The organism is Campylobacter sp. RM19073, from assembly GCF_024723495.1.
Classification (GTDB): Bacteria; Campylobacterota; Campylobacteria; order Campylobacterales; family Campylobacteraceae; genus Campylobacter; species Campylobacter porcelli.
Window position 1 is genome coordinate 1 of sequence record NZ_JANQCT010000010.1, and the last position, 57,671, is coordinate 57,671.

56 protein-coding genes, 1 tRNA gene, 1 other RNA gene and 1 pseudogene (1 of these 59 running past the window's edge) are annotated in these 57,671 nt (G+C 34.9%); 43 read left to right on the plus strand and 16 right to left on the minus strand.

The annotated features are described in order from the left end of the window. A partial coding sequence (locus tag CSUIS19073_RS04910) for a ribonucleoside-diphosphate reductase subunit alpha (RefSeq protein ID WP_337214385.1) occupies positions 1-1,540 on the plus strand: 1,540 nt, incomplete at its 5' end. A gap of 1 nt (position 1,541) precedes the next feature. Here the strand turns inward: CSUIS19073_RS04910 and ruvC are convergent. Next, positions 1,542-2,018: a crossover junction endodeoxyribonuclease RuvC gene (gene ruvC / locus CSUIS19073_RS04915; RefSeq protein WP_086237539.1), complete on the minus strand. Its 477-nt coding sequence runs from the start codon at positions 2,016-2,018 to the stop codon at positions 1,542-1,544. Between the two features lie 122 nt (positions 2,019-2,140). Between ruvC and dnaA the strand changes: the two genes are divergently transcribed. The 5 genes and pseudogenes from dnaA to CSUIS19073_RS04940 form a co-directional block, all read left to right on the plus strand. Next, complete coding sequence (gene dnaA / locus CSUIS19073_RS04920) at positions 2,141-3,451, plus strand: chromosomal replication initiator protein DnaA (RefSeq protein WP_086237540.1); 1,311 nt, start codon at positions 2,141-2,143, stop codon at positions 3,449-3,451. Between the two features lie 133 nt (positions 3,452-3,584). Further along, the gene (dnaN, locus tag CSUIS19073_RS04925; RefSeq protein ID WP_086237541.1) at positions 3,585-4,655 is read left to right on the plus strand and encodes a DNA polymerase III subunit beta; all 1,071 of its coding nucleotides are present in this window, start codon (positions 3,585-3,587) and stop codon (positions 4,653-4,655) included. 8 nt (positions 4,656-4,663) lie between these two features. Continuing rightward, complete coding sequence (gene gyrB, locus CSUIS19073_RS04930; protein ID WP_086242414.1) at positions 4,664-6,988, plus strand: DNA topoisomerase (ATP-hydrolyzing) subunit B; 2,325 nt, start codon at positions 4,664-4,666, stop codon at positions 6,986-6,988. 8 nt (positions 6,989-6,996) lie between these two features. Next, positions 6,997-7,440 (plus strand): preQ(1) synthase, encoded by a 444-nt coding sequence (gene queF / locus CSUIS19073_RS04935; RefSeq protein WP_086237543.1) that lies wholly within the window; start codon positions 6,997-6,999, stop codon positions 7,438-7,440. Next, positions 7,440-8,651 (plus strand): annotated as a pseudogene (locus CSUIS19073_RS04940) (HD domain-containing protein); the annotation flags it as partial. The gene queF and the pseudogene CSUIS19073_RS04940, both read left to right, overlap by 1 nt. A 6-nt stretch (positions 8,652-8,657) precedes the next feature. On the opposite strand, the gene ffs reads toward CSUIS19073_RS04940, so the two are convergent. Further along, an RNA gene (gene ffs, locus CSUIS19073_RS04945) (signal recognition particle sRNA small type) lies at positions 8,658-8,755 on the minus strand. A gap of 46 nt (positions 8,756-8,801) precedes the next feature. Between ffs and CSUIS19073_RS04950 the strand changes: the two genes are divergently transcribed. Further along, positions 8,802-9,230, plus strand: coding sequence for a hypothetical protein (locus CSUIS19073_RS04950; RefSeq protein ID WP_086242415.1), 429 nt, complete (start codon positions 8,802-8,804; stop codon positions 9,228-9,230). 19 nt (positions 9,231-9,249) lie between these two features. On the opposite strand, the gene CSUIS19073_RS04955 is transcribed toward CSUIS19073_RS04950, so the two are convergent. The 3 genes from CSUIS19073_RS04955 to CSUIS19073_RS04965 form a co-directional block, all read right to left on the minus strand. Beyond that, positions 9,250-10,068, minus strand: a complete 819-nt coding sequence (locus tag CSUIS19073_RS04955) for a methionyl-tRNA formyltransferase (protein WP_086237593.1) — start codon at positions 10,066-10,068, stop codon at positions 9,250-9,252. Positions 10,069-10,193: 125 nt separating this feature from the next. Further along, positions 10,194-11,036: a deoxyribonuclease IV gene (gene nfo, locus CSUIS19073_RS04960; protein ID WP_086242416.1), complete on the minus strand. Its 843-nt coding sequence runs from the start codon at positions 11,034-11,036 to the stop codon at positions 10,194-10,196. After that, positions 11,033-11,518, minus strand: a complete 486-nt coding sequence (locus CSUIS19073_RS04965) for a hypothetical protein (protein WP_086242417.1) — start codon at positions 11,516-11,518, stop codon at positions 11,033-11,035. The genes nfo and CSUIS19073_RS04965 overlap by 4 nt, the downstream gene beginning before the upstream one ends. A gap of 111 nt (positions 11,519-11,629) precedes the next feature. Here CSUIS19073_RS04965 and CSUIS19073_RS04970 point away from each other — a divergent pair. The 3 genes from CSUIS19073_RS04970 to CSUIS19073_RS04980 all read left to right on the plus strand — a co-directional run bounded on the left by CSUIS19073_RS04970 (position 11,630) and on the right by CSUIS19073_RS04980 (position 15,501). Next, positions 11,630-11,704 (plus strand) — tRNA-Glu (locus CSUIS19073_RS04970). Between the two features lie 174 nt (positions 11,705-11,878). Continuing rightward, positions 11,879-13,945: a motility associated factor glycosyltransferase family protein gene (locus CSUIS19073_RS04975; RefSeq protein WP_086237547.1), complete on the plus strand. Its 2,067-nt coding sequence runs from the start codon at positions 11,879-11,881 to the stop codon at positions 13,943-13,945. Further along, positions 13,942-15,501 (plus strand): class I SAM-dependent methyltransferase, encoded by a 1,560-nt coding sequence (locus CSUIS19073_RS04980; protein ID WP_086242418.1) that lies wholly within the window; start codon positions 13,942-13,944, stop codon positions 15,499-15,501. The genes CSUIS19073_RS04975 and CSUIS19073_RS04980 overlap by 4 nt, the downstream gene beginning before the upstream one ends. A gap of 6 nt (positions 15,502-15,507) precedes the next feature. Here the strand turns inward: CSUIS19073_RS04980 and CSUIS19073_RS04985 are convergent, their stop codons facing one another. The 7 genes from CSUIS19073_RS04985 to hemB are packed head-to-tail and all read right to left on the minus strand — an operon-like array spanning position 15,508 to position 22,031. Further along, entirely contained in the window at positions 15,508-16,776 is a 1,269-nt protein-coding gene (locus tag CSUIS19073_RS04985) for a (Fe-S)-binding protein (RefSeq protein WP_086242419.1), read from the minus strand. Then, the gene (locus CSUIS19073_RS04990) at positions 16,777-17,517 is read right to left on the minus strand and encodes a pyrroline-5-carboxylate reductase dimerization domain-containing protein (RefSeq protein ID WP_086242420.1); all 741 of its coding nucleotides are present in this window, start codon (positions 17,515-17,517) and stop codon (positions 16,777-16,779) included. Next, the gene (locus CSUIS19073_RS04995) at positions 17,514-18,332 is read right to left on the minus strand and encodes a DUF5718 family protein (RefSeq protein WP_086242421.1); all 819 of its coding nucleotides are present in this window, start codon (positions 18,330-18,332) and stop codon (positions 17,514-17,516) included. The genes CSUIS19073_RS04990 and CSUIS19073_RS04995 overlap by 4 nt, the downstream gene beginning before the upstream one ends. A 10-nt stretch (positions 18,333-18,342) precedes the next feature. Next, the gene (gene hemN, locus CSUIS19073_RS05000; RefSeq protein WP_086237552.1) at positions 18,343-19,698 is read right to left on the minus strand and encodes an oxygen-independent coproporphyrinogen III oxidase; all 1,356 of its coding nucleotides are present in this window, start codon (positions 19,696-19,698) and stop codon (positions 18,343-18,345) included. Between the two features lie 2 nt (positions 19,699-19,700). After that, entirely contained in the window at positions 19,701-20,126 is a 426-nt protein-coding gene (locus tag CSUIS19073_RS05005; protein WP_086237553.1) for a DUF2603 domain-containing protein, read from the minus strand. Further along, positions 20,119-21,048, minus strand: coding sequence for an ornithine carbamoyltransferase (gene argF / locus CSUIS19073_RS05010; protein ID WP_086237554.1), 930 nt, complete (start codon positions 21,046-21,048; stop codon positions 20,119-20,121). The genes CSUIS19073_RS05005 and argF overlap by 8 nt, the downstream gene beginning before the upstream one ends. 2 nt (positions 21,049-21,050) lie before the next feature. Further along, the gene (gene hemB, locus CSUIS19073_RS05015) at positions 21,051-22,031 is read right to left on the minus strand and encodes a porphobilinogen synthase (protein ID WP_086237555.1); all 981 of its coding nucleotides are present in this window, start codon (positions 22,029-22,031) and stop codon (positions 21,051-21,053) included. A 117-nt stretch (positions 22,032-22,148) separates the two neighbouring features. Between hemB and ribA the strand changes: the two genes are divergently transcribed. From ribA to ung, 10 genes are all read left to right on the plus strand, one after another. Continuing rightward, on the plus strand, positions 22,149-22,709 hold the full coding sequence (gene ribA / locus CSUIS19073_RS05020; protein ID WP_086237556.1) for a GTP cyclohydrolase II: 561 nt from the start codon (positions 22,149-22,151) through the stop codon (positions 22,707-22,709). Then, positions 22,706-23,251: a 16S rRNA (guanine(527)-N(7))-methyltransferase RsmG gene (rsmG, locus tag CSUIS19073_RS05025; protein ID WP_086237557.1), complete on the plus strand. Its 546-nt coding sequence runs from the start codon at positions 22,706-22,708 to the stop codon at positions 23,249-23,251. Before ribA ends, rsmG begins: the two co-directional genes overlap by 4 nt. Beyond that, positions 23,241-23,435 (plus strand): PP0621 family protein, encoded by a 195-nt coding sequence (locus tag CSUIS19073_RS05030; RefSeq protein ID WP_086237558.1) that lies wholly within the window; start codon positions 23,241-23,243, stop codon positions 23,433-23,435. Before rsmG ends, CSUIS19073_RS05030 begins: the two co-directional genes overlap by 11 nt. Then, on the plus strand, positions 23,432-23,743 hold the full coding sequence (locus tag CSUIS19073_RS05035) for a hypothetical protein (protein WP_086237559.1): 312 nt from the start codon (positions 23,432-23,434) through the stop codon (positions 23,741-23,743). The genes CSUIS19073_RS05030 and CSUIS19073_RS05035 overlap by 4 nt, the downstream gene beginning before the upstream one ends. A 1-nt stretch (position 23,744) precedes the next feature. Then, complete coding sequence (htpX, locus tag CSUIS19073_RS05040) at positions 23,745-24,608, plus strand: zinc metalloprotease HtpX (protein ID WP_086242422.1); 864 nt, start codon at positions 23,745-23,747, stop codon at positions 24,606-24,608. Then, positions 24,608-25,219 (plus strand): hypothetical protein, encoded by a 612-nt coding sequence (locus CSUIS19073_RS05045; protein ID WP_086237561.1) that lies wholly within the window; start codon positions 24,608-24,610, stop codon positions 25,217-25,219. The genes htpX and CSUIS19073_RS05045 overlap by 1 nt, the downstream gene beginning before the upstream one ends. 217 nt (positions 25,220-25,436) lie before the next feature. Next, positions 25,437-26,402, plus strand: coding sequence for a putative transporter (locus CSUIS19073_RS05050; RefSeq protein ID WP_086237562.1), 966 nt, complete (start codon positions 25,437-25,439; stop codon positions 26,400-26,402). A gap of 55 nt (positions 26,403-26,457) precedes the next feature. Beyond that, positions 26,458-26,649, plus strand: a complete 192-nt coding sequence (rpmI, locus tag CSUIS19073_RS05055) for a 50S ribosomal protein L35 (RefSeq protein ID WP_086225205.1) — start codon at positions 26,458-26,460, stop codon at positions 26,647-26,649. Positions 26,650-26,731: 82 nt separating this feature from the next. Further along, positions 26,732-27,085 (plus strand): 50S ribosomal protein L20, encoded by a 354-nt coding sequence (rplT, locus tag CSUIS19073_RS05060; protein ID WP_086237563.1) that lies wholly within the window; start codon positions 26,732-26,734, stop codon positions 27,083-27,085. A 29-nt stretch (positions 27,086-27,114) separates the two neighbouring features. Then, positions 27,115-27,792 carry a uracil-DNA glycosylase gene (gene ung, locus CSUIS19073_RS05065; RefSeq protein ID WP_086242423.1) on the plus strand — a complete coding sequence of 226 codons (678 nt, stop codon included), beginning with the start codon at positions 27,115-27,117 and terminating at the stop codon, positions 27,790-27,792. 5 nt (positions 27,793-27,797) lie between these two features. Here ung and purM read toward each other — a convergent pair whose 3' ends face one another. Next, a complete protein-coding gene (gene purM / locus CSUIS19073_RS05070; RefSeq protein WP_086242424.1) occupies positions 27,798-28,781 on the minus strand; it encodes a phosphoribosylformylglycinamidine cyclo-ligase in 984 nt (327 codons plus the stop codon). A gap of 42 nt (positions 28,782-28,823) precedes the next feature. Then, positions 28,824-31,628 (minus strand): FAD-binding and (Fe-S)-binding domain-containing protein, encoded by a 2,805-nt coding sequence (locus CSUIS19073_RS05075; RefSeq protein ID WP_086242425.1) that lies wholly within the window; start codon positions 31,626-31,628, stop codon positions 28,824-28,826. A 93-nt stretch (positions 31,629-31,721) separates the two neighbouring features. Between CSUIS19073_RS05075 and CSUIS19073_RS05080 the strand changes: the two genes are divergently transcribed. The 4 genes from CSUIS19073_RS05080 to CSUIS19073_RS05095 are packed head-to-tail and all read left to right on the plus strand — an operon-like array spanning position 31,722 to position 35,296. Continuing rightward, positions 31,722-32,084 carry a RidA family protein gene (locus CSUIS19073_RS05080; protein WP_086237567.1) on the plus strand — a complete coding sequence of 121 codons (363 nt, stop codon included), beginning with the start codon at positions 31,722-31,724 and terminating at the stop codon, positions 32,082-32,084. Next, the gene (gene coaE / locus CSUIS19073_RS05085) at positions 32,077-32,691 is read left to right on the plus strand and encodes a dephospho-CoA kinase (protein WP_086237568.1); all 615 of its coding nucleotides are present in this window, start codon (positions 32,077-32,079) and stop codon (positions 32,689-32,691) included. The genes CSUIS19073_RS05080 and coaE overlap by 8 nt, the downstream gene beginning before the upstream one ends. A gap of 8 nt (positions 32,692-32,699) precedes the next feature. Beyond that, positions 32,700-34,232, plus strand: a complete 1,533-nt coding sequence (locus CSUIS19073_RS05090; protein WP_086242426.1) for a glycosyltransferase family 2 protein — start codon at positions 32,700-32,702, stop codon at positions 34,230-34,232. Continuing rightward, positions 34,229-35,296: a glycosyltransferase family 4 protein gene (locus CSUIS19073_RS05095; RefSeq protein WP_086237594.1), complete on the plus strand. Its 1,068-nt coding sequence runs from the start codon at positions 34,229-34,231 to the stop codon at positions 35,294-35,296. Before CSUIS19073_RS05090 ends, CSUIS19073_RS05095 begins: the two co-directional genes overlap by 4 nt. A gap of 59 nt (positions 35,297-35,355) precedes the next feature. Here the strand turns inward: CSUIS19073_RS05095 and kcuS are convergent, their stop codons facing one another. After that, the gene (gene kcuS / locus CSUIS19073_RS05100) at positions 35,356-35,556 is read right to left on the minus strand and encodes a KCU-star family selenoprotein (protein ID WP_086237570.1); all 201 of its coding nucleotides are present in this window, start codon (positions 35,554-35,556) and stop codon (positions 35,356-35,358) included. Between the two features lie 9 nt (positions 35,557-35,565). Further along, positions 35,566-37,857 carry a carbon starvation CstA family protein gene (locus CSUIS19073_RS05105; protein ID WP_086242427.1) on the minus strand — a complete coding sequence of 764 codons (2,292 nt, stop codon included), beginning with the start codon at positions 37,855-37,857 and terminating at the stop codon, positions 35,566-35,568. 495 nt (positions 37,858-38,352) lie between these two features. On the opposite strand from CSUIS19073_RS05105, the gene CSUIS19073_RS05110 reads away from it, so the two are divergent. The 19 genes from CSUIS19073_RS05110 to thrS form a co-directional block, all read left to right on the plus strand. Continuing rightward, positions 38,353-38,715 (plus strand): NADH-quinone oxidoreductase subunit A, encoded by a 363-nt coding sequence (locus tag CSUIS19073_RS05110; protein ID WP_086242428.1) that lies wholly within the window; start codon positions 38,353-38,355, stop codon positions 38,713-38,715. Continuing rightward, on the plus strand, positions 38,706-39,212 hold the full coding sequence (locus CSUIS19073_RS05115) for an NADH-quinone oxidoreductase subunit B (protein ID WP_086242429.1): 507 nt from the start codon (positions 38,706-38,708) through the stop codon (positions 39,210-39,212). The genes CSUIS19073_RS05110 and CSUIS19073_RS05115 overlap by 10 nt, the downstream gene beginning before the upstream one ends. After that, a complete protein-coding gene (locus CSUIS19073_RS05120; RefSeq protein WP_086242430.1) occupies positions 39,205-40,887 on the plus strand; it encodes an NADH-quinone oxidoreductase subunit D in 1,683 nt (560 codons plus the stop codon). Before CSUIS19073_RS05115 ends, CSUIS19073_RS05120 begins: the two co-directional genes overlap by 8 nt. Further along, positions 40,884-41,375, plus strand: coding sequence for an NADH-quinone oxidoreductase subunit NuoE family protein (locus CSUIS19073_RS05125; protein WP_086242431.1), 492 nt, complete (start codon positions 40,884-40,886; stop codon positions 41,373-41,375). The genes CSUIS19073_RS05120 and CSUIS19073_RS05125 overlap by 4 nt, the downstream gene beginning before the upstream one ends. Beyond that, a complete protein-coding gene (gene nuoF, locus CSUIS19073_RS05130; RefSeq protein WP_086242432.1) occupies positions 41,362-42,576 on the plus strand; it encodes an NADH-quinone oxidoreductase subunit NuoF in 1,215 nt (404 codons plus the stop codon). The genes CSUIS19073_RS05125 and nuoF overlap by 14 nt, the downstream gene beginning before the upstream one ends. 3 nt (positions 42,577-42,579) lie before the next feature. After that, a complete protein-coding gene (locus CSUIS19073_RS05135) occupies positions 42,580-43,959 on the plus strand; it encodes a 2Fe-2S iron-sulfur cluster-binding protein (RefSeq protein ID WP_086242433.1) in 1,380 nt (459 codons plus the stop codon). Further along, positions 43,956-45,230, plus strand: a complete 1,275-nt coding sequence (locus CSUIS19073_RS05140) for a complex I subunit 1/NuoH family protein (RefSeq protein ID WP_086242434.1) — start codon at positions 43,956-43,958, stop codon at positions 45,228-45,230. The genes CSUIS19073_RS05135 and CSUIS19073_RS05140 overlap by 4 nt, the downstream gene beginning before the upstream one ends. Then, positions 45,220-45,717, plus strand: coding sequence for a NuoI/complex I 23 kDa subunit family protein (locus CSUIS19073_RS05145; protein WP_180379382.1), 498 nt, complete (start codon positions 45,220-45,222; stop codon positions 45,715-45,717). Before CSUIS19073_RS05140 ends, CSUIS19073_RS05145 begins: the two co-directional genes overlap by 11 nt. Continuing rightward, positions 45,717-46,211, plus strand: a complete 495-nt coding sequence (locus CSUIS19073_RS05150; RefSeq protein WP_086242435.1) for an NADH-quinone oxidoreductase subunit J family protein — start codon at positions 45,717-45,719, stop codon at positions 46,209-46,211. Before CSUIS19073_RS05145 ends, CSUIS19073_RS05150 begins: the two co-directional genes overlap by 1 nt. Continuing rightward, on the plus strand, positions 46,204-46,512 hold the full coding sequence (nuoK, locus tag CSUIS19073_RS05155; protein WP_086242436.1) for an NADH-quinone oxidoreductase subunit NuoK: 309 nt from the start codon (positions 46,204-46,206) through the stop codon (positions 46,510-46,512). Before CSUIS19073_RS05150 ends, nuoK begins: the two co-directional genes overlap by 8 nt. Next, a complete protein-coding gene (nuoL, locus tag CSUIS19073_RS05160; protein ID WP_086242437.1) occupies positions 46,502-48,307 on the plus strand; it encodes an NADH-quinone oxidoreductase subunit L in 1,806 nt (601 codons plus the stop codon). Before nuoK ends, nuoL begins: the two co-directional genes overlap by 11 nt. After that, the gene (locus CSUIS19073_RS05165; RefSeq protein WP_086242438.1) at positions 48,304-49,782 is read left to right on the plus strand and encodes a complex I subunit 4 family protein; all 1,479 of its coding nucleotides are present in this window, start codon (positions 48,304-48,306) and stop codon (positions 49,780-49,782) included. Before nuoL ends, CSUIS19073_RS05165 begins: the two co-directional genes overlap by 4 nt. Next, on the plus strand, positions 49,779-51,185 hold the full coding sequence (locus CSUIS19073_RS05170) for an NADH-quinone oxidoreductase subunit N (RefSeq protein WP_086242439.1): 1,407 nt from the start codon (positions 49,779-49,781) through the stop codon (positions 51,183-51,185). The genes CSUIS19073_RS05165 and CSUIS19073_RS05170 overlap by 4 nt, the downstream gene beginning before the upstream one ends. Before the next feature lie 80 nt (positions 51,186-51,265). After that, positions 51,266-53,350 carry a type I DNA topoisomerase gene (topA, locus tag CSUIS19073_RS05175; RefSeq protein WP_086242440.1) on the plus strand — a complete coding sequence of 695 codons (2,085 nt, stop codon included), beginning with the start codon at positions 51,266-51,268 and terminating at the stop codon, positions 53,348-53,350. After that, the gene (locus CSUIS19073_RS05180) at positions 53,340-54,185 is read left to right on the plus strand and encodes a biotin synthase (protein WP_236845286.1); all 846 of its coding nucleotides are present in this window, start codon (positions 53,340-53,342) and stop codon (positions 54,183-54,185) included. Before topA ends, CSUIS19073_RS05180 begins: the two co-directional genes overlap by 11 nt. Next, positions 54,166-55,332 (plus strand): cation:proton antiporter, encoded by a 1,167-nt coding sequence (locus CSUIS19073_RS05185; protein ID WP_086242441.1) that lies wholly within the window; start codon positions 54,166-54,168, stop codon positions 55,330-55,332. The genes CSUIS19073_RS05180 and CSUIS19073_RS05185 overlap by 20 nt, the downstream gene beginning before the upstream one ends. Positions 55,333-55,410: 78 nt before the next feature. Next, positions 55,411-56,682, plus strand: a complete 1,272-nt coding sequence (locus CSUIS19073_RS05190) for a citrate synthase (RefSeq protein ID WP_086237583.1) — start codon at positions 55,411-55,413, stop codon at positions 56,680-56,682. Further along, positions 56,654-57,466: a 3'(2'),5'-bisphosphate nucleotidase CysQ family protein gene (locus CSUIS19073_RS05195; protein WP_086237584.1), complete on the plus strand. Its 813-nt coding sequence runs from the start codon at positions 56,654-56,656 to the stop codon at positions 57,464-57,466. Before CSUIS19073_RS05190 ends, CSUIS19073_RS05195 begins: the two co-directional genes overlap by 29 nt. 111 nt (positions 57,467-57,577) lie before the next feature. After that, positions 57,578-57,671: the 5' end (the start) of a threonine--tRNA ligase gene (gene thrS / locus CSUIS19073_RS05200; RefSeq protein WP_086237585.1), read on the plus strand. 1,721 nt of this gene lie beyond the right edge of the window; 94 of the gene's 1,815 nt are visible here — the first part of the coding sequence; the start codon lies at positions 57,578-57,580; the stop codon falls past the right edge of the window.

The following is a 57,671-nucleotide window of genomic DNA, read 5'->3' on the forward strand; positions in this document are numbered from 1 at the left end:
CGCAGTCGATCAGCTAGGGACTAGAAAGGGCGCTATAGCGGTTTATATCGAGCCTTGGCATATGGATGTAAGCGACTTTTTAGACCTTCGTAAAAACTCTGGCGAAGAGCGTCGCAGAGCTCATGAATTATTTCCAGCTTTGTGGATAAATGATCTTTTTATGCAAAGGGTAGAAAATAACGAAAGATGGACGCTATTTGACCCAGCAGATACTCCTGATCTTTGTGATTTATATGGAGATGAATTTCAAAAAAAATATCTAGAGTATGAAAATAATCAAGATATAGCTAAAAGCGTAGTCCAAGCCAAAGAGCTATGGAAGAAGATTCTCACAAGCTATTTTGAGAGTGGAATGCCATTTTTATGCTTTAAAGATAGTGCAAATAGAGTTAATCCAAACTCCCATAAAGGCATAATTAGAAGCTCAAATTTATGCACTGAAATTTTTCAAAATACCGAGCCAAACTACTACCAAACCAAAGTTACATACACAGATGGAAGCTACGATCTATTTGATGAAAATATAGATATAACAGTTGATGGTGGATATACTAAAAAGGCTAAAAAGATTACTGCGTTAGATAGATTAAATAATAAAGATATATTCATAGTAGAAAAAGGATTAAAAGATGGTAAAACAGCCGTTTGTAATCTAGCTAGTATAAATTTAAGCAAAATCAACACGCCAGAAGATATAGCAAGAGTAACTCCAATAGCCATTAGAATGCTTGATAATGTAATAGATCTAAATTTCTATCCACACGCTAAGGTTAAACATACAAATTTAGCCAGTCGCTCAATCGGGCTTGGGGTTATGGGCGAGGCTGAAATGCTAGCTACAAAGCAGATAAAATGGGGTAGCTACGAACACCTTGAAAAAATAGATGAAATAATGGAAAATATCAGCTACAACGCCATTTACGCTTCATCAAATTTAGCAGTAGAAAAGGGTATTTATCCAGATTTTATAGGCTCAAACTGGAGCAAAGGAATATTCCCAATAGATCTAGCAAATCCAAACGCAAAAGCCCTTGTCAATCGTGGCGGAAGTCTATTTGATGAGGGAAATTGCGACTGGGAAAAATTAAGAGAAAAGGTCAAAAAAGATGGAATAAGAAATGGCTATTTAATGGCTATAGCACCAACTTCTAGTATAAGCATATTAGTAGGGACAACTCAAACAATTGAGCCAGTATATAAACGAAAATGGTTTGAGCAAAACTTAAGCGGTATGACTCCTTGCGTTGTGCCAAATTTAAGCCCTGAAACTTGGCAATACTACACTCCAGCATATGAGCTAGACCAAAGGCTACTTGTTAAAGCTTGTGCGATCCGCCAAAAGTGGATAGATCAAGGTCAAAGCCTAAATATATTTATGAGCCTAGATAAAGCTAGTGGAAAATATCTAAGTGAAATTTACACTCTAGCGTGGAAATTAGGGGTAAAATCCACATACTATCTAAGAAGTGAAAGCCCAGACTCAAGCCATCTTGATAATAAGCCAATTGACCGAAGTATAGAGTGTGAAGGTTGTCAGTAGATTAAGATTTTACATTAAAACTATGAGTTAAAGCTATTGCTATAGCATCAGTTATATCAAGTGGCTTTATCTCTTTATTGATCCCTAGCATCCTCTTTACCATAAAGGCTACTTGCTCTTTTGCTGCTTTGGCTTTGCCAGTTACTGCTTTTTTAATTTGAAGTGGAGTATATTCACTAAATTCACCATGAATTTGAAGTATTTTAAGACTAAGGGCACCTCGAAACTGAGCAAGTTTTAAGACGGTTTTTGGATTATATGCAAAAAATATATCCTCAATCGCCACCGCATCAATCTTATGCGTTTTAAATATAAGATCTAGCCCTTCGCAAAGCTGGGTTATTTGGTATTGTAAGCTATCTTGCTCTATTTTTATAAGTCCAGCTTCAATTAATATCTTTTTATTGCCAATTTTCTCAATTATCGCATAGCCGCAATTGCGAGTTCCAGGGTCTATTCCTAAGATTTTCACATATATCCTTTTGAGTTATTCACATTATTCACATATAATCTAAATTCAAAATCACAATAATACCATAATAAGTCATTTTTAATTAAATTTTTAGTAAAATATTAGCCAATAAATTTAAAGGGAAAAGATTGCTAGGTGTAGAAGCGATTGAAATTTTGAGCCAAGAAATATCAAAAAGTGAGATGGATAACTACATTTCACAGATTAAATTTAATGAAAAAAGCTCAAATTCTCAAAGGGTAGTCTTCATCGCTCCAAATGAACTTATAGCTAGATTTATCCAGACAAAATATTCTAATAAATTAGCTAGTATCTATGAAATTCACACAGGTTTAAAACCTCAAGTTATCATCACAACGCAAAAAGCAGACTTAAATATCAAGTTAAAAGATGTAAATGTAAAAGAGATAAAGAGCCAAAGCTCACTATTAAATCCTAGCTATACATTTGATAATTTTGTCGTTGGAGACTCTAATCAATTTGCTTTTATCAGCTCAAAGCAAGTAGCCGCAAACCCTGGAAAAGCCTATAATCCACTATTTATCTATGGTCCAACTGGTCTTGGTAAAACTCATCTTTTACAATCTATAGGAAATGAATGCTTAGAAAATGGCAAAACCGTTATTTGCATTACAAGTGAGCAATTTACAAGTGATTTTATAAGAAATGTAGAAAATAGAACTATGAATAAATTTAAAGAAAAATATCGTAATTGCGATGTTTTACTTATCGATGATGTTCAATTTTTCCATAAATCAGAAAAAACTCAAGAGGAGTTTTTCCATACTTTTAATGAAATTCACTCTAAAAATGGTCAAATAGTTATGACCTCAGACAAACCTCCAAAAATGCTAAAAGGCTTTGAAGAGAGATTAAAAAGTCGTTTTGAGTGGGGACTTATGGCTGATATTACTCCACCAGAGCTAGATACCAAAATTAGAATTATCAAGACTAAATGCGAATTTGACAAAATAGAATTAAGCGATGATATAATAGAATATATCGCTTCAAATATGGGCGATAATATAAGAGAGATAGAAAGCGCTATAATCAATATCAATGCTTTTGCTAATATTATGCGTCAAAATATCACACTTGAATTTGCCAAAAATGTCATAAAAGATCAGATAAAAGAGAAAAAAGAAGCCATAAGCTTAGAAAATATAATACAATATGTATCTTATGAGATGAATATAAAACCAAGTGATATAAAGAGCAAAAATCGCACAAAAAACATTGTAGAAGCTCGTAGAATTTGTATATACTTAGCTAAAACCTTAACCCCAAATTCAATGCCACAACTAGCTTCACATTTTGGGTTAAAAGACCATAGTGCTGTAAGCCATAATATCAAAAAAATTAATAATTTAATAGAAAATGATAGCTATTTTAAAGCTAGATTAGAAGAGTTAAAAAATAAAATATTATCAAAGGAATAGTGAATATGTGTGAAAATTATATTGCGAGTTATTCAATAAAATTTAACCAAATTTACGGCGTTTTGTGTAGTTATTCACAAAATCAACAAACTAACTAAAATTAAAAAAGTAAATTTAAAAATAAAGGCAAAAAATGAAAGTTTTAATCAAAAAAAATATCTTAGAAACAATAATAATAAACACAAGTTCATATCTTGATAAAAAAGATCTAAGCTCAATCACATCTCATATATTCATAAGTGCTAAAGACTCTCTTTTAACAATCAAAGCTACAGATAATGAGATTGGACTAAGCTATAAAGCTTCAAATGTAAATATAATTGATGAAGGTATAGCTACTGCAAATGGTAAAAAACTTCTTGATATTATAAAAAGCTTAAAAGATGGCGAAGTTATGCTAGAGACAGTTCAAAACCATCTATATATAAAACAAAATAATTCAAAATATCGCCTACCTATGCAAAAAGCTGATGATTTCCCAGATTTCCCAACAATCGAAAATAAAAAAAGATTTAACATAAACGCAGCAAATCTAAGTAAAAGTTTAAAGAAAATCACAAATTCAATAGAAAATACTAATTCCAAAATAGAATTAACAGGTGCATTAATAGATATTAAAAATGAAAATATAAATTTAGTCGGGACAGATACAAAAAGACTTAGCATATACACACTAGATATAAAATCAGAAAATGAACCATTTAGTATAATAATTCCTAAAAAAGCTATAGTTGAAATTCAAAAAATATTCTATGAAAATATCGAAATTTACTATGATGAAAATATCTTTATCGCAATTAGCCAAAATTTCGAATTTTTCACAAAATTGATAAATGGACGCTATCCAGACTACGCAAGAGTAATACCAAAAGAGTCTAAAATAAATATAACACTAAATCGTGAAAAAATGATAGAAGGCATTAAAACCATATCAATGCTATCTGAAATTATAAAAATTACAATAACTCCAGAAAATATATCATTTGAAAGTATCAATAATGATAATAGCGAAGCAAAAACCATAATAGAACAAAAATTTAATATAGAAGAAAATATAATATTAGGAGTAAAAAATAGATTTATACTTGATTTCTTATCAAGCATTGAAGATAGCGAATTTACTCTATCTTATAATGATTTAGGACTTCCATTTGTGCTTAGTTGCGAAGAGTTAAAAACAATAATAATGCCTATAAATATTTAAGGATTAAGATGGAAAATTTAGAAAAAAAAGATTATGGCGCTGGAAATATCAAGGTTTTAAAAGGTCTTGAAGCCGTTAGAAAACGCCCTGGAATGTATATAGGCGATACTAATATAAATGGTCTTCATCATATGATCTATGAAGTAGTAGATAACTCCATAGATGAAGCAATGGCTGGATATTGCGATACTATCGATATTGAGCTTACAAATGAAGGCTCAGCTATAATCACAGATAATGGTAGGGGAATTCCAGTAGATATTCATCCAACTGAGAAAATTTCAGCTGCGACTGTGGTTTTAACCGTTCTGCACGCTGGGGGTAAATTTGATAAAGATACATATAAAGTATCAGGCGGACTTCATGGAGTTGGTGTATCAGTTGTCAATGCTCTATCTAAAAAATTAGTTTTAAATATAAAAAGAGATGGCAAACTTCATCGCCAAGAATTCGCCGAAGGCATACCTCAAAGCGATTTAGAAGTTATCAAAACTACAAATAGAACTGGAACTAGCGTAGAGTTTTGGCCTGATGATACTATCTTTGAAATAACTAAATTTGATAGAGAAATTTTAGCCAAAAGATTTAGAGAATTAGCATATTTAAATCCAAAAATTACTATAAATTTCAAAGATCAAAGAGATGGATTTAAAGAGAGTTATCACTTTGATGGCGGACTTGAGAGCTTTGTAACTGATATGAATAAGAGCAATCCAGTAAGCAAAGCTGTGAGCTTTAGCGGTGGGGAAGATGATGTTATAGTTGATTTTGCTCTTTTATATAATGATACATATAGCGAAAATTTATTAAGCTTTGTAAATAATATTAAAACCCCTGATGGCGGAACTCACGAAGCTGGATTTAGAGCTGGGCTTACTAGAGCTATTACAAACTACATAGCAGCAAATGCCGCTACTCGTGAAAAAGATACTAAAATCACTGGAGATGATATAAGAGAAGGTCTTATAGCTGTTGTAAGCGTCAAGGTTCCAGAGCCACAATTTGAAGGGCAAACTAAAGGCAAACTTGGCTCAAGCTATGTAAAACCAATAGTCCAAAAGATGACTTTTGAAGTGCTTTGTAAATATTTTGAAGAAAATCCAAACGAAGCAAAAGCCATTATGAATAAAGCTCTAATGGCAGCTCGTGGCAGGGAAGCAGCTAAAAAAGCAAGAGATTTAACACGCAAAAAAGATAGTTTAAATAGCGTTGGAACATTGCCTGGTAAATTAGCTGATTGTCAAAGCAAAGATCCAAGTGAGAGCGAAATTTACCTTGTTGAGGGCGATTCTGCTGGAGGCTCAGCAAAGCAAGGTCGTGATAGAGTATTTCAAGCTATTTTGCCACTTCGTGGTAAAATTTTAAATGTAGAAAAGAGTAGGCTTGATAAAATTTTAAAATCCGAAGAGATAAAAAATATGATAACCGCATTTGGTTGTGGTATCGGTGATGAGTTTGATGCTAGTAAGCTAAGATACCATAAAATCATCATTATGACTGATGCTGATGTCGATGGAAGCCATATCCAAACCCTACTTCTTACATTTTTCTTTAGATTTCTTACACCAATTATCGAAAATGGAAATGTCTATTTAGCTCAGCCACCACTTTATAGATATAAAAAAGGCAAAAAAGAAATTTATTTAAAAGATGAAAAAGCCTTAAATGAATTCCTTATAGAAACTGGCATTGAGAGCGAAGATTTCCAAGGAGTTGGTAGTAATGATTTGATAGATTATCTAAAATTAATTAGCACATATAGAACGGTTTTAAATGAGCTTAAAAAGCGTTTTAATGTCCTAAGTGCGATTAGATATATGATAGAAAATCCAGATATTATAAGCAAAGATTTCAAAGAGTTATTTGAGATTATAAAAGTTGAGCTAGATAGTCAAAACTATAATATTTTAAACTCATATGTCAATGAAAATGAGATTAGAATTTATGTCCAAACACCAAGCGGACTTGAAGAGTTAGTTATAGATGACTCTTTATTTGTCAATCCTTTATACATTGAGGCAGTTCATATATACTCTAAGATGAAAGAGCGTGAGATCGATCTTAATGGGGATCCTTTAGAAATCTTAGAAAATATCGAAAAAAGTGCGAAAAAAGGTGCTTATATCCAGCGTTACAAAGGTTTAGGTGAGATGAATCCAGAGCAACTTTGGGAGACTACTATGAATCCAGAAAATCGCCGTTTGCTTAAAATAGATGTCAAAGATATGCAAAGTGCAAGTGATATATTTGAGCTATTTATGGGTGATGAGGTCGAGCCAAGGCGAGAGTATATCCAAGCTCATGCTAAAGATGTTAAGCATTTAGATGTATAAGGATAGGTATGCAAAATTTAAAATATGGTGAAAAAATCATAGCCCAATTTGACCTTGATAAGGATTTTGAGATATGGCCAAATAGTGCTAATAAAGATTACGCTATTAAAATTACACTACCTGAGTTTGCTTGTTTTTGTCCAAGGAGTGGCTATCCAGATTTTGCTACAATTTATCTTACATATGTTCCTGATAAATTTGTAGTAGAGTTAAAAGCTTTAAAACTATATATCAATAGCTTTTTAAATCGCCATATCAGCCACGAAGCTAGTATAAATGAAATTTATGATACATTAGATAGTAAGTTAAAACCAAAATATTTAAGAGTTGTGGGTGATTTTAATCCAAGGGGCAATGTCCATACAATCATAGAAGTAGATAGTAATATGATAAGAGAGCAAAAATATGATACAAGCTCTATTGAATTCCAAAGTACTAGGAAATTTAACTAATGATAAACCCAAGGCTTATTGAGCATATTTTTAAAGCGGCCAATATCTCAAGGTGGAATGACTACCCTAAAATGGTTGATTTATTAGAATTAGATAAACAAGCTCATAAATTTATCATTGCCTATTTTATCGCTAAGCTTGAAAATAATATAGATATGCGATATATAATCGAAGGTGGGGTGTTTGAGTTTTTAAGTAGAGTTGTGGTTACTGATATTCGCCCAGATGTCTTTCATCACATTCAAAAGACCAAAGCTTCTCAGATAAATAGCTGGGTTTTAACGAATTTAGAGCCATTAATAGATGATATAGATGGGGGTAAATTTCTAGAAAGATTTAGGAATTTTATAGATGATAAATCTCATCTAAAAGAGAAATTAATCTTAAAAGCTGCTAGCTATCTAGCTACAAAATGGGAATTTAGTATCGTATATCAAACTAGTAAATTTTTAAATAATATCGATGAGTTAAAACAGCAAGTAGATGAGGAGTTAGAGGATTATTATGAGCTAATTGGTGTTAGGAAAATTGCGATGAATCAAAAATTAGCTCGTATTGTTGATTTAAGCGGAAGATTGAGATTTCAAAAGCGCTGGGCACAAACTAGTAGAATTCCAGAAACTGCAGTTTTAGGGCATATGCTTGTTGTGGCGATATTTGGTTATTTTTATTCACTTAAAGTTGGGGCAAATTCAAAAAGATTAGAAAATAATTTTTATTGTGCTTTATTCCACGATTTACCAGAGAGCCTAACTCGTGATATTATAAGCCCTGTTAAATATGGCATTGATGGGTTAAATGAGATAATTAGCGAGTATGAGATGAGACTGATTGAAGATAAAATTCTCCCATATGTCCCACAAAGCTTTAGAGATGAATTTAGCTATATTTTAGGCGTTAGAAATGATAATGGAGTGCTTAAAAAAGATGAATTTGAAAACAGAATTTGCCGCACAACTCCACAGCCATATCATGGAAGTATGAGTAATGTAAATGATGATGAGTATAATAGCATTGATGGCAAGGCTTTGAAATATTGCGATAGATTAGCTGCTTTTGTGGAGGCGGGGCTATCTATAAGCTATGGTGTAAAGAGTAAAGATTTAGTCCAAGGTTTTCAAAATATAAGAGCTAAATTTAAAAGAAATCCAAAAATCGAAGGGGTGGATTTTAATCAAATTTGTATAGATTTTATGGAGTATTTCGGTATAAAAAACCTCTCCCCAGATGACTGCGGCACACACCTGTAAAAAGTGCTCTGCTATGTTCCCATCCTGAAGCGGTGCTTTTTAAAAGCATTGCACAGGTCTAAGGAAAGGCGGATAAGATTATATCCATATTTTACTTAAAGTAGGATTATGATGAGTTATAAATTAAATTTTTTATCTATTTTTCGTGAGCTTTTTGTCCCACATTATCGCTCTTTAGAGTTTAGGGCTAAAATTTTAACCGCTATACTAATTGCTAAAAAGAGTATATCAGATAGTGATTATTACGAAGTAGAAGATATAGCAAAAGATATATATGGCAATGATGAGAAGAGAATCCACATCTTAGTCCAAACGATAAAAGAGTATGTAGATAAGGCAACTCAAGGCAGTAAGCTAAATTTGGATATTTTATTAAAAGATATAGATTATGAGTTAAAATTAATCAAAAGATATGTCAAAAAAATTGATTTTGAACACCTTAGAAGATTGATGATTAATAGCGATGAGACTGATGCTGTTTTTCAACAGCAGGTGTATGAATTTTTCCTAAATGAGGTTAGAATTTACTCACATAATTAAAATCACAATCGCTAAAATATTAAGAAATTTTAAATCTATCGCCGATTTTAATCCTACCTTCATACTCAAATTCAGTAATCTCTAGTGCCTTATCAGCACATTTTACCCAAAATCTATCCTTACTAATCCCCACTATAGCGCCATTTACGCACTTATATGTTGGAGCATTTTGATGATATATTGCTTTTATTATTTTCATCTCTTTATCATTTATTATAGCCCTTGCTAGTGGAGCTGGATGAGTGATCGCACGGATAAAGTTAAACACATCACGGCTATTTTGATTCCAATCTATCATCTCATCGCCAAATTTTCTTTGTGTGCAGTAAAAGCCGTATTTATCGATATTTGATTGCTTAATTGGCTTAAAATCTCCACCTAAAATCATCTTTAAAGCCTCATATAAAACATACCCACACTGGTTGTGAGCCGTTTGTAGCAGTGTGGAGTAGTCATCGCTATCGTTAATCTCATAGTGCTTTTGTAAAATTATATCGCCTGTATCAATTCCCTCATCTATGTAATGCACAGTGATACCAAAGCTCTTTTCATCATTTATCAAAGCCCAATTTAAGATATTTCTACCACGATAAAATGGCAAAGCACCAGCGTGACAGTTGATCGCACCAAGTGGTGTTAGATCTATAATTTGGCGTTTAAAAATTTGGTCAAATGACATAGAGACCAAAATATCACACTTAAATTTAGCAATTTTGGATATAAACTCAAGCGAATTTATATTTTTATGTTTTAAAATCTCAATCCCATAATCTTTGGCAAATTTAGCTAAAATTTCATCATCTGAGCCATTTCTAACGCAGATAAAAGCAATTTGCATATTTGGGTCTTTAATGATTATTTTAAAAGCATTATGAGACCAAATCCCATCAGCGAAGTAGCCGATTTTTAAATTTCTATTAAGGTTTGTACCCCCCCCCTAAATTCATCATACACCTCCAAAAATTAATCTATAAAATCTCTAAGCATCTTAATCTCATCAGCCCAAATACTCTCATCAATAGTCTCTAAAATCAAAGGAATTTCATCGATTTTAGGATCATTCATAATGGATTTAAAGGCTTGCTTGCCAATGAGCCCCACTCCTAAGCTATCGTGGCGATCTTTGCGTGAGCCAAGAGCTCCTTTACTATCATTTATATGCATTCCGCTAAGGTATTTATACCCAACTATCTTATCAAATTCGCTCATAGTTTTAGCATAGCTCTCATCATCTCTAATATCATAACCACTAGCAAATAGATGGCAAGTATCGATACACACGCCTACACGACTGCTATCCTTACTCATAGCAATCAATGCTGCTAGATGCTCAAATTTATATCCTAGATTGCTACCTTGACCGGCGGTATTTTCGATAACTAGCTTGATATTTGATGAGTTTTGAAGTAGAGCATTCATCTGTTGTGCTATTAACTCCAAGCACTCATCTTCGCTTATTTGCTTTAGATGTGAGCCTGGATGAAAGTTAATAAGCTCAATCCCTAAGGCTTCGCACCTTTTAATCTCATCTAAAAATGAGTCAAAACTCTTAGTCCTAGCTTGTGGATCTGGATGACCTAAATTTACCAAATAGCTATTATGAGCTAGGATATGCTCTGGCTTTATATTGGATTTATTTAAATTTGATTTAAACTCATTAATATCGCTTTGGGTTAGTGGCTTTGCACTCCATTGTCTTTGATTTTTAACAAACAAAGCAAAGGCGTCCGCTCCGATATTTACGGCATTTTGCACCGCATTTGCCACTCCACCACTTGCACTTACATGGGCTCCGATACGCTTCATTGTAACTCTCTTATTATGATTTTTACCATATTTTTATTATCAATAAATTTAACTAAATTATCGCAAACTTCATATTTTATCATTTTATTAGCTATATTTTGCTCAAATCCGCAATTAGTTTTTTGAAAATTTGCCCCATCATAGATTGGAATTTTAGATATGATATTATCTAAGATCTCATCATAGTGAGTTGATCTTAGATATTTTATATTAAAGCTTTGATAATCACTACAAACCCCATTAATACAGATATTTTCAGCTAGTTTTAAATTTAAAACTAACGCCCCGCTATTGTAGATTTGAATTTGAGTTTGATTAGTATATTTATGTATAAATCCAGCATCGCTAATACGCAAATTAGGCGTAATAAAACTAAATAAAACGCTACTAGAGTGCTGCGGCTGATAGGCAAAACATCCTAAAAATAGTGTAGCAAATGCTAATAAAATAGAGATTTTAAAGCTAAATTTATATATACTCAAAGTAAGCCTTTTTCAAATTTGTTAAATTATATATCTGTTTTGTAAATCTTTAATATTTTTAAGTAGCATTTAAGTAAGATTTTTATATAATTCCACTCACGCAACCGCAGTGGCCCCTTCGTCTAGCGGTTAGGACATCGCCCTTTCACGGCGGTAACACGAGTTCGAGTCTCGTAGGGGTCACCACCTATATTCTTATTTTATAAATCTTTTTTATATTTCATTTCTCAATATTTTTTTAGTTTATTTTAAATTCATTAGCCCTAAGTTAATTATATATTTATTCTTTAAATTAAGCCAAATTTTACTATAATAAAGTTCAAAAATGCCGATATAAGGCTAAATTTAAAAGGAAAAATTATGCAAAATGGTAGAAAAAAAGATATTGATGAGCTAAAAAATGATATATCAAAAAAAGATGAGAGAGATTTAACTGAAGATGAGAAAAAATTTAAAGAGTTAGATTCAAAAATAGCTCAAAAAATCAAAAATGAAGAAGAGATCACCACTTTAGATAAAAATATAACTGCGATGATGCCTTATGCTATTGATACTTCGCTTACTCTATTTGGACTTGAAGAGAATAAGAAATTTGGCGTTTTTATGGGCAAGGATCCACTAGATTTAAATATCGTAAATCTTGATACCAAAGAGTATTTATATGAGAGTCCAGCCAAAGATGTAGAGAAAAAAATTATAGAATTTGAAGAGGAGTATGCTAGACATAGAGCGCTTTTTATCTATGGAATTGGCAATGGGGTTTTCTTAAAATCTATCTTGGCTAATCCAACGCATAAAAAGATATTTGTCTTCGAGCCAGAGATTGAAATTTTATATGCCGCACTTAGCTTGATTGACTTTTCTAGGGATATTTTTACTGATAGGCTTGTTATTTTAGATTCGCACAAGGTTACATTTTTGCAATTTTATATCATCTGCAAAATGCCTGATGTATTTCATAGCTTTAGGCTTTATAATTTGCATATTATCGATGATTATTATAATAATGAAAAGTATCAAGAGAATATCTTAGAATTAAATAAAACTATGCAAAAAGCAATCGTCCAAACCCTATATGAGCGTGGCAATGACTCTAAAGATTGTCTTTTAGGAATGATTCAAACCACCCAGCATCTCCCAGATGTATTTGGTGCTATACCTCTTAGAGATATTATAAATAGACGCAAAGGCAAGATAGACTCAGCCGTAGTCGTATCTACTGGCCCATCGCTTCATAAGCAGCTACCAATACTTAAAAAACTTGCTCCATACACAATTATAATAGCAGTTGATGCGAGTTATCCAATTTTAAAAGAGCATGGGATTAAGCCTGATTATGTAACATCAATAGAGAGAATTCCTCCTACTCCAGACTTTTTCAAGCCTACTAGGACTAAATTTGATGATGGGATTATCTTTGTTGTGGCCTCTCTTACTCATCATGAATCGGTTGAGAATTTACATGATAAAGATGTATGTTATGCTTTAAGACCATTAAATTATGAGATGAGCTTTAAGGATTTTAAATTTGGCTATATCGGCGGTGGACAGAGTGCTGCTCATATGGCGTGGAATATCGCTCAAGCCCTAGAGTGTAAAGATGTAATGCTAATAGGTCAGGATTTAGCTTATGGTGAAGATGGCACTAGCCACTCTAAGGGGCATATATTTAAAGAGACTGAAATTCCCGTAGAAGAGATACCTATAATGACGCAAAAATACGGCGGTAAAGGCGAAATTCAAACTACATTTATATGGAATTTATTTAGACAATATTTCGAGCATAATATCGCAATGCTACAAAGAAGTGATCCAAATTATAAGCTTTATAACTGCACCGAAGGTGGAGCTAGAATAGAAGGAACGACTGAAATTCCATTTAAAGAGATGGCTGATAAGATTATCGCTAAGGGTAAAAAGAAGAGTTTTAAGCCGATTTTACCAATAAGCAAGGAAAAACAAGAGCAACACCTAAAAAAAGCGATCAAAAATATTACTGGAATTTTTAAAACCGGTCATAAAATTCAAAAAAAATGCGAACGATTATATCTTCAAATCGCCAAAGAGATAGAAAAATCTAAAAAATTAAAAGAGAAAGATAAGAAAGATAAAATCAATTATGACAAACTTCAAAAGCTATCATTTGAGATTGATAAGTTAAAAGAGTATGTGTTTAAAGATAGGATATTTATGTCATCATTTTATGGAATTTGCGGGGCTATGCTAAATAGCCAAGAGCTTGAACTTGCCGTTATCTCAGCTCGTAGAGCAGATACAGATGAAGAAAAAAATGATAAATTATTTGAGTGGGTCTCTTGTCAGAGCTACTGGATTTTTAGCTTAGCTGGTAGCATTGATGCGACTTTAGGCAAGCTAGCTGACGCAGCTAGTGGATTTATGGATAGCTATAAGCTCTTAGAACGATGATAAATAGCGATATTAAATCCACTTATGATGAGCATACTTACAACTCATACTCATATGCTCAAACTAGCGTAGATTATCTTTGTGCGGTGGCTAGATTTCATGGTTTAGCCGCTACTGATCCATATAATGCTAAGGTGCTAGAGATAGGATGTGCGATGGGTGGCAATATCATCGGTCAAGCCATCAATCACCCAAATTCAACTTTTATAGGGATCGATCTAAGTAGCGAACAAATTGCCATTGGCAAAGCAGCCACCCAAGGCATAGGCTGTAAAAATATAGAGCTAATTGAGATGGATATTTGTAATCTTGTGAGTGAATTTGGCGGTAAGATTGAGTTTGATTATATCATCTGTCATGGAATTTATAGCTGGGTGCCTGATTTTGTAAGAAGTGCGATTTTACAAAGTTGTCAAAAGTTATTAAGTCCAAATGGCGTGGCATTTATTAGCTATAATTGCTATCCAGGGTGGAAATATGTAGAGCCTTTGCGTGATTTTATGCGATTTAGTGCGGTTAAAAATAGCGGGAATGTAGCTGATCTTGAGTCTGGATTAAATGCTATTAAATTTCAAAAAGCCTTCTATGCTAAGTATAGTCCAAATGAATCAAGCGCTACTCATATTAAGAACTTAAATTTAGAGTATATAAATCACATTCAAAACTACCCTAAAAGCTATGTCGCACACGAATATATGGAGATTTGTAATCAGCCGTTTTATTTTTTAGATTTTGTAGCTGATGCTGGTGATAATGGGCTTTGCTATGTAGCAGATGCGACCTATCATTTTGACCCATCATTTTTGCCAGATGGTGCTATAAGTGAGTATTTTAAGCTATCATTTGATGATTATATCTCGGCTAATCAAGCTTATGATTTTCTATACTCTATTAGATTTAGAAGCTCAATCCTTACTAAATCGCAAAATCAAAGCAAACTAGCAACAAGCGATTATGATAAGGCGAAGTTCGCTCCAAATTTATATTTTAAGCTCATTAAGCCCTCACCTGAGCTATTAAATTCAGCTAAAGATACATATATCGAGCCTTTGGCTAAAGCTTTAAATGAGGCTTTTCCAGCGACTATGAGTTTTGATGAGATTAAGGCTGTGTATCAAAAAGATGATATTGTATTTAGGTATTATGATATTAGAACGGTTACAAATAACGCTCTAAGCATAGCTTGTGAGCCACATAAGAAGCTATTATACACGCCTGGTAAAACTAGATTAAAAAAAGCTTATGAGCCATATTTAAGATATTTTTTAGATAATGATAACTCATCAATTGGCATAGCAACTCCATCTAATGATAGATTAAACGCTGATAAACACACGCTAGAGCTTACATTAATGTTTGATGGAAATCACACTATAAAAGATATTCAAAATCATATAAAAGCTAAATTTGAAAAAGAGAAATTAATCCCAACTATTCAAAAAGATGGTAAAACTATATTATTAAAAAGCTCAAAAGAGCAAAATGAGTATTTCAAAAATGCGGTTGAGACTATCAAGCTTTCACTTATAAATACCCTAATGCTAGAAGAGTATTAAACTCCTCTATAGGGCATTTGCAATTAGCTCGATTGGATTAATACATTTTGCACTGCTACCATGAATGTGTAGAGCGTTATTTAGCTGCATTTTACACGCACTACACTCGCTACCTACGCAACTAGCATCTACGGCGTTTATTTGTGCGGCTCTACTTTGACCAGCTTGGCGACTTAGGTGGTATTTTTCACTTTGCATTGTTACGCCACCAAATCCACAACAACTATTAGTATCACTCATCTCATTTATGATATAAGCTTGTTTTAAAAGCTCTCTTGGCTCTTTCCAAATTCCTTGCATTTTCTTAGCGTGGCATGGGTCGTGATATGTGATTTTAGCTATCTTTTTATCTCTATTTCGCTCTTGTAAAATTTGGGCTAAATTTGTAAATTTCGCAAAATACTCAGTAGCTAAATATATATATTTGCTTATCTCTTTAGCTCTTTTTTTCCACTGCGGATCGCTATGAAAATAGTGTTCATAATCGACCTTTATCATCGCCGAACAGGTAGCTTCTGGTATGATGATGGCGTCTATTTTACCGCTATTTAAGAGCGTTTCAAAATACTCAATATTCTTTTTTGCTAGATAATCTACAGTGTTAAAATCTCCAGTAAAATAAGCTGGAGCCGAGCAACAGCCTTGAGATTTCATCAAATGGGCGTTGATTTTAAGCTCTTTTAATATCTTAAGTAGTCCTTCTCCTACTGATGTATATGCGTAGTTTCCCATACAGCCAATGAATATTCCAATGGTTTTATCTGATCCATTATCTATAAATTCAGTGTGTGAGTTTAAAAAGCTCTTTTTAGATGCAGTTGGTAAAAGACGCTCTTTTTTTAGCATTGGTAGATTAAATCTTGGGCTCATATTGCCATCTTTTATCTTAAATCCACAACTTTGAAATACATAGCCAAATCTAGCTGCTATATCCATAATTTTTCTATTTCTAAGTAGCCAAAAAAACACTCTTTTATACCACGAAATCCCAAATTTAGCCGCTATATCGGCTCTAGCATTTTCTATCATAGTATCAGTTGGTAATGATACAGGGCAGTCTTGAACGCAATTTGTACATAAAAAACAGCTCTCAAATATATCTTTTAAATTCTTATCAAGCTCGATTTCACCTCTATTATACGCTCCTAATAGATCTAAAAATCCCCTTGGACTTCTAACTTCATCGTGGCTAATTTTGTATATTGTGCAATTTGGCTTACACTTTCCGCATTTTACACATGCATCGCTAATCGCACTAAAATTATAGTTACTCATTTATCCTCTTTGTTTTATTAAACTTGCTTTTATAGCTTCTATAAAGGCGGTTCTAACTCCGGCTTCTTCTAGCTTACACACCCCTTCAATAGTCGTCCCAGCAGGTGAGCAGATACTATCTCTTATTAAGGCTGGGTGTCTATTTTCAATCAGTGTAGCAAAGCTATTAAATAGCCCACTTGTCATAGCCTGAGCGTCGCTAAGATTTAGCCCTGAGCGAACTGCGGCACTATTGATAGCATCAGCTACTAAGGCTAGGTATGCTGGGGCGCATCCACTAATGATACTTGCTGCATCAAAAGTAGCTTTTGAGTCAAATTTAACCGCCTTGCCAAATCCATTTAAAATTTGCTCTATTATCTCTATATTTCCACTTGCCATATATGGATTTATACTAGCTCTATCTTTAGCGGCGATATTTGGCAAACAAATAGCGTGATTTATGGCGTTTATAGCTTGGATTTGCTCTAAGCTAGTGCGAGCTAACACGCTAATTATCGAATTTGCTTTGCCATTTGCTATATTTTTAAACCACTCAAGCGCATTTGGCTTAATGGCTAATATGATATTTTTGTCATTTATATCATAATTTTTATCGATAATTTCTATATTAAATTCGCCACGCAAAGCCTCTAATCTACCGCTAAATCTCCCAGCTAATACAACCTCAAATCCAGCTGATTTTAGCCCATTAGCCATGGCTAGCCCCATATTTCCAGCACCAATTATGGTAATTTTCATCTTACTTCCTGTCTTAAAATAGAGACGCTACTTGGTAATTTTAAGCCATCTTTTATAGCGTTTGTTATGCTTTGTAAATCAAATTTAGTATGGTCAAATGCGACTACATAGCATATATCGCCAGATTTTAGATACCTATCTTTTCCATCTTCTTCATATCTTGTAGCGCCAATTGTGATTATCATCTCATTTGGGTAGTTTGCGTCGCTTAAAATTTTGGATAAATTCTCTAGCACAGCGTAATCTTGTTGAGTATTTAATTTATCTTTAATCCACTCAAGCAATTTTTCATAAAAATATGAGTAGCCACTTAGCTTGGCACACTCTCCATATCTGATAAATTCATTTGAGCTTTTTAAAAATGAAACCAAGCTATAGTTATCGCAGATCCCACCAATGCTAAATTTATCTATCTCAATCTCATTGCCAAGCCCTTTTGAGCCGGTGCTGAAGTTTTTCTTTTGAGAGATTTTAGTAGCGGTTTTATCATTTCTAACCGAAGCGTCATTAAATGCAGCAAATTTAAGCGGCTTAACGCTTTTGACCTTGCCATTTTCATACTCTAATTCGCATCTTAGGGCGATTTCTGGCTCCATTTGCACATTTAAATTCTCATTGCTAGGTAGATATAGATAGCTATTATCTATGCAATTTCTGCCTAAAAAGCCACTACTACCCTTTATATAAAATGGGAAAATCCCCTTTGGTGCGTATTCATCATCAGTTTTTACTAAGGCAAAATCACTAGCCTCACCAGCTTGTTCAAGATGTAAAGCGAAGTTTCCAGCTATCCCAAATCCTATATTTATACTCACAAAGTCTCCTTTAAACAGTCTTTGAAAAGCTATTATTAACGCCTTTAAATTTAGCCATATACTCATCAAAGCACATAGCGATATTTCGTATTAATAGCGTTCCAGTTTGGTTTATCTCAATTTTTTGATTACTAATATTCATAAACTGCTTTAGCTCACCTAGCTCATCTAACTCAGCTTTAAAATAGTCAAAAAAGCTAATGCCAAATTCACTCTCAACCCTTTTAATATCTAAAGAGAAATTCGCCATCAGCTCCATTATTACAAATTTTCTAAGCTTATCTTGATTGCTTAGATAAATTCCTTTTGAATTTGGTAATCTCCCAGCATCAATAGCAGCTTCGTAATTAACCATATCTTTGTGATTTTGTGCGTAGTAGTCATCGCCTTCGCCGATACTAGTAAGCCCCACGCCAATTAGTTGAGCTCCGCCTTTTGTAGTGTATCCTTGGAAATTCCTATGTAAGGAGCCATTGCTAAGAGCTTTAAATAGCTCATCGCTAGGCTTAGCGTAGTGATCCATACCGATCATTTTATAACCATTTTTTGGTAGATAATCCATAGTGTATTTTAGAATTTCAAGCTTAGTTTTTGGGCTTGGGAGCGTGGCTTCATCAAATTTTCTCATACTTTTTTTGATCCAAGGCACATGAGCGTAATTAAATATAGCAAATCTATCTGGATTTAGGCTAACTCCTAGCTCTAAAGTGCGTTTAAAACTCTCTAGATTTTGATATGGCAGACCATAGATGAGATCTGTATTCACGCTTAGCATTCCATATTTTCTAGCCAAATTTACCGCATTTTGAGTTATATTAAATGGCTGAATTCTATGGATCTCTTTTTGAACCTTTTCATCAAAATCTTGAACTCCAAAGCTTACTCTATTAAATCCATGTTTGCTAAGCACTTCTAGCTGCTCTTGATTTAAAAATCTTGGGTCTATCTCACAGCTTATCTCAGCATCATTTGTAAAGTTTTTAAAATATTTTTTTATGGATTTTATAAGCCTATCAAGCTCGCTAGCGCTATAAAAAGTCGGCGTCCCACCGCCAAAATGCATCTGGACAACGCTTCTTTTAGTATCTATGATGGTAGCTAAAATTTCAAGCTCACGCTCTAAATAATCCAAGTAGCGACTCATCTTATCGCTTTTGCTAGTGTAGATAACATTACAGCCACAAAAATAGCACGCCGAACGGCAAAATGGTAGATGAAAATATAGCGAAAGTGGCTTATCGCACTCTTTTAAACGCTTAATATACTCATCATAATCAAACTCATCGCTAAATTCCAAAGCCGTAGGGTAGCTTGTGTATCTAGGTCCTGGCTTAGAATACTTCACAAAAGCTTCAAAATCTACCATAATTACTCCTTATTAACAAGTGAGCGCATATCTAAAAATAGATTTGGGTGCTCTTTTTTAATCTTTGCTATGAGCTTATCTAAATTTGGCTCTTTTTTGTAGTTGGCTCTTTTTATCTCTTCGATTGCTACGCTCCAAACATCGCCAAAATCAATTGGTAAATTTTGTAAAATTGATCGCTCAAGCTTTAGCTCGAAATTCTCTTTTTGTGCGTTTTTTAACGCATTTATCAATGCTTCAAATAGCTCAGCTGGGACAAGAGCGCAAGGCTTATTGCCATTCATACCAAACCATGGCGCATCGAAATTTGCCCTGCCTTTATAGCTTAGCTTCATTTGATTATCTTCCATTGGCTCTAATTCAAAGGTTGTGCGACGCCTTTTGCTAATTCCTAGAGTTTGACTAATATTTTCTAAGTGGCTATTCATATCTCATCCTATCGCACCAGACCATAACTCCTTTTTGAGCGTGAAGTCTATTGTGAGCTTCTTTAAATATCTCATCAGCGTGAGCTTCAAACACACCATCGCTTACTTCATATCCCCTATAAGCTGGCAAGCAGTGTAAAAACACGGCTTTATCTTTGGCTAAGCTCATCATACTCTCATCTACGCAAAATCCAGCAAAATCAGCTACTTTTTTAGCCTTTTCATCCTCTTGACCCATAGAGACCCAAGTATCAGTAGTAACTACATCTACGCCATTTATAGCCTCTTTTGGATCGTTGTTTATTTTGATTATTGCGCCACTAGATTTGGCATTTTCTAAGGCTATGCTAGTTATCCATTGTGGCGCTTCATACCCTTTTGGTGTGGCAATTCTAAGCTCAAAACCAAGCTTAGAAGCAGCCATAAGCCATGAATTTGCCATATTATTTCCATCGCCTACATATGCAACTTTCATATTTTGGATATCTAAGCCAAGCTCATCTAGTGTTAATAAATCAGCCATCAATTGAACAGGATGAAAGTCATCGCTAAGCCCATTAATCACAGGAATACCGCTAAATTTAGCAAGCTCCACTAAATCGCTTTGTTTATAAACCCTAGCCATAATCATATCTACCATACCACCAAGCACTCTAGCAGTATCTTTGATAGGCTCCCCACGACCTAGCTGTATATCACGACTACTTAAAAATAGAGCTTTTCCGCCAAGTTGCTGTATGCCAACTTCAAAGCTCACTCTAGTTCTAGTTGAGCTTTTCTCAAAAATCATAGCCAAAAATTGATCTTTTAAATATGGTTTATAATCCTTATTTAACGCCTCTTTTTTAATATCTTTAGCAATGTTTAAAATATCTAAAATTTCATCTTTGCTTATATCATTTAGAGTCAAAAAGTGTCTCATATCTATCCCTTGTTTGAATTTAATATCTTCGCAACCTCTTTGGCATGATAGCTGATAATTAGATTAGCCCCAGCTCTTTTAAATGCTATCATCGTCTCCATCATCACACGCTCATAATCAATCACTCCAGCCTTAGCTCCAGCCTTTAAGAGTGCATACTCGCCACTTACATTATACACGCAAAGCGGTAGTTTAGTTCGCTCTTTTATATCTCTTATAATATCTAGATATGCTAAAGCTGGTTTAACCATCAAAATATCAGCACCTTGAGCCTCATCTTCTAAGCTCTCACCAATTGCCTCAAGCCTATTTGCTGGATCCATTTGGTAGCTTTTTCTATCGCCAAAGCTTGGAGCGCTTTGTGCAACATCTCTAAATGGTCCATAATATGCTGAGGCGAATTTAGTTGAATAGGACATAATAGGCAAATTCACATAACCATTCTCATCTAAAGCTTTACGCAAAGTGTAGATTATCCCATCCATCATTCCACTAGGTGCTATCATATCAGCTCCAGCTTTTGCGTGGATAAGGGCTTGTTTGGCTGAAATTTCAAGCGTAGCATCATTATCCACAGAGCCACATTTATAATCCAAAATCCCGCAATGCCCATGATCTGTATATTCACAAAAGCATAGATCAGTAATCACAAAAAGCTTTGGAAATTTCTCCTTAATAGCTCTTAGCGATCTAGCAATTATCCCATTTTCATCTAAAGCATCGCTACCTATGCTATCTTTTAAATTTGGAATTCCAAATAAAATTATGGATTTTATCCCTAAATTTATAATCTCTTCACACTCTTTTAAAATCTCATCTAAACTCATTTGAAATACGCCAGGCATAGAGCTTATCTCATTTTTTATCCCTGTGCCCTCAACTACAAAAAGCGGATATATAAAATCATCAATAGATATTTTATTCTCTCTTACCATTGCCCTTAAAGACTCATCTAATCTTAATCTTCTATATCTTTTAAACATAATAATTCTCCTATAAATTCGGTCATTATAGCAAAATTTAATTTAATCAAAAATAATTGATTTTGTTTAAATTTAATCGCAAATGTTACAATTAAAATAAAAAACAGAGGTAAAAAAATGAATATAGAGGTATCACAAATTGCAAATTTGCCAACTAAATTTGGTAATTTTAAGATAAAAGCGTATAAGGAAAATCATAAAGAGCATCTAGCTATATTTACTTCAAATTTAGGCGAGATAGTAAATTTACGCGTCCATTCAGAGTGCCTTACAGGCGATGCTTTAGGGAGTAAAAAGTGCGATTGTGGTGAGCAGCTAGAATCTGCATTAAAGTATATCGCAAATAATGGTGGTATGGTTATTTACCTGCGTCAAGAAGGTAGAAATATAGGATTATTAAATAAAGTAAATGCTTATAATCTCCAAGACTCTGGATTAGATACCATACAGGCTAATCATCAGCTAGGATTTAAAGCTGATGAGAGAACATATGAGATAGTGGATTTTATCTTAAATGATTTTGGGATTAAGGGGGTAAATTTGCTAACTAATAATCCATTAAAACTCTCTAGCCTAAAGAGTAAAATCATAAGCCGAATTCCAATCCAAATAACGCCAAATGAGTATAATAAAGATTATCTAAGTATCAAAAAAGAGCAGATGGGACATATGCTATGAGTGAGAATTTTTGGCACAATGTAGCCAAATTCGATGAAATTTTAAAGAAATTTAATAAAATTCATAGTCTTACAAATTATAAAGATATTAAGCCAGTAGCCCTTGATAGCATAGCTCCAGTGGAATTTCTAGGCTTTGAGCCTAGGGTTTGTGTGGATGTGGGTAGTGGGGCTGGATTTCCAGCGATATTTTTGGCTATGATTTGGCAGGAGTGTGAATTTCATCTATATGAGCCAATTGCGAAAAAATCAAGCTTTTTGACCTACGCAACGCTAAATTTAGCCCTTAAAAATGTATCTATCCATAGCGGTAAGATAGAGGATTGTCAAAAGATTAAAGCTGATTTGATAACATCTAGAGCGGTGATGAAGGCGGTTGATTTGATTAAAATTTGCCAAGGATTTTATGATGAGAGTAGCACATTTTTACTCTATAAAGGCTCAAATGCGAAATTTGAGATAGATGAGCTAAAATGTGATAAGAATATCTATCAAAAAGATGATAGAAACTATGTAGTTTTAAAGGGTTTAAATGCTATCTAAAATTATAATATTTATATTAATAATAGCCATAATTTACTTTTTTATCATTCCTAAATTTAGGGGTAAAAAGCCTAGAAATGATGGCGATAATTTCGTTGAGTGTAGTAAGTGCGATACATTTGTAGAGTTAAAAGATAGTGTGCTAAAAGATGGGAAATATATCTGTAAGGAGTGTTTAAAATGATTATAATTGGTAGTGATTTTATAGCTTATGAGCCGGTATTTTTAAGCAAATTTGAGTTAAAAAATTTAAACTCAAAGTGTAATTTTATCATAGTTTCTAACATTAAAGAGGCGTTAATAGCCAATGCTAATGGGGTTAAATTTATAGTATGTGATACTTTAAAATTAGCCAAAAAGCTACAAAAATTAGCCAATCACTATCTATTTGATAGCAAAATCGCCTTAATAATCAGTAGCGATGAAGAGTTGCAAAAAGCAGCCAAAAAGCAAATTGACGCTGTCATTTACAAAAGTGCCATAAGGGGATAGTATGGAGATATTTAAAACTGCGTTTTTCATGGTAGCACTTATGCTACTTTTTATCATCGTTGGTGGTATGATTGGCGGGACTGGCGGAATGGTTGTCGCATTTTGTATCGCAGCGGCTATGAATTTCTTTAGCTATTTTTATAGTGATAAGCTCATTTTAAAAAGATATAATGCTATGGAGATTGACCCATCTCATCAGCTATATCATATCACTCACAAACTATGCTTAAAAGCTGGTTTAGAGCTACCAAAGCTATATATTATTAACGACCCAACTCCAAACGCATTTGCCACTGGACGCAACCCTTCAAATGCGGCTGTAGCCTTGACTACTGGGCTAGTTGATATGCTAAATAGCGATGAGATCGCATCAGTTATAGCTCACGAGCTAGGTCATATAAGGCATTATGATATTTTGACTGGCTCTATTGCGGCAGTTTTTGCTGGGGCGATAGCGATTTTAGCAAATTTCGCTCAATTTGGAGCCATGCTAGGAAGTAATCAAAATCGCCAAAATCCGCTTTTGATAATTGCTCTAGCTATAATAATGCCACTAGCAGCTACTATAATTCAGATGAGTATCTCACGCTCAAGGGAGTTTGAAGCAGATAAATTCTCAGCTTTAATAACTAGTCCAAATGATCTAGCTAGCGCTCTTTTAAAGCTAGAAAATAGCAACCAAAAAGCAGTAGTAAGAAACGCTAACGAGCAAACTGCTCATATGTTTATAATAAGTCCATTTAGTGGGGGTATCGCAAGTGGAATATCTAATCTCTTTCGCACTCATCCTACAACTAAGCAAAGAGTGGATAGATTAAGAGAGTTAAATTATCAAAGCCCAGCTAAAAGGTATTTTAATAGCTAATGGAGAATTTAGAAAAAGAGCGAAAATCTATCCGTTATAAGCTTATTTTTATATTGATTTTAGCAGCTTTTGTGGATTTTATAATCACCTTAGCCCTTTGGCTTTTTGATCCTTTTTTGGCTATAATCGGCGGACTTTTGGCGGGGCTTTGGATATATTTTTGGTTTAAATTTAAATTTTTTGCTAAATTTGAACTAGGATTAAAAGATAGATTAAGAGATGAGATAATCAAAGAGCTAAATTTAAATAAAGTAGATGATAATCTACCATCTATAAATAGCCATTTTAACCATATTGTAAGTAGTGTTAGCGAGTTTGGATTGTTTAGTTTAAGTGGCTTTAGTGTGCGTGATATATGCGTAAAAAGCACAGATGAAATGCTATTTTATGGTATATTAATCAGCGGAAAAATTAGTAAAAATATAGAGCCTAAAGAGAGTTTATTGGGCTATAAAAGTAGCTATTTTATAGATGATGGCTATTTGAGCTTATATATTCATACAGACGCTGATACCATAGTAGCAAATTTGAAAACACCTCTAAATATTAGCTACAAAAGTGCTATGGATAATATAAAAGAGATTATAAAGATTATAAATCAGCTTGATTAGATACCTAGCAAATGTGGCAAATATATCCAAACACGCAAGATATAAATACCCGAGTTAAGGCCAAGCGATCGCAAGTAATTTTACTATTCTTTTTTGTAAATTTTTAAATGGGCAAAATTTTATAATATTAATATTATATTTAACTTAAATTCAATATTTAAAATAATGAAATTAAGAATTATTTTGTATAATCAGCTATTTTATTTAAGGTAAATATATGTTTTCAAGCTTTTTTAAGAGTAAAAAATGGGCTTTTTGGGCTTATGGCGGACTTTTGGTTATTATCATATCTTTGATATTTCAAACTAGGTTAAATGTGGCTATAAATGATTGGTATAAGGACTTTTACGACATTATGCAAAATGTCAAAGAGCATAGTGTAGATGAATTTTGGGAGCAAATTTATAGATTTTTATTAATTGCTATGCCATATGTGATTATCGCTACTATTACTACTTTTTTTGCTAGTCATTGGGTTTTTAGGTGGAGAGAGGCTATGACATTTGGCTATCTTAATAAATGGCGAGAGTGTGAGTATGATATAGAAGGCTCTAGCCAAAGAATGCAAGAAGATGTCTATAGATTTGCTAAGATTACTGAAACCTTAGGGCTACAAGTATTAAAAGCTTTAATGATATTAATAGCGTTTATTCCAGTCTTGTGGGGGCTTAGTAGTGGGGTGGATTTGCCATATTTAAGGGATATTCCAGGCTCTTTAGTCTGGATAGCCTTAGCTGTTAGCATAGGTGGGCTTATAGTATCTTGGTTTGTAGGGATTAAGCTACCAAAACTAGAGTATAATATCCAAAAAAGCGAAGCCGCATTTAGAAAAGAGCTAGTTTATGCTGAAGATGATAAGATTAATTATGCTAGTTTTGAGAGTGTATTGAGCCTATTTACTGGTCTTAGATTTAACTATTATAGATTATTTTTACACTATGGATACTTTAATGTTTGGCTTATTTCATTTTCGCAATTTATGGTAATTGTGCCATTTATAATTATGGGAAATGGGCTATTTAGTGGGGTTATTACGCTTGGAGTTTTAATCCAAGTTAGCAATGCATTTAGCCAAGTTCGCAGTAGCTTTAGCGTATTTATAGATAATTGGACGACCATTACAGAGCTTAGAAGCATACATAAAAGGCTTGATGAATTTGAGAAAAATATCAAATTCAATTAGTTTTAAATTCAAATTTGATATAATCCTAGCCTATTTTAAAGTAAAGGAAAAGCGTATGCCAAAGATGAAATCTGTTCGCGGTGCAGCTAAACGCTTTAAAGTTGGCAAAAATAAGATAAAAAGAGGCTCAGCATTTAGAAGCCATATCTTAACTAAAATGTCACCTAAGCGTAAAAGAGACTTAAGACAATCTCAATATGTAGATAGCACAAATGTCTCAGCTGTTAAAAAGATGCTTTGTATATAAGTTTTTGACGATTTAAGTCATTCTAACCTCCCTTATTATGGGGCAAGTTCCGAATTTGGACGCCAATTTGTAAAGGATAAATATGGCAAGAGTTAAAACAGGTGTTGTAAGACGCCGCAGACATAAAAAAGTTCTAAAACTAGCTCGTGGATTTTATAGTGCTAGACATAAGCACTTTAGAAAAGCTAAAGAGCAATTAGAAAGAAGTTTAGTATATGCGTATCGTGATAGACGCGCTAAAAAGCGTGATTTCCGCAGATTGTGGATTATCCGCATTAATGCAGCGTGCAGATTAAATGATATAAGCTACTCAAGATTTATAAATGGTCTTAAAAAAGCAAATATCGAATTAGATAGAAAAGTCTTGGCAAATCTAGCTATGAATGACTCAGCAGCATTTGCTAGCATTGTAGCAGAAGTTAAAAAAGCTTTATAATCTTCGCCTAGCAAAAGCTAGGCTTTTTAATGTATTCAGATTTAATATCCTATTTAGATCCTAGTTGGCAAGAGCTTTTAAAAGATGAGCTAAATAGCCAAAATTTTGCTAGTATAATTGAGTTTTTAAATTCGCAAACCGCCATAATCTACCCACCAAAAGAGCTTATATTTAACGCTTTTAATCTATGTAAAATAGAGAATTTAAAGGTGATAATAATCGCTCAAGATCCATATCATAATCCTAATGAGGCGATGGGATTAGCCTTTAGCGTCCCTGATGGTATAAAAATTCCACCAAGTTTAAAAAATATATTTAAAGAGCTTATAGATGACTTAGATGCTGATATATTAAGTAGTAGAAGTAGCGATCTATCTAGCTGGGCTAGGCAAGGGGTTTTGCTCTTAAATAGTGCTTTAACAGTAGAGAAAGGCCACCCCGCATCGCACTCTAAGATTGGTTGGCAAAGCTTTATAAATGGAGTTATCAGTACTATAAATTCTAAATTTACCAACTGCGTTTTTATGCTTTGGGGCAATCACGCAAGAGCTTTGGCTCCACTAATAGACCCAAAATCCCATCTAATCTTACAAGCTGCCCATCCAAGTCCATTAGCAAGGGGAGCATTCTTTGGCTCTAGGCATTTTAGCAAGTGTAATGACTATCTATTAGCTCACGCCAAAACGCCAATTGAGTGGCTAAAATAGCTTTATCAAGCCATCACGACCCCATCGCCTTTGATAATCTCTCCAATAATGTATCCATCGCTATTTGCTAAGATGTGATCTACCTTATCCTTTGATACTACTAGCACCATTCCAACACCGCAGTTAAATGTCCTATCCATCTCGCTTTGCTCTACGCTTTTAGCGATTAGATTAAATATATTTGGTGTTTTTATAGAGCTTCTTTGCACTTTTGCCCCAAGCCCTTTAGGTAAAACTCTAGGGAGATTTTCGACTATTCCGCCACCAGTGATATGCGCCATTGCGTTTATGCTATCTTTAAGACGCAAAAACTCATCTACATAAATTCTAGTAGGCTCTAAAAGCGTCTCTAAAAGCGTCTTGCCTTCAAATTCGCCACCTAAATTTAACTTCTCTTTTTTGATAACTGCACGAGCTAGGGAGTATCCATTAGAGTGTAGCCCTGAGCTTGGAAGCGCTATTAAAATATCGCCTTCATTTACAAATTTAGTTCTATCAATCTCATCTTCTTCAGCCACCCCCACAGCAAAACCAGCTAGATCAAAATCCCCTGAGCTATACATACTAGGCATTTCAGCAGTCTCTCCGCCGATTAGGGCGCATCTAGCTATTACGCAGCCTTTGGCAATTCCGCTTACTACCTCTTTTGCTGAGTTTATATCTAATTTTCCAGTTGCATAGTAATCTAAAAAAAACATAGGAGTAGCAAAATTGCATATTAAATCATTAACGCACATCGCTACTAAATCAATACCCACGCTACCTAGCTTACCGCTATCTATGGCTAGGCGTAGCTTCGTGCCGACCCCATCAGTAGCTGCTAGAAGAGTTGGCTTTTTGTATCCGCTAGGAAGTCTAAAGGCTCCAGAGAATGAGCCTATACCGCCTATGACATTTGGCGTTAGAGTTGATTTGACAAATGGCTTAATACCATCTACAAAGCTATTACCAGCATCTATATCCACGCCTGCTTCTTTATAACTTATCATTTTTCACCTCTTTTGAATTTCATCATTTTAGCAAATTTGAACTTATTTTTGACTAACGCTATCTAGCAAATAGGCAATATGCTGCCAGCTAAATCCACTTGCCTGGCTTAGTCCAATCTCACAGGTGCTAGAGTTGCTAAATCCGATATTTACTGCACTATTTTGATAAAATCTTTTAAATTTAGTAGTGGCGTGTAAGTTTAATTTAGGCGTAAAAAACCCCTTATACCCAGCAAAACCACAACAAGCCGTATTCTCATCTATCCAAATTTGCCCATTAGTACAAAGCTTAGCTAGGCTAGTCATAACGCTATTAAGACCTAGCTTTTTACTAGCACACATTGTGTATAGTCCAATTGCGTTATTTGCTTTAGAAATAGATATTTTTGGAGCAATAAATTTAAGCAAATACTCACTCAAATCATAAATTTCAAATCTATCTTTAAGCGATTTTATCAGCTCATAAGAGCAAGCACCGTGATCTATCACCACAGGATATTTGCCATCATTTGTAGCGACTTTTAAGATATCGATATTTTTAGCTCTATTTAGCTCTTTTGTATCTGGATAATTGGTAAAGACTTTCCCGCAGCACATATCATTAATCTCATTTGGATAGATCACATTTATCTTAGCTTTTTTACACAAAGACTCAAAAACCTCTTGGATAGAGCGTTTGTCATTTAAATTTTGATTTGGGGCAAAAGATCTATTTAGACAACTTGAAAAATATACCACACTTTCATTAAATCCATAGTTTTTATCCATCAATTTATAGCTATTTTTGCGTGGGAGATACTCTCTTAAGACAGGGGTTTTGATAATCTCATTTGCTTTAAATGATAGCTTTCTTATCATATTTGTGTTTAATAAATTTGATGCTGCAAGAGCGAATTTAGCCCCATTTATCGTTGCGCTAAAATTTGAGCTTGTTAATTGAGCGATTTTTTTGCTTGTATCACTTGCGTTAGCCACTCTTTCATTTAGGGCTAAATTTGCTGTATTTAACCCCACAGGGCATAACTCTTCACACATAGAACAGGCCGCACAACTCTCATTTAAGAAGTATTTTGCTCCATCTTTTAGCTCTTTTAATAGCTTTTTACTAGCCTTATCACTCAAAGCTCCTAGCCTTTGCATTTCTCGTTTTAAGGCTATTCTTTGGCGTGGGCTTAGGGTTAGTTTGTTAGATGGGCAGTTTTTCTCACAAAATCCACACTCCACGCAATCATCAAATTCATTTCCTATAAGGGCTGATTGTTTGATATTCTTTTTATATATCTCTTTATCGTTTGTGATTATTACATCTGGATTGATTAGGGTGTGTGGGTCAAAAATTTCTTTGATTTTTCTATTTATCTCATAGGCTTTTGCTCCCCACTCTAGCTCTACAAATGGTGCTACCATTCTACCTGTACCATGCTCAGCTTTGATACTTCCACCAAAGTTTGATACCATCACAGACATATCTTCAACCAAATTCGCAAAGCTTTGAAATTCACTATTTTTGCTTAAATCTGGCGTGATGATAAAGTGTAAATTACCTGCTAATGCGTGGCCAAAAATTATAGCACTATCTTCAAATCCATGCTTTTTAAATAGCTCTTGTAAGCTCTTTATCCCATCTCCAAGGTCTTTTATCTCAAAGCATATATCCTCAGTGATTACGCTACTACCTGGTCTTTTAGCCGTAGCAGCAATCGGAAATATCCCTTTTCTAATCTTCCACCAATTAGCAAATTCACTCTCATCAAAGCTAAATTTCATCTCTTGACTAGTTGGATAATCTTTGATCGCATCTTTTATCTTTTGAATTTGCTCATTTAATCTATCTTGAGAGTTATTTTGGCTCTGGATCAAGATACAGACTTCACCATCTTTAATATCAGGCAAAATCTCGCTCACGCCTTTAAATTTAGAAGCAGCCTTAAGTGAGCCATAGTCCATAATCTCAGCACTTGAGATTTCGCTTTCAAATTTAGCCAAAATCTCCACAACCTTAGCCGCTTTTAAGATATCATCATAAAACAAAAGCGCACAGGCTTTGAATTTCTCATCATCCACGCACTCTAATTCTACGCTACTTACAAAGCCTAAAGTCCCCTCACTACCGATAAATAGATGAGTGATAATATCGATTGGGTCGCTATAATCTAAAAGGGCATTAATGCTATAGCCGGTTGTGTTTTTGATCTTATATTTTCGCCTTATAAGCTCACAAAGCTCAGTATCAGCTAGTATTTGAGAGCGTAAATTTAGAATTTGCTCTATTAAATCCTTATGGCTATTTCTAAAACTAGCTACACTTAGGGCATCAGAGCTATCAAGCGTAGTCCCATCGCCTAAAATTACTCTAATGGATTTTAGCGTGTTATATGAGTTTTGCTTGACCCCACAGCACATTCCGCTTGAATTATTATTAACAATTCCGCCTATTTGCGCTGCGGCTATGGTGGCAGGATCGGGGCCGATCTTTTTGCCTAGCGGTTTTAGGGCTTTATTGGCATTTTCGCCGATAACCCCACAACCTAAATTTATAGAGTTAGCATCTCTACTAACCCTCATATGATCCCAGCTAAAATCCAAACATACTAGCACCGTATCACACGAGCTTTGACCGCTTAGGCTAGTCCCAGCACCTCTAAAACATAGTGGAGTGTTAAATTTGCGAGATAGTTCAAAAGCTTTTATAATCTCACTTTCACTTTTTAGCATTAAAACTAATTTTGGTATATATGAGTAGCAAGAGGCCTCCACGCCATAGCAAAAACGGCGTAAATAATCTTTATAAACCCTACCATCAAAGAGCTTAAAAGCAGCCTTATAAAACCCTTTATAATCTTGCATAATGGATCCTTTTGTATCTAAAATTTGGCTGATTTTAGCAAATTTGAACTTATTTTATGCTAATATAGCCAAACTTTATTTAAGGAAAATAAGATGGCAAACTATCCAAAAGCAATTGGTCCATATAGTGCTTATAGAGTGGTTGGAAATTTAGTATATTGTAGCGGTCAAATTCCACTAGATCCAGATAGTGGCGAGGTAGTAGGAAGTGATATTAAATCCCAAACTACTCAAGCTTTAAAAAATGTCGGTGGGATTTTAGAAGAGTTAAATTTGAGTTATAAAAATGTAGTTAAAACCACAATATTTTTAACTGATATTGCTGAGTTTAGCCAGATGAATGAAATTTATGCTGAATTTTTCACTCAGCCATATCCAGCTAGAAGTGCCGTAGCGGTAAAAGAGCTACCAAAGGGCGTTAAGGTAGAAGTAGAGGTTATAGCTTCAATTGAGTGATTTTAAAAATGCTATAGTGATAACTGGGGTTATAGGAAGTGGCAAAAGCACAGTTGTAAATCTACTAAGAGTTTATGGATTTAGTATAATTGACGCTGATGAGATAGCTCATAAGGTGCTTGATGAGTCTTCTAGCATTATCGCAAGTAAATTTGGAAGTGAATTTGTAAGCGATAATAGGGTTGATAGAAAGAGCCTTGGTAAATTGATTTTTAGCGATTCTAAGGCTAAAAAGGAGCTTGAAAATATCCTTCATGATAGGATCAAAGAGCAGATATTTAGCAAGGCAAATAATCTTGAGAGTAGCAATTATCCATATTTTATAGATCTACCCTTATATTTTGAAAAATCGCCAGTTTATGATGAATTTCAAAGCGTTTGCGTAGTCTATGCCCCAAGGCAAATTTGTATAGAGCGGATAGTATCACGAAATAATCTAACTTTAAAAGAGGCAAAAGAGCGGATAAATCAGCAAATTAGCATAGATAAAAAGCTAAAATTTGCCACCTATGTAATCGATAATAGCTTAGATTTAAAACATTTAAATCTAGAAGTAGATAAGTTTATCTTAGCTCTAAAAGCTAAATACCAAACCTTAAAAATTTAGAGGAATACATGAAAAGCAAAATTAGCGTTTGCATATTAGTTAAAAACGCTCAAAATACCATTAAAGAGTGCTTAGAATCCTTAAAAAGCTTTGATGAGATTATCTTGCTTGATAATGAAAGTAGTGATGATACCTTAAAAATTGCTAATGAATTTAAGTCCAAATTTGAAAATCTTAAAATATACTCTAGCGAATTTATCGGCTTTGGGGCGCTTAAAAATTTAGCCATTAGCTATGCTAGGAATGAGTGGATTTTTAGCATTGATAGCGATGAGGTTTTGGAGGCTAAGGCGATAGACGAGATAGGAAATTTAAGCTTAAATCCGCAAAATATCTACGCAATGCCTAGAAAAAATCTTTATAAAGGTCAGTGGATTAAGGCGTGTGGATGGTATCCAGATTATGTGCTAAGGCTATTTAATAAAAATCAGGCTAAATTTAATAGCAATTTTATCCATGAGAGCCTAGAGAGCAAAGATTTAAATATTGTAAAGCTTAAAAATGGATTAAGGCACTATGCCTATAATGATATTTACTCGCTTATAGAGAAAATGCAGCGATACTCCACCCTATGGGCACAGCAAAATAGTGGCAAAAATAGCTCCATATTTAAAGCAGTTTTACACGGGGGATTTAAATTTGTGCGAGATTATGCCTTTAAAAAAGGGTTTTTGTATGGATATAAGGGCTTTGTGATTAGCTTTTGTAATGCTCTTGGGGCGTTTTTTAAGTATGCAAAACTCTATGAATTAAACAGCAAAAAGCCAAGTGTGAGCCTTATTATTACCACTTATAATAGTGAAAAATATTTAGAGCAGGTTTTAAAAAGCGTTCAAAATTTGGACTATTTGCCTATGGAGGTTTTGATAGCTGATGATGGAAGTGGCGTGGCTACAAAGAATTTAATCGAGAGATTTAAGAGTAATTTTCCTTGTAAGTTAAGGCATATTTGGCAAGAAGATAAGGGGTTTAGATTGAGCCAAATTCGCAATAAGGCTATTAATAGTGCAGTTGGTGAGTATATTATCAATATTGATGGGGATATGATTTTAGAGCCAAATTTTATCTTAGACCATCTTAAATTTGCTAAGAAAAAGCAGTTTTTACAAGGCTCAAGAGTGGTGCTAGATGAGAGCCAAACTACCTCTATAATGCAAGGGGTGGAGCATGCAAGCGAGATTAAAAACTTTAAATCTAAACGCAATGCTTTGCTGGCAAATCTCATCTATAAAAACTCGGCCATTAGGGCAAATTTCTTTAATAAAAAGGATTTTATAAAAGGAATTAGAGGCTGTAATATGAGCTTTTATAAGAGCGATTGCTTGGAGATTGGTGGATTTAATGAGAATTTCATTGGTTGGGGAAGGGAGGATTCTGAGTTTGTGGCGAGATTTTTATTTAGTGGTGGGGAGCTTAGACGGCTAAAATTTTTTGGAATTGCCTACCATCTATACCACGCTGAAAATAGCCGTGCTATGCTAGAAGAAAATCATCAAATTTACCTAAAAACCATAAGAGAAAAGCGGGTTAAATGGCGATAAAACTATTATTAACCATCGGTGATATTACTATTAAAGGTGGTGCTGAGAGAGTTGTAACTAATCTAGCAAATGCCTTTGTGGAAGCTGGGCTAGATGTGGAGATTTTAAGCTTTTATAAAGGCGAGATAAATGAGGCCTTCAAGCTTGATAGTAGGGTGAAATTAAGATACTTGCATAAGGTCTCATTTGATAAAAAGCGTAAAAATTTGCTTTATAAGCTCTTTTATAAATTTATTGAGAGTTATATTTTAAAGCGGGATTTTAAAGATAAGGATTTTGTAATTTTTAATAACTCTCCCCATTTTCCGCTATTTAAGAATAAAAATACTAAATATATAAGGGTTAATCATACAGCATCAAAGGGGCGTTATCTGAAGCGATATGATTATTTTGATACTTTGGTGCTTATAGCCTCTGGAGAGATTGATTTTTGGCAAAATCATCATAAGAATATCTGCGTTATCCCAAATTTCATCCCAAATATCTCAAATTTAAACACAGATTACTCTCAAAAAATCGTGCTTTCTATGGGTCGTATGACAAATATAGATGAAAAAGGCTTTCTACGCTTAATTGATATTTGGAAATTAATCCAAGATGGCAATGAATTTAGTGATTGGAAACTCCACATTGTAGGCGATGGAGAGTTAAAAGATCAGATAAAAACTAAGATAGATAATCTAAATTTAACTAACTCTATAGTGTTAAAACCATTTACTACTGAAGTTGAAAAAGAATACCTAAGCTCTAGCATATATGCTATGACAAGCCACTTTGAAGGGTTTGGAATGGTATTAATAGAGGCTCAGTCTTATGCCTTGCCAACCATATCATTTGATATTGCCACAGGTCCAAGTGATATTATAGAAGATGGCAAGAGTGGATATTTAATAGAAGATAATAATCTAAACGAGTATACAAATAAATTAAAAGCATTGATGAAAGATGAGAGCTTAAGAGCAGATATGGGAGCAAAAAGCAAAGAGATAGCTAAAGATAAATTTAGCAAAGAAGTTGTGATGAAGCAGTGGATGGAGATATTTGGGGAGATTAAAAATATATAATTTAGCCTATCATTTAAGCCCCGCTTTATATCGCTATATGCGGGGTATGTAAAATTAAATTAGCAACACCTTGAGCTACCTGCTCCATACTTTTGCTCTAAAGCCTCTTTGAAAAACTCTCTTTGGCTTTTTGGCGTTTGGTTTGGATGAAATTTATGCATATACTCTACATATTTATCATAGCTAGGCATTCCCACTAGCAAGTGGGAAAACCTATCGATTTTTTTGTAAAATGCTGCGATTTTGCTTAAAATTTGCATATTAGCCCCTTAGTGAGCACATCCGCAGTGATGAGCATTACAACCAGCTTTGCCCTCATAATCTTCAGCTTTAAGATATGGAGATTCTGCTAGTGGGATTAATGGCTCTTTGCCGCTTATTGCCCTAGCAACCACTCTTAAAGTAGCGATTAAGACAATGATGGTAATACCCATAAATACCGCACATAAGATAGCGTTAATTAGATTATTTCTAGCTACTTGATTGGCTGATTTATACGCTTTTTCAGCTGCTACTAGCTGTGCATCATCAAGGGTGCCAGACTCTATTTTAGCCATTAGATCGGTGGCTTTTTTGCTATTGTTTTGGTATGCTGCGACATGGCTTACTGAGTCGTGAACTCTCTCCCCATTAGCTGGAAGTAGCTTTTGAACGCCTGCACTCATAGTTGATATTAATACCCACGCAACTGGGAGTATCACAACCCAAGCTAGTTTGCCACGATTCATTTTAAACAATACACTAACTGCTAAAAGCAAGGCAATACCAGCTAGAAGTTGATTACTTACACCAAATAGCGTCCATAGTGCTTTTACGCCACCTGTTGGGTCAGTAATACCCATATATAATATTGAGCCCCAGCCAGCCACGCATAGAAGAGTTGCTATTAAGCCCATTGGCACTGAGCTGATATTTGCCATTGGTTTATAGAAATTGCCTAAAACATCTTGAACCATAAATCTTCCAGCCCTAGTGCCTGCATCAACGGCTGTTAGGATAAATAGGGCTTCAAATAAAATAGCAAAGTGATACCAAAATGCCATTGTACCTTCTAAGCTTGGCATTTTAGAGATTAATACAGCAAAGCCAAGAGCAAAGGTAGGAGCGCCGCCCGTTCTGCTTAGAATGCTTGGTTCGCCAACATCTTTAGTAAAGGCTAAGATATTTTGCTCTATCATCTCTGGAGTGATTTTGATAATATCTCCAGCAAATGAATTTATACTAGCTGCTGCTGCTTTAATGCCTGCTAGATAGCTTTGAGTAGCTTCGCCTTGGAATACCCCAAATATCTCCTCAGCGCCTCTAGCTGCTGATATAGCTTCATTTGTTCCTAGACCAGCTGGTGCTACATTGATAGCAAAGTATAGATCTGGAGTTATGATAATAGCTGCGATTAACGCCATTACGCCAACTGCTGACTCCATAAGCATTGAGCCATATCCTACCATCTTAGCGTGGCTTTCCTTTTCTAGCATTTTTGGAGTTGTTCCGCTAGAGATTAGAGCGTGAAATCCGCTAATTGCACCACAAGCGATAGTTATGAATAAAAATGGAAATAATTTACCAGCAAACACTGGCCCAGTGCCATCTGTGAATTTAGTTACCATCGGCATTGCTACTTGGATATTTTGGTTTCCAGCAAAATCTCCTAAACCAAGATAGACTATAACTAACGCCATTGCAAATATAACGCCAATTTTAAGGAAAGTAGATAGGTAATCCCTAGGAGCTAGAAGTAGCCATACTGGCAAGATCGCCGCTACAAAACCATAGCCAATAGTGATAAATGCTAAATTTACTGGAGTGATGGTAAATATATCTGCCCAGTATGGATCAGCTGCTACATAGTGTCCGCCCCAAAGTGAAAGTAGCAACATAATAAAGCCAAAAATCGAAGCCTCTCCGATTCTACCAGGACGCACAAATCTCATCCAAATTCCCATAATAACAGCAATTGGCAAGGTCATAGCAATGGTAAATAATCCCCACGGAGACTCAGCCAAAGCATTTACAACAACCAAAGCAAGAATGGCTACAATAAGCATCATAATGCCTAAAATTCCAATCATAGCTACAGTTCCAACGCCTTTGCCAAGCTCCATTTTTATCATCTCACCAAGACTTTTACCATCTCTTCTAGTAGATAGCCATAAAACCACAAAGTCATGAACCGCCCCAGCAATAACAACCCCTACAACAAGCCAAATCATACCAGGCAAATAGCCCATTTGAGCTGCTAAAATTGGCCCTACTAGCGGTCCAGCCCCAGCAATGGCCGCAAAGTGGTGGCCAAATAGAACAATTTTGTTAGTTGGGACAAAGTCTCGTCCATCATTTTTCACAACTGCTGGAGTGGCTCTTTTATCATCAAGGCCTAAGACCCTTTGAGCTATGTATTTAGCGTAAAATCTATACGCTATTGAGTAGATACACACAGCAGCTACCACAAACCACAGGGCATTAACCGTTTCGCCCCTATCGATAGTTAGCTTAGCAAATCCAAGCACTGCCAAAAATACAACCGTAGCCCAGATAACTATGCTTAGCACTTTTTTATTCATATTGCCTCCGCTAAATTATTTTTTGGATTTTCAGATTTTAGCATATTTGAGAGCAAAATATAGGCTAAAGTGTATAAAATAGAAATATAAATTTAAATTATGTTACGATTTTACACATTAAGGGTAAATTATAAAGAAATTTGGCATATTTGATAAAATTTTGGCTTTAGATTTAATTTTTAGATTATAATTTTGGCTAATTTTTAAGATGAAATTTAAATTTAATCATATATCAAGTTGTAAATCAAAATTTTAAAATTTAATATATTTATTTAAGTTAATTATAATATAAGCTTTAAATAGCTAATTTATGGCTTTTAAATTTATATTTTAAACTATACAAATTTAGAAATTTGGAATTAAATTTAATAAATAATAAATTTTATTCATCAATTTCTTAAACAAAAAATTAATTTTATTATAATATTGATTAGATGGCAGTGTTTTGATAAAATTACGCCCAGTTAATTCAAGTAAAATTTCAAGGAAAAGGCTTTGGATAGTAATCTTGTATGGAGTTTATATCTCTATGTATTCATCATTTTAGCACTTTGTGTGGCTTTTTATTTCACTAAAAAAATCGGTCCAACTGGCAAAAGCAATAGCTCAAAAGATAGAATTTACGAAAGTGGGATTGTCAATTTTTATGGTGGGATAAACTCAAGCATAAATGTCAAATACTACCTTGTGGCAATTGTCTTTGTGATATTTGATATTGAGGCTGTTTTTATGTATCCGTGGGCTGTAAGCCTTAGGGAGCTTGGCCTTTATGCTTTGGTAGAGATGTTTGTATTTATGGCTATTTTGCTTGTTGGCTTATACTATATTTATAAAAAGAAGATTTTAAGATGGGAATAGAAAATTTAGTCAAAAATGATCTAATTTTAACTAGATTAGACGCACTTTTTAACTGGGGGAGGTCAAATTCGCTTTGGCCTATGATTTTTGGGACGGCGTGTTGTGCGATTGAGTTTATGAGTGCTGTATCATCTAAGCATGATTTGAGCCGTTTTGGTGCTGAGGTTATGCGGTTTTCGCCGCGTCAAGCTGATTTAATGATAGTAGCTGGGACAATATCGTTTAAACAAGCTCCAATTTTAAAAGAGATATATGATCAAATGTGTGAGCCAAAGTGGGTTGTGAGTATGGGGGCGTGTGCTAGTAGTGGTGGATTTTATGATAATTATACAACCCTTCAAGGAATAGATCAGATAATACCAGTAGACGCCTATATCAGCGGTTGTCCGCCAAGACCAGAGGCGATAATTGATGCGATTTTAGCCATTCAGCAAAAGATAAAAGCTGGTAGTATAAAAGATCGCCATAGAGATTTTAAGGGGCTTTTAGATGCTTAGTAGTTTTATATCCAAATTTAGTTCTAAAATTTCTGAGTATAATGGCATTACCACTGCAATAGTAGCTAGTGATGATATTTTTAATGCGGTTAAATTTGCTCGTGATGAGATGAAATATGAGATTTTAGCTGATATTGCTTGTGTGGATAATCTAAATTTAAATAATCCAAAAAGATTTAGCTTATACTATATTTTTAGCTCTTTACGGGGTGGGAATTTTATAATACAAACTGATTTAGATGAATGTCAGAGCCTTCAAAGTGTTAGTCAAATTTACAAAAGTGCTAATTGGGCTGAGAGAGAGTGCTATGATCAATATGGGGTTAAATTTGATAATCATCCAAACCTTAGACGCATCTTAAATCATAAGGAGTTTGTGGGATACCCTTTGAGAAAGGATTATCCGATTGATAAATACCAAATTTTAACTCAAAGCGATAGCTTGGTTGATGAGATGAGAGATCAGCTCTTAAGTCTTGGTTTTGCTAGTGAAGAAAATGATGAATTTAAGATCAAATATACATTTTTAAATATAGGTCCATCGCACCCAGCTACGCATGGAACGATACGCAATTTTATGGCGCTTGATGGGGAGAAAATCGCTGCTTGTGTAACGGAGATTGGCTATTTGCATAGAGGATTTGAAAAGTCCTGTGAGACCCACACTTATGCTCAAATCATTCCATATACTGATAGATTAAACTACTGCTCAGCAATGCTAAATAATGTAGGATACGCTAAGGCTGTGGAGGATATTTTAGGTGTGAATTTGCCTGATAGGGCGATTTTTATGCGTGTGATTTTAGGTGAGTTAGCTCGTATTATCGATCATGAGGTCTGCCTTGGGGCGATGTTTGTGGATATGGGGGCGCTTACAAATTATTGGTATCTATACAATCCTAGAGAGAAAATTTATAATTTCCTATCTCGTTTAACTGGGGCTAGATTTACCAATTCATTTGCTAGAATTGGCGGTATGGCGCATGACTTTTATGATGGTTGGGAAGATGAGCTTTTGGGCTATTTAAAAGAGGTTCAAAAGGGTATTGATGATACCTTAACCCTTGTGGAGAAAAATAGAATTTTCCTAGATAGGGTTCAAAATATCTGTAAAATTAGTGCCAAAGATGCCTTAAGCTATGGATTTACAGGGCCAAATTTAAGAGCTAGTGGCGTGGATTATGATTTAAGAAAAGATAAGCCATATTACTATTATGATAGCTTTGATTTTAATGTTCCTGTTGGTAGCTGTGGCGATATATATGATAGAATGTTTGTGCGATTTTATGAGATGAAAGAGAGTGTCTCTATAATTCGCCAAGCGATTAAGAAAATACCAAGTGGCGATATTTGTATCAAAGATAAAGATATAATTCTCCCACCAAAGAGTGAAGTATATGGCAATATCGAGGCTTTGATAAATCATTTTAAACTAATTTTTGATGGAGTTAAGCTTCCTGTGGGGCATTTTTATGGTGCGAGTGAAGGGGGCAATGGTGAGCTAGGATTTTTCATCGTTAGCGATGGGAAAAATATGCCATACCGCTTAAAGCTTAGACCGCCTTGCTTTTACGCTTTAAACGCATTTAGCGATATGGTTAGAGGTGGGCTGATCGCTGATAGTATATTGAATTTAGGTAGTATAAATATAATTGCTGGGGAGCTAGATAGATGAGTTTTGAATTCACAAAAGATGAGCTAGAAGGCTTAAATAATCTTCGCACCAAAGTAGATGATGATAGGGCGTTAGTATTACCAGCTCTTTGGATTTTACAAAGAAGACAAGGATTTATCAGCTCTGAAGATATATTGTATTTAGAAAAAACTCTTGGGATTAAGGCTATATTCTTTGCTGAAGTTATGGGATTTTACTCTATGTTTAATGAGAGCAAAAAGGGTAAATATGAGCTTAAATTTTGTAAGACCATCACTTGTAAATTAAGAGGTGGCGATGAAGTGATAAAAGCCGCTAGCGATCTTCTTGGGATTAAGATGGGCGAAACTACTAAAGATGGGCTTTTTAGCCTTGGGGAGAGCGAGTGCTTGGGGTATTGTGAGAAGGCGCCTTGTATGCTATCAAATTTAGAGCAAATCGGCGATCTAACCAAGGAGAGTATCATAGAGTTAATAGAAAGGCTAAGGAGAGAAAATGAAGGTCGTTAGTGCTAGATTTGATATACCTAATGCCAATAAAATAGAGGTCGCTAAAGCCCATGGGGCATATGCGAATTTAGATGAAATTCTAAAAATGCCAAGAATGGATATAGTAGATGCGATTGATAAGAGCGGATTAAGGGGCAAGGGCGGTGGTGGCGGTCACTGCGGAACTAAGTGGAAGAATATGGTAACTTGGCCTAGCGATAAACGCTATTTGGTGGTAAATGGCGATGAGAGTGAGCCTGGAACTTGTAAGGATAAGTATATTTTCAATCTTGATCCACATCTGCTTATTGAAGGGATCATAATCTCAGCTTACGCTCTTGGTGCGTGTAGAGCATATATCTACATTAGGGGCGAATATGAGAGAGAGTATCAAAGCATTAAAAGGGCAATTAATGAATCCAAAGATGAGAGGCGTGGCCTAGAAATTATAGTTTGTAAGGGTGCTGGAGCCTATATCTGCGGTGAGAAGAGCGCACTTTTAGAGAGTATTGAAGGCAAAAGGGGGCATCCTAGATTAAAACCACATAATAGAGCTGAGCCGGATTTTTTGTTTGGTAGTGCGTGTGTGGTAAATAATGTCGAAACCATCGCTAGTGTGCCTTTTATAGTTAAAAATGGTTGGGAAAAATATAGAAGTGTAGGAACGCAAAAATCCCCTGGAACTCTGCTCTTTGCCGTTACTGGGTGCGTAAATACTCCATGCGTTAAAGAGATGCCATTTGGGACTAAAATGATTGATTTTATCAATGAATTTGGCGGTGGAGTATGGAAAAATAGAGAGCTAAAGGCTGTTATCCCTGGTGGGTCATCTGCTGCGGTGCTTACCAAAGATGAGGTTATGAAAGCCACCTTAGATTATGAGAATTTATGGGAGTATAAAAGCGCTCTTGGAACTGGCGGTATGATGGTTTTTGATGATACGGTTAGTATGCCTAAGGTGCTTTTGAATTTGCTTGAGTTTTATACCGAAGAGAGCTGCGGACAATGCACTCCATGCCGTGAGGGCTGCGGCTGGGGAATGCGAGTGGTAGAGAGAATTTGTAAAGGCGAAGGAAGCAAAAGAGATCTAGCTACTCTAAAAGATATTTGCTTTATGCTTGATGGTAAGACAATTTGTGTATTTGCTCCAGCGGTAAAAGATGTAATCATAGGCTTTATAACCAAATTTGAAGATGAGTTTTTAGCGCTTTGTAAGGATTAATATATGGTAGAGATTATAGTTGATGGAGAGAAATTTAGCGTAGATGAGAAGGGCAACCTAATTACTGAGCTAAAAAAACACAATATCGAGATTCCGCACTTTTGCTACCACGAAGCACTTGGGGTTAGTGGCAATTGTAGAATGTGCTTAATAGAAGTGGTGGGGCAAAAGCGTCCGCAAATCGCTTGTGATACGCCGATAAAAGATGGTATGGAGATTAAGATAAATAGCGATCTTACAAGGGCAGTTCAGCGTGGAATTTTGGAGCTTGAGTTTATCAATCATCCGCTTGATTGTCCAGTTTGCGATCAAGCTGGAGAGTGCGATTTACAAGATTATTATATGAAATTTGATTTACAAGACTCCAAGGTAAGCTTAGCTGATAAGGTAAGAAAGGGCAAAAGAGAGGATTTTGGCTCTTTGGTAGTCCATGATGAAGAGAGATGCGTGCTTTGTAGAAGGTGTGTAAGATTTACCCAAATATGCACTCAAAGCTATGAGTTAGCCGTAGGTGGGCGTGGTGAGCATAGCCATATAATGCTTATGAATGGCAAGAAAATAGACAATCCATATGCTGGTAATATAGTAGATGTTTGCCCTGTTGGAGCGATGACTTCGGCTGATTTTAGATTTAAAAAGCGAGTTTGGCACCTTCAAAAGACCCCAGCTATTTGCCAAGGGTGCGAAAGGGGCTGTGCTATATGGATTGATAGCAATAAGGCAAAATATCAAGATAGTAAAATTTATAGATTTAGACCTAGAGAGAGTAGCGTAAATGGCTATTTTATCTGTGATTATGGTCGCTATAGCTACAAAAATGAGCAAGTAATCAAGCGTGATGATAGTGCTAAGATCTCATCTTTGGCCTTAGATATTAGGACAAATGGCGATAAATATGATATTTTAATCTCAAGCTCTTTGAGTATAGAAGAGATGAGCGCTATTAAGATTTTGGCTAGTAAATTTAATATGAGTTTATATGGATTTAGCGATTTTAGGGACGAGAGCTTTAAAGATGAGATTGGATTAAAGCTTAGAGTGCCTAATAAAACCGCTAATCGAGTTGGATTAAATAGGCTTGGACTAGATAAAAATTTAGATAAAAAATCTAAGAATTTAATAGTCTTCCACCTTGGCAAGGATTTTGAATTTCTTAATAAATTTGAGTTTGAAAACCTAATCAAAATCGGCTCAAACAGTGATGCGGATATAGTTTGTGCTAGTAGCTATCACAGAGATGGACATACCTTAAATATAGATGGCAAATTGCGATTTAGCAAGGGTGCGTTTGAGCCACTTAGCCCTAGAATTTGCGATATTGTAAGTGAGCTTATGGGGGATAGGGCGGAGTTTGATATGAGTATATTAAAGGCGTTTGCATGAGTGAGATTTGGCTAATTATATTTAGAATTGCGTTTATTCTTATATTTATTTTGGCTTTGATACCTGTTTTGGTGCTTTTAGAGCGTAAAATTTCAGCCTTTATCCAAGACCGCCCAGGCCCAAATAGAGCAAATATCGCTGGGATAAGGCTTGGTGGGTTAGTTCAAGCCTTGGCTGATGCTTTGAAACTAGCTATAAAAGAGGATTTTACCCCAGCAGCCATTAGATCTAAAGCACTATTTACCATCGCTCCTATGGTGCTATTTTTGATGAGTACGCTTACTATAGCTGTAATTCCATTTAGCGAGTATTTTACCATTGATGGGGTAAAGCACCTTATGCAAGCAATCCCATTTGATGGTGGTATGCTATGGTATTTGGGGTTTGCTAGTCTTAGCATTTATGGTATTATGCTAGCTGGTTGGAGCTCAAATAATAAATACTCTCTTTTAGGCTCTTTGCGTGCTGCTAGTGGAGCTATAAGCTATGAAATTCCGCTAGGACTTGCTGTTGTTAGTATGATAATTACATATAATTCAATTAGTTTAAATGATTTTGTGATAGCACAGCAAGGCTCATTTTTGGGGCTTCCTTCGTGGGGGATATTTATTCAGCCATTAGCGGCGATTATATTTATCATCTGTGCTTTTGCTGAGACTAATAGAGCGCCATTTGACCTAGCTGAAGGGGAGAGCGAGATAGTAGCTGGGTATCATCTAGAGTATAGTGCGATGAGCTTTGCTATGTTTTTTATGGCTGAATATATCGCTATGACAGCTATGAGTGCGCTTATAGTTACGATATTTTTTGGTGGATACTCCTTGCCATATCTCTCACAAGCTAGTTTGGCTGCTAATTATGAGATTGTGCTACTTAGCATAGCTGGAGTGGCGACTATTTTTGGTCTATTATTTATCTGGTGGGTTAGTAAAAATAATGTTACAAGATATAAGATAAATAAAGATCATAGAAAAAAAGAGAATATCATATACTACGCTTTGACAGCCTTTATAGTGGCTATAATCGATATTATATGCTTATATTTTTATGGGAATTTAGGTGAATTTGGTGCTGAGATTGTAGCTACTGCGGTGAATTTAATAGTATTTGCCTTAAAAACTTTTATCGTGCTACTTGTATTTATATGGGTAAGATGGACTTTGCCTAGATTTAGATATGACCAAATTCAACGCTTAGGCTGGGAAAAGCTCATGCCATTGGCAATTTTAAATATTATTATTACAGCATTGGTGGTGGTTTATGGCAATTAAGATTAAGAAGATTGAGCGTAAAAAAATGCCATTTTTAGAGCGAATTTATATATTTTATATCATCGCTGGAATGGCTAGGACTTTTAAGCATTTTATTAGAAATTTGCTAAATACAAAAAATATTGAATTTCTAGAGTATCCAGAGCAAAAGCCAGAGGATATTAGCCCTAGGTATCGTGGTCTTCATAGGCTAACAAAATATGATAATGGAGAGTTAAAGTGCGTTGCGTGCGATATGTGTGCTACGGCTTGTCCTGCTAAGTGTATATTTATAGAAGCTTGTGAAGTACCTAATAGCAAAGAAAAAGCTCCAAAGGTTTTTAATATAGATCTTTTAGAGTGTGTATTTTGTGGGCTTTGCGTGGAGGCTTGTCCTAAAGATGCCATTAGAATGGATAGTGGGATATTTACTAAGGTTGAAGGTAGTAGAGATAGCTTTATTAGCGATATAAATGAGCTTAGTAGTAGAAAAAGGGGAGAGTTTTGATGGAGAATTTTTTGTTTATTAACTTCTCATTTTTAGCTATTTTAGGAGCTTTGGGGCTAATTAGCTTTAAAGCTCCAATCCATGGGGCATTATCTATGATTGTCTCTCTTGTGGCTATAGCTGGGTTATATCTTTTATTATATGCTAAAACTCTATTTTTAATCCAAATAGTAGTATATGCTGGAGCGATTATGGTTTTATCGGTATTTGTGATGATGTTTTTTAATATAAAATCTGATAGTTTATGGGCTAAATTTAGCTTTATTCAAATGCTCCAAGTCGCTTTGCCATTAGTTGTTTTTGGCTTTTTGGCTTACTGGCTTGCGTTAATGCCTAGTAGCTTTGAGGTTGTGCCTGATGGGTTTGGGGATATTGCTCCACTTGGAAAATATCTATTTTTTAACTGGGGATTTAGTTTTGAGATGATTTCGCTACTTTTAACTGCTGCTTTGATTGGGGTTGTGGCGATTTTAAAAGGCAAAAATAATGGTTGAGAACTATATATTTGTAGCGATTTTGCTCTTTGTGATTGGGATTTGCGGTGTTATTTTGCGTAAGAATATCTTTACTATTTTTATGTCTATTGAGCTGATGTTAAATGCTGTTGCTTTGCTTTTTGCGATATTTGCTAGGGTTAATTTAAATTTAGATGGTCAAGTCATCGTAATGCTAGTTATCGCTATAGCCGCAGCTGAGGCTAGCTTTGGTCTAGCGCTCATTACGCTACTGCATAAGTCTAAACAGACCCTAAATATAGATAGCTTTAAAGAGTTAAAGGATAGTAATGCTAGTTAATATCGTAATTTTAGCACCAATTATCGGTAGTTTTTTGCTTGGAATTTTATATCTTTCTAGAAGAGCTCTTGGCTTATCACAAGGGTTTTTTGCCCTTTTGGGTATGGCTGGACCTGTAGTTAGCTTTGTAGCTATGGCTTTATTGTTTGCTAATAGCTATGGAAATAGCCTAAATTTAGAGCTATTTAACTGGCTAGATATTGCTGGATTTAGCATAAATGTGGGATTTTACCTTGATAGCCTTAGCCTTGTGATGGCGATATTTGTAGCATTTTTGGGTATGCTTATCCATTTTTATTCTATAGGATATATGGATGGCGATGAGGGCTTTGGTAAGTTTTTTTGCTATATGAATTTATTCTTAGCTTCAATGCTGATTTTGGTTTTGGCTAATAATCCTATTTTAATGTTTGTTGGCTGGGAGGGTGTGGGCGTATGCTCATATCTATTAATCGCCTTTTATTTTAATGATAAAGATAATGTAAAAGCTGGTAATAAAGCCTTTATCTTAAATAGAATTGGTGATTTTGGCTTTTTGATTGGGCTTATTGCTTTATATCTTGCTAGTAGTGGGGTTAAATTTGATTATATTGGCTTAAATGAAGTTAGCTTTAGCCCTAGTGTGGCGATATTTATCGCATTTTGTTTTATCGCTGGAGCTTTGGCTAAATCAGCTCAAATTCCGCTATACACTTGGCTACCTGATGCGATGGCTGGCCCAACGCCAATCTCAGCCCTAATCCACGCTGCGACTATGGTTACAGCTGGGGTTTATATGGTGGTTAGGTTTGAGTTTTTATTTGCTGGGCTTAGTTTGCCAGTGGAGGTTTTAGCTGGGATTGGTGCGGCTGGAGCGTTGTTTGCTGGGATTATCGCTACAAAGGCTACTGATATTAAAAAGATTTTAGCCTACTCTACTATGAGTCAATTAGGATATATGTTCGCTGCGCTTAGCTATAGCTCTGGGGCTGCTATGTATCATCTATTTACCCATGGATTTTTTAAAGCACTTCTGTTTTTGAGTGCTGGAGCTATAATCATAGCACTTCATCATGAGCAAAATATCTTTAAAATGGGGAATTTAAAGGATAATAAATCTCTATATTACCCAATGCTATTTGGTATGCTTGCAATTAGCGGGATATTTCCTTTTGCTGGATTTTTCTCCAAAGATGCTATTATCCTTGGGGCGTTGCTCTCAGGGCATTATACGATATTTGCCATCTTGCTATTTACCGCAGGTCTTACGGCATATTATTGCTTTAGGCTATTTTTCTTAGTATTTTACTCGCAAAATCCAGCACCAAAACAGCATAAGGTGCCATTTAGTATGCTTGGGGTGAATTATATACTTTGTTTATTTGCTTTAGGTGGTGGATTTATGGCTATATTTTTAGATATTAATCATCCGACTTTGATGGTAGAGATCATCGCTGGAGTGGTGAGTATGGTGGTATCTGCTATTGGTATTTTCATCGCTTATAAGAAATTTTATAACTACAAAAACTGCGAGGAGAAAATGGGTAAATTTGAGATTATCGTAGCAAATAAATTCTACATAGATGAGATATATGATTTTGTTTTTGTAGAAAATTTAAAGCGAATTAGCTGCTTTTTACGCAAGATTGTAGATGATAAAATTTTATATCCGCTTGTTGAGCTTAGTGCTTTAGCATTTAGGGCATTTAGCCAAATTTATGCTAGATACACTCAAAGTGGCTTAGCTAGTTCATATGCGTTTTATATGCTATTTTTCATCTGTGTTATTATTATATTTTCAAAGGCTATTTTATGAGTAGTATCTTGAGTTTGATTATATTTATACCATTTTTATTAGGGGTTTTTATAGCTCTGTTTTGTAATAATTTTTGGGGTAAGATTATAGCTTTTAGTGGCTCTGTTTTTGTGGCGATTTTGGCTGTTACTATGACTATTGGCTTTGACCCAGCTGGTGGAGTGCAGTTTGTAGATATTATCCCGCTAGTGCAAAGCTATGGGATTACATATATGGTTGGCGTTGATGGGATTAATATCTATCTTATTTTGATTATTACTCTATTTTTGCCATTTTTGTTTTTTGTGCTTAGGGATCAAGAGAGGGGCTTTTGGGCGAATTTGCTTTTTATAGAGAGTGGATTTTTGGCTGTTTGTAGCTCACTTGATTTGATATTTTTCTATGCTGGATGGGAGATGATGCTCTTGCCGATATTTATAATGACTGGTTTATATGGTAAGAGCGTTAAAAGAGCTAAAGCTATGCTAGATATGATGTATTATGCGATATTTGGGTCAATGATTATGCTTGGGGCGATTATCTATCTTGGCGTGGCACACTATTTGGAATTTGGCTTTTATAGCTTTGCTTTAGCCGATTTGGCTAATTTAAATTTAAGCTTAATGGCTGAGCGAATACTATTTTTTAGCTTTATGATAGCTTTTGTGATTAAGCTTCCTATATTTCCATTTCATATGTGGCTTAGTGGGGCATACACACACTCGCCTAGCGTGGCTACCTTTATGCTCTCAGCCATTGCTTCTAAGGTGGCGATATTTGCGATTTTAAGATTTGTATTGCCGATATTTTCGCTTAGTTTTGTTGAATTTTCTAGCTATTTTGTAGCGCTTGGGATATTTTCTATGATATATTTTGGAGTGATTGCACTTAGGTGTGATGACTTTAAAACCCTTTTAGCGTTTGCTTCAGCTTCGCATTTAGGATTAATCTTAGCTGGGGTATTTAGCCTTGATAGCGTAGCGATGAGCGGGGCGTTATATCAGATTATAGCTCACGCATTAACTAGTGGTGCGATGTTTTTGATGGTAGGTATTATTAGCTCACAGCTAGGCACTCGCAAGATTAGTAATCTTGGTGGTATAGCTCATAAGGCTCCTATTTTTGCTACGCTATTTGGCATTATGATGCTCTCAAGCGTGGGGCTTCCTACGACAATTGGCTTTGTGGCTGAGCTTTTGATTTTAGTGGGATTATTTAAATCAAATTTAATCTATGGGGTTATCGCTACAACTTCTATTATCATCGGTGCGGTTTATATGTTTGTGGTTTATCGCAAGGCGATTTTACAAAGTGTAAATGAAGTTACAGATAAATTCAAAGAGCTTAGTAAATCTCAAGTTATAGCCTTTGGTTTGGTGGCTATTGTGATATTTATAATGGGTCTATATCCTAAGCCGATATTAGATCTATCGCAAAGCACGATCCAAAGCCACTATGAAAAATATATAAAATCAAATTTAAAGGGGCAAGAATGATAGCTTTAACACCTTTTTTACTATCAATAGCCGCTATTATAGCTAATATATTTTTAAGCGTTACAAGGATTAATAAAGCCCTGCTTTTAGGGTTAAATTTAGCTTTTTGGACTGTTATTTTAATCTCATTTTTTGCTTTTAGAGTTCAGATATTTAGTAGTGATATACCATTTTTTGTTAATGAATTTATAATTCTTGGGCAATTTGAGTTTATATTTTGCGTTGTTATAGCCTTTCTTATGATGATATTTTTAGCTACTTTATATTTTAGCGATGATGAGAGCTATTTTAAGCCTGAGCTTATAGCATTAGCAAATTTAGCCTCATTTGGTATGATAGGTATGATAATCTCAAGCGAAATTATAACCACGCTGATTTTTATAGAGATTGCCTCCATATCCATATATGCTATGATAGCTTTAAATTCAAACACCAAAAGCATTGAAGCGGCCTTTAAATACTTCTTGCTTTCATCATTTATGAGTGCGTTTTATTTGCTTGGTGCGGCGCTGATTTTTGGCGATACGCAAACAACAAAATATGAGATAATAAGCAGATTAATATCCCCATCACTTATTGCTACAATTGGCGCTATGCTAATTATCTCTATGATGTTTTTTAAGATTGCGATTTTTGGCTTTTATCGCTGGAGCATTGATGTGTATTATGGAGCAAGCACGAGTATAACTGGATATTTAGTCGGGGCGTTTAAATTAGCTAGTTTTGGAATGCTGATTAAATTTGCCTTGCTTTATAGCGGTGGCTGGGATGAGATTTTAGCCATTATATTTAGCGTTGTGGCGATATTTAGTATGTTTATAGGCAACTTTCTAAGCCTAAAAGAGATTGATGTCAAAAAGATTTTAATAGCCGCTGGGATCGTTCATGCTGGGTATATTTTTATAAATTTAGCTAGTTTGAATGTCGAAAATCCGCTATTTGCTGGGGTGTTTTATATCACGATTTATGCTATTACAACTGGATTTGGCTTTTTGCTTTTAAATTCACTCTTTGGCGATAAACAAGTTACCATAGACTCCATCGCAGGATTATATAAAAGCTCACCGCTTGGCGCACTAGCATTTACTATTATCTGCCTTTCATATATTGGATTTCCATATACGGTGGGATTTTTGGGTAAGGTTTATGTATTCTCAAGTGCTTTTGAAGCTGGTAATGCGTATTTGGCAATTTTTGGTATCATTAATACCATTTTATCAGTATATTACTATTTAAGAATCATAATTAGCATATATTTTAAATCGCCAAATCAAGCTATCATAATCCCAAAATGTAGAGCTGTCTGGATAGGAATTTTAAGTATTTTAGCGATTGCTTTTGTGATTTTAGAGGGGATTGGGATTAGCTCAATTTTAGGCTATTTATCTTTGATAGTGGGCTAAATTTAGCTATTGTTAGACTGTTTTATATCTATTTTATAGTTTTTTGGTAAAATTACGCCTAACTGAATTTGGGGCGATATATGAGTAAGTTAATAATAGTTGAATCTCCAGCTAAAGCTAAAACTATAAAAAATTTCTTAAGTTCTGAGTATAAGGTTATAGCTAGTAAAGGGCATATTAGAGACTTGCCTAAATCTAGCTTTGGCATTAAGATAGAAGGGGATAAATTTACTCCAGAGTATAGGATTAGCAGCGACCACTCCGCTATAGTAAAAGAGATTAAAGAGCTTGCTAAGAGTGCTGATACCATCTATCTTGCGACCGATGAGGATAGAGAGGGCGAGGCGATTGCTTATCATATCGCAACAGCAATTGGTAAAAGGCCTGAAACTCTACCTAGAATAGTCTTTCACGAAATCACAAAGAGTGCCATTGAAGCAGCTCTAGCTAATCCTAGAGAGCTAGATATGAATAGCGTAAATGCACAACAAGCAAGAAGACTTCTAGATAGAATAGTAGGATATAAGCTAAGTCCGCTTTTAAATATCAAAATTCAAAGGGGCCTAAGTGCTGGCAGGGTTCAAAGCTCAGCTCTTAAAATTTTAGTTGATCGTGAGCGAGAGATAAGGGAATTTAAGAGTGTTGAATACTTTAGCATTGATACTAAATTTAAAGATGATTTAGAAGCTGAGCTTATCGAATTCCAAGGCTCAAAAATAGAAAAACTCACTATAACTAACCCCCAAAGAGCCAAATATATTTTAGATATTTTAAAAGAAGATAAATTTAAAATTAGCGATATTGAATCCAAAGAGAGAAAAACTAGCCCACAACCGCCTTTTATGACTTCAACTCTTCAGCAAAGTGCGTCAAATAGGCTTGGCTTTAGCCCTAAAAAGACTATGATGTTAGCCCAAACTCTATATGAAGGTGTCCAGACAAATAGTGGATTTATGGGTGCTATAACCTATATGAGAACTGATAGTTTAAATTTAGCCAAAGAGGCAGTAGAAGCTGCAAGGAAGCTTATAAAGAGCGAATTTGGTGATAAATACTTGCCATCAAAGGCTCAAATATATGCGACTAAAAGCAAGGGCGCTCAAGAGGCTCATGAAGCCATTCGACCGACAAATTTGAGCTTTACTCCTGATATTGCTGCTAAATTTTTAGATAAAGATCTTTTAAAGCTTTACACCCTTATCTATAATAGATTTTTGGCCTCCCAGATGAATCCTAGCATATCTCAAACGCAAAATATCATCATAAAAAGCGATAATTCTAAATTCAAACTCTCAGGCAGAAAGGTGATATTTGATGGATTTTATAAGGTTTATGGCGATATAGACAAGGATATAGTCTTGCCATCTTTAAATATCGGCGATGATTTAATCGTCCAAAGTATGCAAAGCAGCAGCCATTTTACCGAGCCACCTAGTCGCTACTCTGAGGCTGGACTGGTAAAAAAGCTAGAGAGTCTTGGGATTGGCAGACCTAGCACCTATGCGCCGACTATTTCGCTTTTAACAAGCCGTGATTATGTAAAAGTAGAGAAAAAGCAGCTAATACCAAATGATATTGCATTTACCATGACTTCGGTGCTTGAAGAGCATTTTAATGATATTGTAGATAGCGAATTTACTTCTAAAATGGAGAAAAAGCTTGATGATATTGCTGAGAATAAAGCCAATTGGCAAGAGGTGCTATCTAGCTTTTATAACCCTTTTATCCAAAAAATCAATGATGGAAAGACAAATATAAAAAGCCAAAAAGTAGCCGAACCAATAGGCGAGAAATGCCCTGAATGCGGTGGGGAGCTAGTTAAGAGAAAGGGTAGATTTGGCGAGTTTATAGCCTGTTTAAATTTCCCAAAATGTAAATATAGTAGAAATTTGGGCAAATCTGATAAATTAGAGAAAAAAGAACCCACTAAAATAGGTATAAAATGCCCTGAATGCGGTGGTGAATTGGTAGAGAGATTTGGAAAAAAAGGGAAATTTTATGGCTGTTTAAACTATCCAAAATGTAATTTTATAAGCAAATATAAACCAGCTGGCAAGAATTGCCCAAGTTGTAACGCTCCTATGATCTTAAAAGAGTTAAAAAAAGGCGATTTTAACGAGTGTTTGCAGTGTAAATTTAAAGAAGAGGTGAAAGATGACAAATAAGGTAGTAATGCTCTGTGCGATATGTAATGTTAGTAGTGGAAATTGTCCTGAAGATTGTGCGTATTGCACTCAAAGCGCTCATGTAAAAGCTGATATAAATAGATATAAACAAAAAAGCATAGAGCAAATTTTAACTGAAGCCAAAATGGCTAGAGCTAATAAAGCTCTTGGCTTTTGCCTTGTAACTAGCGGTAGGGGGCTTGATGATAACAAGCTTGAGTTTATCTGCCAAACTGCTAAAACTTTGCAAAAAGAGGTGCCTGAGCTAATGCTTATAGCCTGTAATGGAAGTGCGAGTTATGAGAGCTTAAAAGAGCTTAAAAATGCTGGAATTTTCAGCTATAACCACAATCTTGAAACAAGCCGTGAGTTTTTCCCTAAAATTTGCTCCACTCATAGCTGGGATGAGAGATTTGAGACGAATTTAAATGCTAAAAAAGCCGGTCTTGAGCTATGCTGCGGTGGGATTTATGGGCTTGGAGAGAGCAATGAAGATAGGATAAGCTTTAGAAATTCACTCAAAGAGCTAAATCCATTTACTAGCCCTATTAATTTTTTCATACCAAATCCCGCATTAAAAATCAAAGAGCCAAAGCTTAGTGCCGATGAGGCTTTAGGTATATTAAAAGATACAGCCAAAGCCTTGCCAAATACTAGAATAATGGTAGCTGGCGGTAGAGAGGTAGTGCTAGGAGATAGACAGTATGAAATTTTAGAAAATGGCGCTAGTGCCATCGTGGTTGGTGATTATCTTACTACTAGTGGCGAGGTTGCTAGTAAGGATATAGCTGAGCTAAGAAAAAGAGGCTTTGAGTTTGCATCACAGTGCCACTAATGAGCTTTCTATTTTATTAGTTTTGGCGTTTATAATTTTCATATCGCCATATATTTCCAAAATAACAAAGATACCAATTGCTCCTATAGAGATTATTTTGGGAATTCTTTGTGGGTTTTTTGGTTTTATCCCGCATAGTGAGCCATTTAAGATAGTAGCAGAAGTTGGGTTTTTCTATCTTATGTTTTTAGCTGGGACAGAGATAGATCTAAAATCGTTTTTTAAAATCGAAAAAAGCATTATAAAGTTAGTCCTTTCTTATATCGCTATTTTATACATTATAGCTGGGATTATCGGGGTATTTATATCGCCGATATTTTTGGTTATTGTGGTGGTGCCACTTATGTCTGTTGGGATACTATCTACCCTTTTTAAAGAGTATGGTAAAAATGAGCCTTGGCTAAATACAGCTATGATAGCTGGAGGTATAGGAGAGGTAGTAAGTATCGCTCTTTTAACCCTTATGTCAGCGTATATTGAATTTGGTAGCTCGGCTGAATTATTTAGCAGTATATACTATCTTATATTATTTATTGTGCTTTGTATGCTTGGATTTAAGGGGCTTGAAGTGCTATTTTGGTGGTATCCAAATCTTAAAATTCTACTAATGCCACACGATGATAAGAGCGAGAAGGATATTCGCCTTTCTATGGCTTTATTTTTTAGCACTGTAGCAGTGATGATATATCTAAATTTAGAGATTGTCTTAGGTGCGTTTATCGCTGGAAGTTTTATAGCGACATTTTTTAATCATAAAAAAGATCTCCCACATAAGCTTGGTAGCTTTGGGTTTGGCTTTTTAGTGCCTATATTTTTTGTATATATTGGCACGACCGTGGAGCTTGGCTATATTTTAACGCCTGGAGTGATTGATAATGCTGTAAAACTAATGATATTTATGATTATTGTGCGTGTGATGGCTTCTATGATATTTATAAAGCGTTTTGGATTGTATGATAGCATTCTTTTTGGTTTATCGCTCTCAATGCCACTTACGCTTTTAGTGGCAGTAGCTACTGTGGCTTATAATGCTGGGAATATACCAAAAGAGCTATATTTTGCTTTTATTATTGCTAGTATTTTTGAGGTGATTTTGTCTATGATATTAATAAAATTTACAAATTATCTTAAATTTCGCCTTAAATAATTAAGTTAGATATTTAAGGGCAATTTAATTTAAATAAAATTTAGATAAGATATAAAAAATTTTAATAAAAGGATCAAAATGAGTAACACAGTAACATTAACTGACAACAGAAATGGAAAGAGTTATGAATTTCCTATTCTTGATGGTACTTTAGGGCCTAGCGTTATAGATATATCTACTTTATATAAAGATACTGGTATGTTTACATTTGACCGTGGATATACTAGCACTGCGATGTGTCGCTCAGCTATTACATATATCGATGGCGAGGCTGGCACTTTGATGCATAGGGGCTATGATATAGCGTGGCTTGCTGAGAATAAAAAATATCTAGATTTAGTATATCTACTATTTAACGGCAAACTCCCAAGCGATGATGAATTAAACGCATTTCGCCAAGAGTTAAAAGAGAGAAGTTATCTAAATGAGAAGATGATTAAGCTATTTGACTGTTTCCCTGATAAGGCTCATCCTATGGCAGTTTTACAAGCTAGTGTGGCTACTATGAGTGCCTACTACAAAAGGGATATGAGCTTTGATGATATGAAAGATTATATGGAATTAGCTAAAAGAATGGTAGCTAAAATCCCTACTATGATAGCATTTCACTATCGCCATGTAAGAGGCTTCCCTGTGATTTATCCAGATTTGGATCGCGGATTTACAGAGAATTTCTTATATATGTTAAGAGCATTCCCGCACGATAAAGTAGATCTAAAACCAATCGAAGTAAAAGCCTTTGATACCATACTAATGCTACACGCAGACCACGAGCAAAACGCCTCTACTACCACAGTTAGAACTGTTGGCTCAACTCACGCTCATCCATACTCTTGTATAAGTGCTGGTATAGGTGCGCTTTGGGGTCATGCTCATGGTGGTGCTAATGAGGGCGTTATAAGACAGCTTGAGATGATAGGCACTCCAGATAGAGTAGATGAATTCATCAAAAAAGCAAAAGATAAAAATGACCCATTCCGTCTAATGGGCTTTGGGCATAGAGTTTATAAAAACTTTGACCCAAGAGCGAAAGTCTTAAAAGGATTAAGAGATAAATTAATTGATGAAATCGGTATCGATAGCAATCTAATAAAAGTCGCTACTAGAATTGAAGAGATAGCATTAAATGATGAGTATTTCGTATCAAGAAATCTCTATCCAAATGTTGATTTCCATAGTGGCGTAATCTTAAAAGCTTTAGGAATTCCAAATGAGATGTTTGCGGCTATCTTTGTGATGGGTAGGGTTCCTGGCTGGTTAAGTCAATGGATGGAGCTAAAATCTCAAGATAATATCAAAATTGTTCGCCCAAGACAGCTATATGTCGGACCAGCATCTCAACCTAAGTAATCTACATCAAATTGCCCTAAAGGCGGCGCTTGCCGCTGGGGCAGAGATCTTAAAATCTTATAGTAAGTTTCAAATTTATTATAAAAAAGATAATTCACTTCTTACAACGGCTGATTTATCAGCTAATGAGGCTATATATAAAATCTTAAGCAAAACTCAAATTCCAATATGCTCTGAAGAGAGTATCTTGCCATTTAATCAAAGAGATGAAAGCTCTATATTTTGGCTAGTTGATCCGCTTGATGGGACTAGGGAATTTGTATCTAGGAGTGGAGAATTTTGTGTGTGTATAGCGTTGATTTATCGCTCTAGACCAATTTTAGGAGTGATATACTCTCCAGTTCATAATCAAATATATAGTAGCTATCAAGGCTCTAGCATATATAAAAATGGCGAGATTATCAGTATAAATGAGAATGAAAGCTCATTAATAAGCGGAAAATCTAAAAACGATATAGATAAATTTGCTAAAAATTTTAATTTAGATATTATTAAACTCAGCTCAGCTATCAAATTTCCATATCTAGTTCAAGGTTTTGCTGGGGTATTTATCAGGCTATATGGCTCTAGTTTGTGGGATACGGCTGCTGGGGATTTTTTACTTCATCAAAGTGGTGGAATTATGCTATCTTTAAGTGATTTAAAACCTTTAAATTATGCTAAAAAGGAGACATTAAATGATAATTTTATAGCTTTGAGTAGCTTACAAAAGCCAAATTTAAGCAGATATTTAGACTATCTAAATTCATCGAAAAATATTAAATTTAGCAATAATATTGATTAATTGAAGTCTAAATTAACTTTTAGCATTAGCTTAAATTTTATTAAAATTCAGTTTAAGTTAAAATACAATTAGATAAAATTTAGTATTTCGTTTTTTTTGAAAAGAGAGTATATGAGTGAAATAATCGGATATAATGTAAATGGTAAAATAGTAGATACACAAAGCTACACCGGCGGTGGTAGCGAAATTAAATTTGATAACTCCA

Coding starts and splice junctions, on each gene's coding strand:
- dnaN (WP_086237541.1), top strand. CDS start 3,585: ATGAAAGTTTTAATCAAAAAAAATATCTTAGAAACAATAATAATAAAC.
- gyrB (WP_086242414.1), top strand. CDS start 4,664: ATGGAAAATTTAGAAAAAAAAGATTATGGCGCTGGAAATATCAAGGTT.
- queF (WP_086237543.1), top strand. CDS start 6,997: ATGCAAAATTTAAAATATGGTGAAAAAATCATAGCCCAATTTGACCTT.
- CSUIS19073_RS04950 (WP_086242415.1), top strand. CDS start 8,802: ATGAGTTATAAATTAAATTTTTTATCTATTTTTCGTGAGCTTTTTGTC.
- CSUIS19073_RS04955 (WP_086237593.1), bottom strand. CDS start 10,068: ATGCAAATTGCTTTTATCTGCGTTAGAAATGGCTCAGATGATGAAATT.
- nfo (WP_086242416.1), bottom strand. CDS start 11,036: ATGAAGCGTATCGGAGCCCATGTAAGTGCAAGTGGTGGAGTGGCAAAT.
- CSUIS19073_RS04975 (WP_086237547.1), top strand. CDS start 11,879: ATGCAAAATGGTAGAAAAAAAGATATTGATGAGCTAAAAAATGATATA.
- CSUIS19073_RS04980 (WP_086242418.1), top strand. CDS start 13,942: ATGATAAATAGCGATATTAAATCCACTTATGATGAGCATACTTACAAC.
- CSUIS19073_RS04985 (WP_086242419.1), bottom strand. CDS start 16,776: ATGAGTAACTATAATTTTAGTGCGATTAGCGATGCATGTGTAAAATGC.
- CSUIS19073_RS04990 (WP_086242420.1), bottom strand. CDS start 17,517: ATGAAAATTACCATAATTGGTGCTGGAAATATGGGGCTAGCCATGGCT.
- hemN (WP_086237552.1), bottom strand. CDS start 19,698: ATGGTAGATTTTGAAGCTTTTGTGAAGTATTCTAAGCCAGGACCTAGA.
- CSUIS19073_RS05005 (WP_086237553.1), bottom strand. CDS start 20,126: ATGAATAGCCACTTAGAAAATATTAGTCAAACTCTAGGAATTAGCAAA.
- argF (WP_086237554.1), bottom strand. CDS start 21,048: ATGAGACACTTTTTGACTCTAAATGATATAAGCAAAGATGAAATTTTA.
- hemB (WP_086237555.1), bottom strand. CDS start 22,031: ATGTTTAAAAGATATAGAAGATTAAGATTAGATGAGTCTTTAAGGGCA.
- ribA (WP_086237556.1), top strand. CDS start 22,149: ATGAATATAGAGGTATCACAAATTGCAAATTTGCCAACTAAATTTGGT.
- rsmG (WP_086237557.1), top strand. CDS start 22,706: ATGAGTGAGAATTTTTGGCACAATGTAGCCAAATTCGATGAAATTTTA.
- CSUIS19073_RS05030 (WP_086237558.1), top strand. CDS start 23,241: ATGCTATCTAAAATTATAATATTTATATTAATAATAGCCATAATTTAC.
- CSUIS19073_RS05035 (WP_086237559.1), top strand. CDS start 23,432: ATGATTATAATTGGTAGTGATTTTATAGCTTATGAGCCGGTATTTTTA.
- htpX (WP_086242422.1), top strand. CDS start 23,745: ATGGAGATATTTAAAACTGCGTTTTTCATGGTAGCACTTATGCTACTT.
- CSUIS19073_RS05045 (WP_086237561.1), top strand. CDS start 24,608: ATGGAGAATTTAGAAAAAGAGCGAAAATCTATCCGTTATAAGCTTATT.
- CSUIS19073_RS05050 (WP_086237562.1), top strand. CDS start 25,437: ATGTTTTCAAGCTTTTTTAAGAGTAAAAAATGGGCTTTTTGGGCTTAT.
- rpmI (WP_086225205.1), top strand. CDS start 26,458: ATGCCAAAGATGAAATCTGTTCGCGGTGCAGCTAAACGCTTTAAAGTT.
- rplT (WP_086237563.1), top strand. CDS start 26,732: ATGGCAAGAGTTAAAACAGGTGTTGTAAGACGCCGCAGACATAAAAAA.
- ung (WP_086242423.1), top strand. CDS start 27,115: ATGTATTCAGATTTAATATCCTATTTAGATCCTAGTTGGCAAGAGCTT.
- purM (WP_086242424.1), bottom strand. CDS start 28,781: ATGATAAGTTATAAAGAAGCAGGCGTGGATATAGATGCTGGTAATAGC.
- CSUIS19073_RS05075 (WP_086242425.1), bottom strand. CDS start 31,628: ATGCAAGATTATAAAGGGTTTTATAAGGCTGCTTTTAAGCTCTTTGAT.
- CSUIS19073_RS05080 (WP_086237567.1), top strand. CDS start 31,722: ATGGCAAACTATCCAAAAGCAATTGGTCCATATAGTGCTTATAGAGTG.
- CSUIS19073_RS05090 (WP_086242426.1), top strand. CDS start 32,700: ATGAAAAGCAAAATTAGCGTTTGCATATTAGTTAAAAACGCTCAAAAT.
- kcuS (WP_086237570.1), bottom strand. CDS start 35,556: ATGCAAATTTTAAGCAAAATCGCAGCATTTTACAAAAAAATCGATAGG.
- CSUIS19073_RS05105 (WP_086242427.1), bottom strand. CDS start 37,857: ATGAATAAAAAAGTGCTAAGCATAGTTATCTGGGCTACGGTTGTATTT.
- CSUIS19073_RS05115 (WP_086242429.1), top strand. CDS start 38,706: ATGGGAATAGAAAATTTAGTCAAAAATGATCTAATTTTAACTAGATTA.
- CSUIS19073_RS05120 (WP_086242430.1), top strand. CDS start 39,205: ATGCTTAGTAGTTTTATATCCAAATTTAGTTCTAAAATTTCTGAGTAT.
- CSUIS19073_RS05125 (WP_086242431.1), top strand. CDS start 40,884: ATGAGTTTTGAATTCACAAAAGATGAGCTAGAAGGCTTAAATAATCTT.
- nuoF (WP_086242432.1), top strand. CDS start 41,362: ATGAAGGTCGTTAGTGCTAGATTTGATATACCTAATGCCAATAAAATA.
- CSUIS19073_RS05135 (WP_086242433.1), top strand. CDS start 42,580: ATGGTAGAGATTATAGTTGATGGAGAGAAATTTAGCGTAGATGAGAAG.
- CSUIS19073_RS05140 (WP_086242434.1), top strand. CDS start 43,956: ATGAGTGAGATTTGGCTAATTATATTTAGAATTGCGTTTATTCTTATA.
- CSUIS19073_RS05145 (WP_180379382.1), top strand. CDS start 45,220: ATGGCAATTAAGATTAAGAAGATTGAGCGTAAAAAAATGCCATTTTTA.
- CSUIS19073_RS05150 (WP_086242435.1), top strand. CDS start 45,717: ATGGAGAATTTTTTGTTTATTAACTTCTCATTTTTAGCTATTTTAGGA.
- nuoK (WP_086242436.1), top strand. CDS start 46,204: ATGGTTGAGAACTATATATTTGTAGCGATTTTGCTCTTTGTGATTGGG.
- nuoL (WP_086242437.1), top strand. CDS start 46,502: ATGCTAGTTAATATCGTAATTTTAGCACCAATTATCGGTAGTTTTTTG.
- CSUIS19073_RS05165 (WP_086242438.1), top strand. CDS start 48,304: ATGAGTAGTATCTTGAGTTTGATTATATTTATACCATTTTTATTAGGG.
- CSUIS19073_RS05170 (WP_086242439.1), top strand. CDS start 49,779: ATGATAGCTTTAACACCTTTTTTACTATCAATAGCCGCTATTATAGCT.
- topA (WP_086242440.1), top strand. CDS start 51,266: ATGAGTAAGTTAATAATAGTTGAATCTCCAGCTAAAGCTAAAACTATA.
- CSUIS19073_RS05180 (WP_236845286.1), top strand. CDS start 53,340: ATGACAAATAAGGTAGTAATGCTCTGTGCGATATGTAATGTTAGTAGT.
- CSUIS19073_RS05190 (WP_086237583.1), top strand. CDS start 55,411: ATGAGTAACACAGTAACATTAACTGACAACAGAAATGGAAAGAGTTAT.
- CSUIS19073_RS05195 (WP_086237584.1), top strand. CDS start 56,654: ATGTCGGACCAGCATCTCAACCTAAGTAATCTACATCAAATTGCCCTA.